We start from the raw sequence: 57,671 nt of genomic DNA, 5'->3' as shown, positions 1-57,671 counted from the left end.
ATATCCATTTATCGTTCCTCATATTATAGTAATGTAATATAAATTTTTGAGATGCAGAACAATTTTCTGTATCTCACTTTTTTTATTTAACGCATTATTAAACTTTGTTTATAATGAGTAATCAAATTTTTTATTGTTTTAGCAAGTTGCTGGACACTTTTTGGATATTATTGCTTAAATTTAATGAAATAGTTTAGATTTTTAATACAGTGGGGTAGTTTTGAATTTAAATAATATTTTTAAAGATATTGTAGATATGCATCCTTCAAGAATAGTTGTTTATAATAATAACGGGGATTTTTTTTACGCAAATATAAGTTATATAGAAGCTCAAAATATTGATATATCTGATAAAAAAAATCTAAATTTTGATAAGATTAAACCATGTAACATAACACTTGAGTATCTTAAAGAAAAATTATCTGTATCCAAAAAATTTAGCATTGAAATGGAGAGAAATTCAGCTTGGTTTGAATCTATATTTTTTTATGCAAATGCAAAATATATTGTTCACATATCTTTCAATATTACAACTTTAAAAGAAGCAGATAGAAAAATTTACTATCATGCAAATTATGATTCTTTAACTGCTCTTCCAAATAGATCTTTTTTTAAAAAAAAACTTAATCACACTCTTGATGAATCTCTACAAAATGGCTCTAAAACGGCACTCTTTTTTATAGATGTAGATAATTTTAAAAAAGTCAATGATACTTATGGTCACAATATTGGTGACAAAATGCTTGTAACCATAGCAAAAAGACTTGTAAATAGTATTAGAAAAGATGATATAGTTGCTAGAATTGGCGGTGATGAGTTTGTCATAATAGCAAAAAATATAAAAAATATAAAAAATGCAAAGCAGCTGGCGTTTAAATTACAAGAGAAAATTAAACAACCTTTAGAAATTGATACAAATATTTTTAATGTATCGCTCTCAATTGGCATAGCAATATATCCCCAGCATGCGGCAACAAGCGATGATCTTTTAAAAAATGCTGATATTGCAATGTATGAGGTGAAAAAAGAGAAGCGGGATGGTTTTAAAATTTATAGAAAGTTGATGTCAAATAGAGCGGCAACAAGGCTTTTAATGCAAGCAGATATAAAAAGAGCATTAAAAGAAAAAGAGTTTGTTATGCATTATCAGCCTGTTGTGGACTTTCATAATAACTCTGTAGTTGGTGCCGAAGCTTTGGTAAGGTGGTATAACACCAAAAAGGGTATATTAGAACCGAAAGATTTTTTAGAGCTTGTCTTATCAGGAGATATGGAAAAAGAGTTTGGCTGTATGGTTTTCTCAAAAGTTTTAGAAGATTTAAAAATACTTAATAAAAATATTTTGGATAAAAAGTTAACCATATCTATAAATATATCAAAAGAACAATTTTTTAATCCGAGTTTTTGTTCAGATTTAGAAGATACATCAAAAAAATATAATATAGATAGATCTCAAATAGAGTTGAAAATAGTAGAGAGTCAGGTTATGCAAAATATTTCTGTTGCAAAAGATATTATAAAAAAGCTTCATCTGATGGGGTTCAAAATAGTTTTAGATGATTTTGGAGTAGAGTATTCAAGTCTAAACCATCTAAAACTATTCGAAGTAGATAAATTAAAAATAGATAAATCATTTATAAAAAATATGATTAAAGATAAAAATGACTTAAATATTACAAAATCTATAATAAATACAGCAAAACTTTTCAATCTTAAAGTGCAGGCAGAGGGAATAGAAACAAAAGAACAATATCTAAAATTAAGAGATATCGGATGTGATTATTCGCAAGGTTTTTACCACTCAAACCCTCTGCCTATCGATGATTTTATAAATTATTTTAATAAAACTTGATATAGTATAAGAAGAAGCGAAAATATTTAACAAAAGAGTAATAATTTGATATGGTTAAGTGATAATTGTTTTTGGAATATTGAAACAGAGTCTTTGATAATAGATAATAAAAGTGTGAAATTATCTATATCACAGAAAAGATTATTGAAATTTTTAATAAATAATATAAATAAAGCAGTTAGAAATTTTGATATATTTAATGAGATACATGACTCTGCAGATAGAGAGTTTAATGAAAAAAGTGTACGAAATTTTATTACAGGACTTAGAAAATCAGCTCCATGTATAACACTTGAAAATATATATGGCGGTTATTATATTCTTAAAAATAAGCAAGTTGCTCAAGATTTAAAATTTAAAGAACATCTATTTGATATAGTGGAGCAATCAAAAAATGCCATTGTTATCACAAATCCAAATGAGTTTGACAATCCAATAGTTTATGTAAATAAGGCATTTTCTGAACTTTTTGGGTATGCTTATGAAGAGGTAGTGGGTAAAAACTGCAGGTTTTTAAATAATGGGGATACAAAGCAGAAAGCGCTTAGGCTGGTAAGAAAAGCTATTAAAGAGGCAGAGCCTATAGAAGTAAATCTTCGTGATTATACAAAAAAGGGCGAACTTATTTACGATGATGTTACTATTAGCCCTATTTTTGACAGGCAAAAAAATAAACTTATATATTTTTTAGGTATACACAAAGATGTCACATATATGCAGCAGTTCTTAGAAAAGCTAGATGGGATTGTTTAAAAAAGCAAATTACATAAACTTCTCAGCTATTTCTTGATATTCTATCATCTATAAAAAACTTTAAAGGCATAATGGTGTCGGATAAAAAAGATATTGAATTTGAAAATGCAGTAAAAACAATGATGTTTTATGTTGGAGAAGATCCAGATAGAGAAGGACTTTTAAAGACTCCTCAGAGAGTTAGAAAAGCGTATGAATTTATCTTTGGCGGCTATAAAGAAAATCCGAAAGAGATATTAAAATCGGCTCTCTTTACAAGCTCTAATGATGAAATGGTTCTTATAAAAGATATAGAATTTTACTCTACATGTGAGCATCATCTTCTGCCTATAATAGGTCGTGTGCATGTAGCATATATACCAGACGGGAAAGTGGTAGGACTCTCTAAAATTCCTCGTGTTGTTAATGTTTTTGCGCGTCGTATGCAGATTCAAGAGCAGTTAACAGAACAGATAGCAGATGCCATCATGGATACGATTCAGCCAAAAGGTGTAGCTGTAGTAATTCAAGCAAGACATATGTGTATGGAGATGAGAGGGGTTGAGAAAATAAACTCTACAACGACATCTTCAGCTCTTCGTGGTCTGTTTAAAAAAGATGAAAAAACTAGAAGCGAATTTTTCTCTTTAATAAACTCTCCTACCGGGTCTCATTACTAGATTAAAGAGAAAATCTCTTTAATCTAGTAAAACTTTAAAAATCCAACATCTCAATTTCTGAGTAAGCTTTCATAAGATGCTTGCCCATTTGACCCTCATAGGCATCCCACGAGTGATATGCTTTTAACTCTTCATGAACTTCAGATTTAATTTCATAACTTGGTATATCATTTTCATATGCTTTTTTAGCGCCTGCAACAATAATATTTAGATAGTTTAAGAAAGGGTCTATAGTTTTGCTTATTTCACCGCTTGAAGGTCCGTGCCCCGGAACATAGAGTGTATATTTCTTAAACCCGTCTTCTTGATTTTTGATCTTCTCGAGCAGTTTAATGTTTTCAACTATGCTAGAAGACTCATCAAATGCTCCAAAACGGTTTGTTATAAGATTATCCCCGATAAAGAGAGTATTTGAGTTAACATGTTCTATCAAAATATCAGTATCGGTATGCCCTTTTGCATAGTGACGCATAATAAAAGTTTGCCCATCTACAACAACTGTTTGTCTGTTTTCTACACCTTGGCTTGGAAATGTAAATGGTTTTGTTCCTTCTAAATTCCCTGTTAATCTGTCTAAAATGCCATACCATGTATCAGCTGCATTATCTTTTACCTGCTCTATCATATAGGTTAAGGCATAAATAGGGACATCAGGATATTTTTCCTTAATGCTTTTATTTGCAAACCAATGGTCTCCATGTTTATGAGTATTGAAAATTGCAATAATAGGTTTTTTGCTTACTTTTTCGATTTCTGCGAGTACTTTTTTACCAACATTATAGTTTCCGCCCGGATCTATTACGATTAACCCGTTTTGGCTCTCTATTAGTGCAGGATTATTCATAAAACCTTCATTTTTTTTGCTAGGTTCTTCTTCTGGTCCATGCATTATATAAACATTGTCATTCGCTTTTTCAAATTTGAATTCACCAAGATCTCCCAATGTGAACGCATTTAGTGACAATGAAAATATTAAAACGATTAATGCTAAAAAAGCAGTTTTTCTCATTTTTTCCCCTCTTTTTATAAAGTAAATAATTATTAGCGAGTATTATACTTAAGAAGGATAAATTTTACAAATAAATATAAGAAAAAATAAAATATGAAAGATTTTTAGACCCGGGATAAACCCAGAATCTAATTTAGAATATGTTGAAAGTTTAAATAATTAAAGACTTATTAACAAGCAGGAACATTTCCACTGTCGCTTCCAAATTTATGGAAAAAGTCAAAATAGTGCTCAAGATATTTATCTTTTATATCACTATCATCAACTGATGGACAAAGTTTTTTGATCTCATCTGCAAGTTTACCACTTTTGTGTAGATCTTCCCACTCAGTTTGAGTATGTTTACCAGCCATTGCTGCACCACTCATACCACATGCTTCTTTTAACTTTTTAGCGTAAAGTTTTTGACCTTTATCAGCATCTGCACTTGCAGTTACTGCACCAACACTTAGAATTAACGCTGTGCTTAATGCGATTTTTACTATTTTGTTCATTTAATCTCCTTTTGAATTATAACATTTTAACTTATAAATAATAAAAATAATATTTATTACATAGGTTACATTTGTTATTTATATAATTTATAACAATTTTTCTTATTTAATTATGAAAGTATCTCCAAAAGCTTTGATATTTTATCTTGGCTTTTGGAAAGTTTTAGATATTAATGATGTATATCTTCTTTGCTATGATCCAAATCAAATGCTTTATCCGCTATATAATAAAGAATAAAACAAAAGCCTATAGCACCTATAGAGATTGCCATTTCAGTTGAAGATGGAAAGTACTCAACCCAAGAAGGTTCTAGTTGATACTCTCTCTTTTTGAGTGTCATCATTGGTGCTAACTGTGTATCATGAACCAAATCATATCTCATAAAGAAAATTCCTACCATTCCGGTTATCGATGCAAAAACTAAGCTGACAGTCGCTCTTCCTTTGGATGTAAAAGCAATTAAAAAAGGAATAACCATACCAAGTAAAACTTCGCCATAAATAAATGGAGCACTTCCCAGTATATGCATAGCAACATCAGCGCGTTCAGGCATACCGCCATAGATCGCTGTTAAAAATCTCCAAGTTTCAAAAAAGATTAAAATAGCTAAAAGAAGCGCTAAAAGTTTACCTATTTTATAAAGAAATTCTTGAACTTCAGGCGGAAATTTAAGTTTATATCTAAAACCGTAGATTAAAAATAGTAGATATATACCTGTAATCATTGCTGATAATATAAAATAGATCGGGTAAAAAACACCATTTGATATAGGTCTTGCTACTAAAAATCCAAATACGGAACCAAGGTTTGAGTGAGCGGCAATACCGACAACAAGACCACCTATACCAAACCATCCAGACCATTTATGATCATTTCTAGCTAAAAATATAAACTCTAAAATGATAAATGTAAGATATAGTCCATAAAGTGTACCCATCCACCAAATAGCAGATGTTAAGCCAGGACTCATTACATTATAAATCATCATGGTTACAGGATGTCCAATCTCAAAAGCAATAACAACAAATCCTGATAAGATGGTTAAAATCGCACCCATAATAGCTCTTTTACCAATTATGGCAAAACCTGGTATCTTAAATACATGTCCAAAAGAGGAGATGATACATAGACCGGTGGAGCTAACAACAAAAAATACATACATAGCAATCATAAGACCCCATGGATGTTCTCTCGTTACATTGTATGCATGATGACCGTGACTTAAATATACGCCTATACCATAAGACATCCACAGAAAAAGAGCAATGGATAAAACAGCCATAAAGATATTAAAAGGCGTTTTCTCAAAACTTAATAATGATTTCATTGAAAAATCATCTCTAATAGGAACAATAGTATTTATTTTTTCTCTTAAACTCATCCCATCCTCCTTATATTAGATAAAATAATTTTGGTTTGGTACCAAGATGAGTTTTTAGTGAATAATGCTCTCTTGTTCTTAGTACTTCGCTGATTTCGCTATTTGGATCATCAAGATCACCAAATATTCTTACTTTAGTTGGGCATGTTGCCTGACATGCTGTTGTAGTTTCACCTCTGGCAAGTCTTGTGTCGCTGCAAAAATTACATTTGTCAACAGTCATTGTTCTTTGATCAACATATCTAGCATCGTAAGGACATGCATTCATACAGTAACTGCATAATATACATTTATCAACATCAACTCTTACAACGCCATTATCATCATAGTATGTTGCATTTGTAGGGCAAACTTCTTCACAAGGTGCATTGTCACATTGTTGACATTGACTTGGGTGAAAAGTATTTGATGTTAAGTCTAAAAGAGGGTACTGACCCTCAATTTCACCCGTTCCAACCCAAATACGGTGACTGTCTGCACCCATTAAGATGCCGTTTTCCTCTTTACATGCTGTTTCACATGCCTTGCAATTGATACAACTTTTATAATCAAGTGCCATTCCATATCTAGCCATAATTACACCTTTCTTATTTCAACATTAGTTTCATGCATAGCCGCAGCACCATAAACAGGCTCTATATGATCTTCAATAATAGTGTTATCATTCCCGCCATTTTTATATGCCCATGTGAGTTCTTCACTCTCTGCCCCAAATCCATGAATAAAAAATACTTGATCCGGTGCTATTTTTTCTGTAGGGTATGCTTTTAGCTGAACTTTACCGATACTTGAACTAACTTCTATCATATCTGCAAATTTTATGCCTTTTTCCTGCGCGATTCTTTTGTTTATCCATATGAAATTTTCAGGCATAAGGTCTAGAAGCATAGCATTGTTTACAGTTCCGCTTTGAGTAAATTGTGCATGACGGCCGGAAAGAAGTCTAAATTTGCCAGCAGGGACACTGTAGTTATACTCATCTCTCCATACCGGCATCGGATCCACACCCATATCAGCAAAAGACTCTATATTACATTCAATTTTTCCAGATGGAGTTTTTGGTTTACCGCCGCCAACACTGTAAAACTTTTTGTTTTCTGGATAGTACTGATACTCATTTACAGATAATTGTTTATAGTACTCATCCTGATTTGGATAGAAGACACCATATTTATGAAGTTTTTCAGCAGCGCCTGGGTACATTTCAACGGCGTGGTGATTAAGTTCTTCTTGTGTATGCTTAAATGGCAGAGTCAGATCAAATTCTGCATAAACTTCCTCTTCACCGTCATCTTCAATCATATCTTGTACTTCTTCATCATATTTTTTACTTATCTCAAAGAGTGGCTTAGATATTTTTGTAGTTAAACCTTTTAAGATTTCCATAACAGGCTTGCTCTCAAACATAGGCTCAATTACTTTATTTCTTACAGCAATTGAAGGCTCAATTCCACCAAATGTTTTCACAGGATCTGTTCTCTCCAAATAAGTACACTCAGGTAAAACAACATCTGCAAACATTACAGTATCACTCGGCATAGTATCAATTGTTACTACAAGCTCCATTTTTTTAAGCATTTGAGCAGTTTTTGCAGTATTTGGCATATTCATCATTGGATTGTGTTTATAACAGAACATACCTCTTACTTTATATGGCATTTTGTCTTCTAAATATCTGTTTCTCCAGCCAATCCAAGAACCGCCGCCGCTTACAACAGCACAATCATCATATCCAGGTTCGCCTTTTTGGTCTGTTCTTTTAACTATTGCTCTTGCTCTTGCTCTTTCATATAGAGGTGCAAGTCCTGCATGTCCTTTAATATCAAGTTTGTCCCCAAAAATCAATCCGCCTTTGGTGTCAATTGCACCATGCAGTGCTTGGAAAATTGCCATTGCACGACGCAGCTGAAAATCATTTTTAGCAAAAGTACTTCTTCTACCCGGGTAATAGACGGCTTTTGGAGCATGAGCAGCAAATTCTCTGGCAATTGTGTAGATATCTTTTGCTTTTATGCCTGTAATCGGCTCAGCCCACTCAGGTGTGTAGTTATTTGATATAACACTGTTTTTATACTCTTCAAAACCATTAAAGTATTTTTCAACATAAGCTTTGTTATGCAACTCTTCTGTCAATGTAACATATGTCAGTGCTAAAACAAAGGCCAAGTCAGTACCAGGTTTTATAGCCAGCCATTTATCAGATTTTGCAGCTGTATTTGTAAACCTAGGATCTATACAAATCATCTTTGCGCCTCTGCCCTTTGTTCTTTTAAAGGCATCCATGGTATCAGGTGTTACTATCGCTTCAGCTCTATTTGCTCCGGCAATAATAATATACTCTGCATTGTCAAGATCTGCTTGAGGGTACATACCAAGTGTTACGCCATATCCAGATGCAACAGTTTGAAGACATATTGATGAGTGATTTAGCCAGTTTGCAGAGCCAAATGCTTCAAAAAACTGTTTAAAAGTATGTTCAGCCATACCTTCACCTGCACAAAAAAGCATGGAAGATCTATTGTCCTCTTCCTCATCAAGAATCTGCTTAAGTCCAGGAAATTTGTCTGTACCATTTAAAATTGCGTTATATGCTTCATCCCAAGTAACTCTTCTAAACTTTCCTTCACCTTTTTCACCAATTCTTATCATTGGATATTTTAGTCTGTCCGGATCGTATAATGCTTGAATACCTGCATTTCCTCTGGCACATAGCATATTTTTTGATTTTGGGAACATTGGATTTGGATTTAGTTTGGTAACTACTCCATTTTCTACTCTAGCCATTGCCGCACATTTGTTTACACACATTTCGCACAATGTTGCTACTTCATGTGAAGACCCATTTCCTGTTTTTGTATTGTGAAATGAAATTGCACCAGGTTTAGCACTTTGACCATCACCGCTTGATAAAAGATTTGTACTAAGTGCTGTCGCTCCAACAACACTCATAGTAATAGTACCCTGAAGAAATTTTCTCCTTGAAGTTTCTACTTCCATAAGCTTTACCCCTTCTTAATATAGTCTAATATATCTCTTAATTTAGTGAGTTGAAACTTAGCCGTCACTTAAATAAGAATTATAAATCTAAGCATTTTAATAGACTTTATCTTATATACAACTTTAATTTAGATTATAATAGTGTTAAAAATAAATTATAATAATAAAAAAATCAATAATGATATAAGATATTTATATCTTCTGTATTACCTTTTTCTATATTTTTATGACAAGAAAAGCAGTTGGATTTATCTTTTATTTTTTTATCAGAATATGCACTGCGTGGTATGTTTTTATGAGTTTCTATCCAATAAAGAGTTTTGGTTATTGCTATAGGGCGTCCATCTTTTACAGAAGCTACAATTTTTACTGCGGCTTCTCTTGTAGAGTGTTCCGCCGCATTTTTTAAAAGATAGTTTTTTATAACTATAGCTTCTTGTTTTGATATATTTTGATCAGTTATTTTTTCTCCAAAATGATTATCAAGTCCATCCATAATTCTAATCCATGATTTTTCAGTTAGTAAAAAAGGGGGATAGATTTTATGACAATCACCGCATTTTTCATAAAAAATATCATTTTCGCTTTTATAATCAATATTGGTAAATTTACTTTTTACAAAAGGGTTGTGTGTTCCATCAAGTATGACATAAAAAACCCACACTGATAAAATTAAAAAGATATATGAGACAATATTTTTGGGAGTACACAGTTCAGCATCTTCACCTTTTGCTTTTTTATATCCTGTGATCATTGCAAAAACCATATTTGTTTTATGGTAAAACTGCTCTATTAGTACACCTATTATGTGTATAAAAGCCCATGCGAGAAGTGTATAGCTGGCATAAATATGTATGTTTAAGAGTGTATCGCTATACATGTAGTAGTCATCGTTTAAAACTGAAAGATATCCTTTGGCTTCTTGTATGCCATAAAGCAGAAGACCAGAAATAGCTATTACTGAGCCGACACTTAAAACAATAAGCGTATACCAGCTTGAAGCGGGATTGTGTCCAGCAGGAATTTCTCTGTATCTATTTTTAATTTTTTCTACAAAATAAAATTTTAATTCTGATAAAGAGAGTTTAAATGTATTGAATGTTGCATAACGAGGACCGATAAATCCCCAAATAATTCTATATAGAAGCATTAAACCAAAAATGATGCCTACAGCAACATGATAATTGAGTCTATGTTCAAAAAATGAGAGAATAAAAGAAAATGTAAAGGATAAAGCGATTAGCCAGTGTACAAATCTTGTACACAGTGGCCAAACATAAACTTGGTTTTTTTTATTGTTTTTCATAATAAAATCACCAAGTAACCCCTTTCCTTAAATTTAGTTAAATAAGGATGTATTATGGCAAGTATTATAACATATTATTTTTTAAATGTGCTGTAAATATATTGTGCCATAGTTTTAATATCGTAATCATAGCCCTGGTCTATTAATTTTTGCATATTATGCTCCATAATTTCATGATCAGTACCTGTTGTAAAAGTTATTCCACCTTTTTTGATATCAAATAAACTATACTCAAGTTCAGCAACTGTTTTATCATCAAATCTTGGTGTTTTCTTTTCAGTTTTCCCTTCACCATGAGCTCCATGACATTTTGTACATGATGCCTTATAGACCTCTTCTGCACTCATCTTATATGTTTTTGTTTCTGCCTGCTTCTTATCTCCGCTACATGCAGTTAAAGCTATTGCAACTAAAGTGGCGATTGAAATCGTTGTTAATCTTTTTATCATATTTTTCTCCTAAATTATGTTTTAATATTAAGCTCTACCTGGAAGCATACCATAAATAGTCATTGGTTTTAGTGCATAAACTTTCAATAACCACCATATCCATCTCTCTTGAGTAGGGTCAAGCGGGAATGAAGGAGTAGGCTTTTTACTCCAGTCAAATTCTGCTAACATTACAGTACCAATGCTTGTAATAAGAGGACAAACTGTATATCCGCCATATCTAGATGGAAGTGAACTTTTTCCTTCCATAGACGCTACCATATTGTCAACTAAAACTTTGTACTGTTTACGAACTGAACCACCTGTTTTACCCATTGGAACTGCTGCAACATCTCCTAAAGACCATACATTTTTATAAGTAACATGCTGTAGAGTCTCTTTTACAACAGGTACCCATCCCTTATCCGAACCTACCGGAGAATTTTTAACAACATCTGGAGCTTTCATCGGAGGTGTTATATGAATAAAATCATATTTTGCTTCAACGCGCTCATTTTTTATTACTACTCCATACTCTTCTAAATCTTCATCCCACTCGCCTTTTTCTTTCCAGTGATGATTAAATACAGCTACTTTTGCATCAGTATCTATCTCAGTTAAATTGTGAGCAAAGTTTTTTTTGAAACCTCTTTCGTCAAATTGCTTAAAGATTGATTCATTATACTCTTTGATACCAAAAAGTGCACTACCGTTTGTGTAGAAAGTAAGTTCTACTTTATCACGAACACCAGCTTCTTCAAGTCTTGAATTCGTTAAATACATAATCTTCATAGGCGCTCCACCACACTTGATTGGTGTGTTTGGATGCGTAAATAGTGCTTGTAATTTTCCAGGGCCTTTATGCGCTTTTGCTTTTGCAATTAACTCCTGTATACCTTTGTAAGTATCTGCCGCACCGTCACGGAAGTAGATTGAGTGAGTTCCGTTTTTACCAACTTTTTGTCTTACAACAGAGTTGTCAGTTCCCATAGAAGTGATCTCGCCTTCTAAACCTTTAATTGCTCCATAATTTAGCTTAAGACCCGTAGCAATAATTAACTGATCATAAGATACATCTTGGTTTCCGTCTACTGTAACTTTGTTGTTATCCGGATCAAAAGCAGTTACACTCCCTTTTATAAGTTTTACACCGCTTGGAAGAAAATCATCTCTTTTATAAGCAATATCATCTTTGTCCCAAATACCGGCACCAATTAGAGTTTGACCAGGCTGATAAGAAACTGATAACGGATCAGGTTCAATAACAGTGATATCTGCATTTGATAAAGTGTTATTAAGGCGTGCAGCCGTACTCATACCAGCTAAGCCTCCCCCAACTATAACTATTTTCCCTTTAGCATCCGAAGCACTCGCTGTGGTTGCTCCTACAGAAGCACCCGCCAATACAGAAGCTGCTAATGGAGACATAGTTAAATATTTTAAAGCTTCACGACGAGACATAATCTCCGGATGCTTATCTACTTCTTTTAAAATCTCTTCTAGGATTTTATTCTTTTTCATGCATTTCCCCTTTTTTGTGATAAAGTAATCAATTTTACAGCCTTAAGCCTTAAGATAGATTTAAAATTTACTCTTTTTACAACTTTATTGTTATTATTTTGTGATAATGTATCACTTTTTTAGATGGAATATTTTATAGATAATTACATATATTATTTATAATAAGTTGAGCTGATATTGTAGTTGAAGTTTTAAAAAAATGTAGAAAATGTGAGAAATGAGAAAGAGCCATATTAGCGGCTCTTCCTTTTTAGTATCTATAACTTACGAAAAATCTTAGGTCTTGTGCAGTGATATCAACAGGCTCTGGAACAGTCCATCCGCTGCAGTTTGCGTTTGGAGTATAGTCATGTTGTACATATGTATATCTTACCTGGGACGGCAGATACTTGATGCCAAAGAGATCAAAATTCCAGTATGCCTCATACGCACTACCGCGGACAGCTATTTTTGAACCTATTGCCGTATCTTCTGCCCATGTCATAGGAGTCCAGTTTTTAGAGCCGTAGTTGTACTCAAAACCAAATCTTCCGGAATCGGTTATCATATCAGGAATATAGACGCCAGCCCAAAACGAGTGTCCATTTGAACTTCCGCCATCAGCCGAACTTAAAAGCGTATGACCATCTTTTGCATCATAGCGCGAGGAAGCAATAGAAGCAAAAGCTACCGTATCATCTAAAAAGTCGCTGATCTCATCACCGATGCCGTTTACTTTAAGTGAAAGTGCAAAGAGATCTGCAGTTCCGGCTGCTCCTTTTGGGATGCCTGTTGATGTATTTCTTCCCTTTGTATCAAAGATATGCGCCCATTGGTACATAAGCTGGTACTGTCCATTGTTGTATGCATCACCAGGCATTACAAAAAAGTCTACATTTTCATCTTCGGCAATTGTATCTTTATCCGCATAAGGGATGACATTATCATTGCCTGTTCCGTAAACATTCTCCATTTCGCCGGTATGCGCTCTTCCGTAAACCAGTTTAACATATGCCCCTGAAACATAACGGGTAAAATCAAGTTTTACCATTGCTCCGTTTACTTCCATATTTGTTATATGCGCAAGAGGTGAACCCTCATCTGACTCATTTTCTCTCATGCTTGCCAGGAAACCTGTGCTTGAGGGTCTTCTTCCGATGCTGAGCGCTATTGGCTGATCCCCGATTTTATCTGAGTAGACAAAATAGCCCTCTTTAAGACGCATAACAGTATCGGCAGGCTTTGAACTTGCAGACCAATCCTTCAATGGATCATCATTTACATATAAATGTGCTCCCCATGTAGAGTAGATAGCAAGTTTTCCTCTAAAAGAGAGCCCTTTCATAGGAGAAGCTGCCATATTTAAGTAAAGTCTGCTTGAGAGAAGAGAGTGATTTCTTGCTGTTTCCCCTGTTTCATTGTTTTTATACTCTAAAACATCGATTGCATTTCTAAAATCAATTCCAAACTTTATATTGTCGTTGTTTGTGCTGATCTTAACATCTGTTAAAGTTCTAGTAGTAGAATCTTGTTGTTTTTTAAGTTCTTTAATCTCTTTTTTAAGAAAATCTATCTCACTTTGCATATCTGTGTCTGCAAAAGCCATAGTGCTTAAAAAAGCGATGCTTGAGAGTGTTACAATTTTTTTCATATTTTTCCCTTTTTTTGTTGTAAGGGCGAATTTTATCACAAAAAGTTTTAATTATTATAAATCAATTGTTTTATTATAAGTTATAGTAATATTTATATCTTTTTTATTTTTTTGAATAATTAAAATTTTTAGAAAAGAAAATTATAAGGTTTTAGCAAGATAAGGGAAATATAAAGTTTGAAATAGGAGTTTTGTAAAAGAAGAGTTATTAAAGAGCCGAAAAGGCTCTTTAATTTTAGTATCTATATCTGAAGTATACGCGTAGATCTTGCGCAGTTTCAACAGGATCCATTCCATACGACTGAGCATCAGCCATACTTATTGGTGTTCCCCCGTCTCCAAAGAAACCGTTTGAACCTGTGTAATCATAGTCTAAATATGTATATCTTATCTGCATAGAAAATACATTTCCTACAAGAGGCTGCGTCCAGTAAGCTTCATATGCATTTCCTCGAACTGCCATTTTAGAGCCTATCATTGTATCTTCGCCGTAAGTAAACGGTCTCCAGTATTTTGAACCGTGGTTATACTCTACACCGAATTTACCACCTGTTAAGTTTGGCATCTGTGCACCAATCCAGATAGATGTACCTGTCTCATCATCCTGACTGCCCATCATTGGTTGATTATCATTTGGTCTTGATACGGATGCGGCAAATGATGCAAAAAGAATCGTGTCATCTAAGAAATCATTGATTTCATCACCTACGCCATCCATTTTAAAAGAGATTGCTGCTCCGTCCATATCACCAAAACTTTTCATTACTGCAGTAGTTGGACTTGTGATTGATAGTCCCGGTACATCAAATCCTCTATAGAATTTTGTTATTACGCCATATTGTCCATCATCATAGGGCTGAAAGATAAGTCCTACCATATCTGTATTGTCTAAATTACTATCATCTTCAACATAATTTGGCAGACTTGAACCACCTGTAGGAGATCCAACATATTTTGTTGCTTCACTAGCCCAGCCGGTTGCATTTGTTAAGCCACGACCAATACAAAGTTTAAAGTACATACCCGGTATATAATCTTCTAGCTGCATACTTGCCGATGCACCGTCAAATTCCATATTGATAATATGTCCTAGAGGAGATTGTGGTTTATCGTCATCTCTTAAGTTGATAAGATATCCGTTTGTCGCAGGGCGGCGTCCGGCACTTACTGTCCAGCCTATTCTTCCTGTTCTAAGTTTCCAAAGCCAGTATGCTTCTCTTAGTTTTATTGTATCATCTGTCAGATTTTCATTTAAAACCCAGTCAAAAGTATCAAATCCAAAACCTGTCCCTCTTTGGCCGTAGCTTGCGCCATAAGCTTTGTTAACGGAGAGCTGCCCTCTAAAGATCATATCCTTTGTCGGAGCATACCCCATGCCTAACCATAGACGATTTGAGAAAAGAGCATCATTCTCATACTTGTTTCCGTTTACTGTTTCATACTGCAGATTATCATATGCAGTTCTAAAATCTACATCAAACTTAAGATTATCCTGCGCTGCTAATATATTAACATCTGAGATTCTGTCATCTTGTTTGTTATTGATTTGCTGAAGTCTCTCAATCTTCATATTCAGTTCATCTATCTGTTTTTGAACATCAGTCTCCGCAAAAGCTGCTGTGCTTAAAAAAGCTATAGCAGAAAGTGTTACGATTTTTTTCATTTCAATCCCCTTTTTTTTGATTGGCGATTATTGTAACATATTTTTTTTGATAATTTTATTACAAAATACTTTTAATTTATTAATTATTCTTATGAATAATAATTTAATAAACTTTATGTAATAAAAGTTGCAGAGAGACTTTTGAGTTAAATTCATTTTTTGAGATCGTATAGTTACATGTGATTTTTTTATCCTTAGGCATTTCAATAACATTTCTAAATGCTATAAGCTCCAGAGTTTTTTTTGCATGCAGGTGTTGTCTGAGTGTTATTTTTGAGTGGGATTTATCACTTCCCATTAGTTTAATATCTACTATATGAGCATCTTTGAGTAGAAATTTAGGGCGTAGATTTGCTTCTCCGTAGGGTTCAAAACTCTCAAGCATGCTGAGGAGTTCAAAATCTATATCTTGAGTATCTAAGATTCCAAGCACCTCATCTTTTGGTATAAAGTCACTGCTGCTTAGTGTTAAAGCTGATTGATTGATAGACTCTTTAAACATCTCAATATTTTTCTCTTCCAGTCCAAGTCCTGCTGCCATTTTGTGTCCGCCGAATTTTGTCAGATACTGTTTATTCTCTTTTATAAGTTTGTAAATATCTATATTTCCCAAACTTCTGGCACTCCCTTTTGCAATGCCATCTTTTACACTTAGAACAATGGCAGGTTTTTCAAAATGATTTACCAATCTTGAAGCGACGATACCCACTACCCCTTCATGCCAATTTTCACCTGCCGCAACGATAATATTTGGAATTTGACCCTGATTTTGGACCTCTTCAAGTGCTATTTTTGTTGTTTTTGCTTCAAGCTCTTTTCTTTGTTCATTTAAAGCGTTTAATTTTTCAAACTCCATATAGGCTTCGTTTGTTGTTTTGGCTGTTAAAAATTTAAGAGCAATATCCGCATCTTTTAGTCTGCCTGCGGAGTTAATTCGCGGCGCTATGGCAAAAGCGATATCTTCAGAAGTTATAGAGCTTTTGTTTAAAAAGTCTCTTATAATCACACTAGAAGGCCTGCTTGAGCGCATAAGAACTTTCAACCCCTCTTTTACAAGCGTTCTGTTTATATGCTTAAGAGGCATAATATCTGCAATTATCGCAATTGACAATATATCTAAAAACTGTTTCATATCTATGGAGAGTTTTAACTCTTTTTTAACAAGTCCAAGCAGCAGCCATGCAACCTGCGCTCCACATATCTCTTCAAAAGGATAGCTACATGCAGAGAGTTTTGGGTTGACTATGGCGTAGGCATCGGGCAATATTTCTGATGGAGTGTGATGATCTGTAATAATAAGTTCAATACCTCTTTTTTTACAAATTTGGGCAGCTTCAATAGCACTTATGCCGTTATCTACAGTTATTATTAAATCTGCATTTACTCTTTTTAGAATATTTGGACTAACGCCGTAGCCGTCTTTAAATCGGTTTGGAATTATTGTTTCAAGCGGATAAGGGATTTGCTTAAAAAATTCAGCCATTATAGCTGTTGAACTTATACCGTCAACATCATAATCACCAACAACTACTATTTTTTTGCCCTCTTTTACAGCCTCAGCTATCTTTTTGGCAGCTTTTGCAGCATTATGAAGTAAAGTGGGATTTGGAATTTGAGAGAGTTTTGTATCTTCTTTTCCAACTCTTTGAGAAAGCAATTCAAAAAGAGTTGTTTTATTTAAAATCGGTATATTATTAAAGCTTTGCATATTGAGCTTTAATATTTTATTTTGATATATTTAAACTAGCTTCAACAAATGCAAGAATTGAAGGGTTTGGAGTTTGAAGTCTTGATGTAAATTCAGGATGAAACTGAACGCCTAAAAACCATGGATGACCCTGAATTTCAACTGCTTCAATAAGTCCGTTTGATTCCCCAGTTACTATCATTCCTGCATCTTCGAGCTCTTTTCTGTATGTAGGGTTTGCCTCATATCTGTGGCGGTGTCTCTCATGGATAACTTTTGCTCCACCGTAAGCTTTGCGCAATAGAGAACCCTCTTTTGTTTCACATGGATACTCTCCAAGACGCATTGTTCCACCCATCGGAGATTTGTGGGTTCTAAGTTGCGTATTTCCGCTTTGATCCATAAAATTGTCAATAAGATAGATCATTGGATAAGGTGTGTTTTCATCAAACTCTACGGAGTTTGCACCCTCAAAACCAAGAACATTTCTTGCATACTCAACAAGTGTTAGCTGCATTCCAAGACAAATTCCAAGGTATGGAATTTTATTTACGCGTGCATATTCGATAGCTTTGATTTTACCTTCAACACCGCGGTTTCCAAATCCTCCAGCAACTAAAATGGAGTCGCAATCGCTAAGAAGTGCTTCCGCACCCTTTTCTTCTACCTCCTCACTGTCTACCCAGTTAATATCTACACGAGTATCAAGATGAGCACCTGCATGGATAAGAGATTCGGTTAAAGATTTGTATGACTCTTTAAGCTCAAGATATTTTCCGACAAATCCAAGAGTTATTTGATTTTTCGGTTGTACTATTTTTTTAACTAAAGAGTCCCATTTTTCCATGTCAGGATTAAGTTCACCCAGTTCTAACGCTTTTGATATCGGTTTTAATATATTTTGTCTTAAAAATGAGAGAGGAATATCATAAATGGAAGCTGCATCAAGTGCTTCAACAACACTGTCACTGTTTACATCACAGCTCATTGCAAGTTTTTTCTTAAATGTTTTAGGCAGTGCATTTTCACTTCTGGCAATTATAAGTTGAGGAGTAATACCGATACGGCGAAGTTCTTGAACAGAGTGTTGTGTAGGTTTACTTTTTAGTTCACCCGCAGCTTTGATGTAAGGAATAAGAGTTACATGCACAAAAAATGTACCTGTAACCTCTTCGTCATGTTTCATCTGGCGAATCGCTTCCATAAAAGGCAAACCTTCGATATCCCCGACAGTTCCTCCAAGTTCTACAACAAGTATCTCATGACCCTCTCCTGCTTCTTTGATACGCTTGACTATCTCTCCTACAATATGAGGAATAACTTGAATGGTTTGTCCAAGGTATCCACCGGCACGCTCTCTCTCTATTACCGATGAGTATACCTGTCCTGTAGTGAAGTTGCTCGATTTTAGATAAGAGGTGTCTAAAAATCTCTCATAGTTTCCGATATCTAAATCTGTTTCTGCTCCATCTTTTGTAACAAAAACTTCACCATGCTCAAGCGGGCTCATAGTGCCAGGATCGACATTTATATATGGATCTATTTTTAACATACCGACTTCTTTGCCTGAGTGTTTAAGTAAAGTACCAATACTAGCTGCTGTTATCCCTTTTCCAAGAGAGCTTAAAACGCCACCAGTTACAAAAATATATTTAGTCATAAAATAGCTCCAAAAATGTCAATTAAAGATGCGATTATAGTATAGAGTCTCTTAAAATTAAGTTTTATAAAGTGCCATGTTAAAAGGTTCTTTTGCTACAATAATAAAATTTAAAATTATTAGAAAGATTTTGATGGATTCTGCGCTTTTATACATAGTTGTGGCATTAGGTGTTTCAACGGTACTAAATCTATTTTTAAAACGCTTTGGTATTTCACAGATAATAGGTTATATCTTTACCGGTACTATAATGGTGTATGCCTTTGATTTAAGATATATGAATGATTCATTGACACTGGAACATATAGGTGAGTTTGGAATAGTTTTTTTAATGTTTACAATCGGACTTGAGATATCTTTGGCAAAAATGAACAGTATGAAAAAAGAGATATTTTTCAATGGGTTTTTGCAGGTAGGATTTACTGCACTTATTGTCTATGCAATTAGTCACTATATTTTTTTACTGGAATCTATCTCGGCCCTTATCCTATCTCTTGCATTTGCTCTCTCTTCCACGGCAGTTGTTCTAAGTTACCTAAAGAGCTCAAAAGAGATACACAACCCATACGGTCAGCGTGCTACTGGGATACTTATATTTCAAGATATTGCTGTTATTCCTATACTTATACTTTTGGGATTTTTAACCAGCAATGGCGACCAATCGGTAGTTAATATACTTAGGGACACAGTTATAAGTGCTGTTTTTGTTATGGGTTTTATGTTTATAGTGGGAAAAAGAGTAATGACATGGCTTCTGCATTTCTCAGCTTCTAGTGAAGTAGACGAACTTTTTATGGGCTCTGTTCTTTTTATAGTCGTATCAGCTGCACTTTTGGCCTCTTATGCGGGTTTTACATACTCTCTTGGGGCATTTGTCGCAGGAATGATTATAGCCGAGACAAAGTACCATCATAAGGTTGAATCGGACATTGCGCCTTTTAAAGATATACTTCTTGGAACATTCTTTATCGTCGTGGGAATGAAGATTGATGTTCTCTTTTTTATTGATAACTTCTGGTTTATTGTCGGCATTTTCCTGCTTGTTTTGGTTTTAAAAACAATCATTACTTATCTGGTTCTTCGTATCTCATCTTCGCATGTGCTCTCTTTAAAAACTGCTCTTGCAATTTCGCAAGTGGGAGAGTTCTCTTTTGTTATCTTTGCGGTTGCAAGCATGGGCGGTCTTTTGGAGAAAGAGCTTGAGTCGCTCTTTGTTCTTGTGGTTATTTTCTCTATGATAGTGACCCCGTTTTTTATCTCAAAAATCAATCGATTTGTTGCCTATGTTACCCGTTTTGAATACCTCGGGCTTGATACCTCCGCCTTTATATCCAGAGAGAACCATGTGATCGTGTGCGGCTACAGTACTATCGGTAAATTTGTTGCCAAAAACCTTGATGAACTTGGCGCTCCTTATGTTATCATAGATAATAATCCAAAACATGTTCATGAAGCCCTCTCTGCCGGAAAAGAGGCATATTTGGGAGATATGTCAAAGCTCTCGCTTTTAGAAGCGCTAAATGCAGAGAGTTCGGCGGCGGTTATCGTAACATTAGATAATATTGAGAAGAAAAGAGCGATTTGCGAGGCTGTTTTAAAACACACAAAAGATATCAATCTTATAGTAAAAGTTGCTACGCTTGAAGATAAAGAGAATCTTCAAGATTTGGATATTACTTCTATTGTTGATACCAAAGTCGAAGTTGGACGGTTACTTGTAGAAAAAATGAGCACATGTAATATGAAGTACTAAGTAAGATGAAAAATGCCTATATTACAGATCTGGATCATACTTTTTTGCGAACAGATCTCTCTGTGAGCTCCTTTACAAAAGAGATATGGAACAGTTTTGGGGCTGACTCTGTTCTTAGCATAGCAACGGCAAGAACATATAAAAAGACGGCACAGTTCTTAAGGGATGTAGATGTTAATGCTCCGATGATACTGCTTGATGGTGCATTGATAGCGACGATGGATAAAAAGATAATTGGTACGAAGTTCATAAACAGAGAGCTCGGGGATGCCATCATAGATGAGGGTGCAAAGTTCGGTATCTACCCTTTTGTTCTCTCTTTGGCTGATAAAAATCTAAGCGAAGCCTTCTCCTACTCTACGACTTTAAATGCCTATCAAACAAAGATACTAAAAAACTATAAAAAAGATGACCATCATCACCAAGCTAGAGATCTTCGCGCAATGGATGATAATTTTAAGATAGTCTATTTTGGCGAGGAGGAGATTCTGAGAAGATTAGCGTTGCATTTAAGAGCTGTTTTTGGGGATATAATAAAGTATATTTTGGCTCCCGAAGCCTATGCGGGCTGCTACTTTTTGACGCTGCTTCACAAAGATGCGGACAAATCCCACGGCATAAGAAGTGTGAGCGAAGCAATCGGTTTTGATTTAAAAAAGCTGAGTGTTTTTGGAGATAACTTCAATGATATTGGAATGTTCGAACTGGCAGGAACATCAATAGCCGTAGCCAATGCGCAAGAGGGAGTAAAAAAGGCAGCAAAAATAGTTCTGCCACACACAAATGATGAAGACGGCGTTGCAAACTATCTTAAGAGTCTCAAAAATGTCTAAAGACTTTAAAATATCTAGCACTTCTACTATCTTACCTATGACGATAATAGGAGTGCTCTTTTTTATTTTCGGTTTTCTCACATGGCTCAACGGCTCGTTAATTCCGTTTTTAAAGGCTATATGCGATCTTAACGAGTTTGAAGCTCTTTTTGTAACTTTTGTATTCTACATCGCCTATACGGTAATGGCTCTGCCAATGTCTTTCGTGATTGAAAAAATAGGCTACAAAAACTCAATGGCACTCGGCTTGGCAATAATGGCAGTCGGGAGCCTTCTCTTTATACCTGCAGCGCAGAGGGAGAGTTTTACACTTTTTTTGCTAGCTCTTTTTGCACTAGGATCGGGTCTTACCATCTTGCAGACTGCTTCAAACCCTTATATAGTCTGCATAGGACCCATTGAGAGTGCGGCGATGCGTATAAGCATCATGGGGCTTATAAACAAGGGGGCGGGAGTTATTGCGCCTCTTCTCTTTACCGCATTTATACTCTCAGGCATCGGCTCTTTGGAGGATCTATCCGCGGAGTCAAAAGAGGAGCTTGCTTCAAAACTTATAGTTCCTTACATCGTTATGGCGCTATTGCTTAGTTCTCTCATCGCTCTTGTAAAGTTTTCCAAACTTCCCGAACTTGAGTTTGAAAAAGATGAAGCAGGAGAACAAAAGAAGAGTATCTTTGCATTCCCGCGCGTGGTTTTAGGTGCAGCCGCACTCTTTTTCTATGTCGGCATAGAGGTAATAGCAGGCGATACCATCGGTCTTTACGGTCAGCATTTAGGTTTGACAAATGTTACTTCCCTGACCTCTTATGTAATGTCTTTTATGGTGCTTGGATATGCACTCGGCGTCCTGCTTATACCGAAATATCTCTCACAGGAGCGCGCGCTTATAGGCTCTGCACTTTTTGGGGTACTTTTTTTGTTTGGAGTAGTTGCTTCATCTCAAAGTCATGGAATTTCAGAGATTTTGTGGGGATGGAGCGGTATTAGAACTCTTCCAAATACGGTAGCATTTGTAGCACTCTTAGGATTTGCAAACGCACTTGTTTGGCCGACGATCTGGCCGCTAGCACTGGAGGGATTGGGAAAATATACAGCACAGGGAAGCGCACTGTTGATTATGGCTATAGCGGGCGGCGCGATTCTTCCGCTTCTCTTTGGAAAGATCTCGCATGTTAGCGGAGATATGCAGTCAACATATCTTATGGGGATAATCTGTTATCTCTTTATACTCCTCTACGCTCTCAAATGGCATAAGATAAAGTCTTGGGATGAGATGTGATAACTCATAAAAAACTGCCAAACGGCTTTGAATATATTGAGGTGAAAAATGGAGTCGCAGAGGCAAAAATTGCCCTGCAGGGGGCACATCTGTTTCACTACGCAAGAGTAGGCAAAGAGCCGATTTTATGGCTTAGCGAAGTAAGTGATTTTGAGAAGGGCAAAGCAATCCGTGGCGGTGTTCCAATCTGCTGGCCGTGGTTTGGCTTCAATAAAGACAAAGCTCTGCCTCAGCATGGTTTTGCAAGAATCTCTATGTGGGAGTTTGTGTGTAGCAATGAGCTGGATGAGAAGACAACGGTTTTGACTTTTAAACTGACTAATAGTGAAAAAACACTTCAGATATGGCACTATAAATTTGAGCTGGAGCTGCGCATTACTATCTCAGATAAGCTGACAATGGAACTTAAAACGACAAATAGAGATGAAAAAGAGTTTAAGATTACACAAGCGCTTCATACTTACTTTGCTGTTTCGCATATATCTGATGTAGCTATCTTAGGTTTAGATAAAAAGCCATATTTGAATGCGCTGACATACAAAAATGAGGAGCAAGAGGGCGATATAACTTTCAATGAAGAGGTCGACAGAGTTTACCAAGATGTTGATGACGAAATTGTATTAAGAGACAAAAACAGAGAGATTCACATAAAAAATCAAGGTTCATCTTCTGTTGTTGTATGGAACCCGTGGATAGAAAAAACAAAGAGAATGAGTGCAATGCAAGAAAATGCTTATGAATATATGCTCTGCATAGAATCCGCGAATGCGTTTGATGATGCAAGAGCTATAAAATCTCAAGAGTCACATAGTTTAAAGGCTGTTATTTGCTAAGTCCCATTTTTGCTTCATATGCCAAGCGCATAACTCCAATGGCGTAGTTTGAAGAGTTGTTGTAGCGCATAATTTTTTTTATATATTCTCTTAGGTAGTCAAGTTCTGCTTTGTCACAGGCAAAACATTGGTACTTTTTAACACCATTTTTATTTTTTGCGTAGACAAAAGATGCATTTTCATTTTCAAATTCAAAATCATACCACTGTGACTCAAGTTCTATTATATTTGGAATTTTATTCCAATCAATTAACTTTTTAAAATCAGCTTTTTTATTTAAAAATTTGCTCGCAGATACAATGGCATCTTCCATTTTTGTAAGATCTGCTATCTCTGTTTTATAACCCTCTGTATAGATAAAATTATTTGGCATAAATTGCGGTATTCCCACAGCTCCGGCATAAGAACTTGGTAGATTGCACTCCTCGGGAGTTATCCCTTTTTTATAGCAATGAGTTATTATTGATGCCATATTGCTTTTTCCCATATTTAAAAGCCACTTCTCTCTGGGCGTATTTGGTATTGTTCTAACTACCAAAGTGTTAAAGACAATAAATGCGTCATGTTTAGGTTTAATTTTGCCAAGTCTTGTCTCTTTGATTAAAATAGCGGCGATTATTTCACGATTTACACCATATTTTTTCTCAGTATAATCATATACTTCAGTGTATTTTTTAAGATGTTTCACCATGTCAGGGATATATTTAACAAGAGTATTATTGGCTTTTTTCTCATTTTTTCTATGAATTTTTATATACTTTGGCTGAAGATATTTGTAGCTTATCTCATCAAATTTTTGTGTTTTAAAGTAAGAGAGTAAAAATTGATTTGCATATTCATATGAAACGCCATCTTTTACTACTTTATTACAGATATCTGCATAATTTTTGTTTTTAAATTCGCAGTTATCATATTTTGCAAAAAGCAGTGTAGTAAGTGAAAGTATAAAAAATATTTTTAACATCAAATCACCCTCCTTTTTTTTAGTATACCATTTAAAATCAAATATATATTAATCTTAAGTAATAAAAATATTTGTTATAATTTTAAAAAATATTATAAATGTAGGAAATAAAAATGGAAGTAGATAAAGCTTGTAACAATGATAAATGTATAAAACACAATGAGTGTGCTCGTTATCAGTCATATTTAGATGGCAATAAAGATTATAAAACTTTTAAAGGTACTGAAACAAAAGCTTGTGGGCAGTTTATACAGAAGTAGCGTTAACCTCTTTTAGTCTTTGCGGTGTGCCTATATCATACCATCTTCCATCATAGAGTGAGCCACTTACTTTGCCCTTCTCTACAGCCTCTCTAAGCAGTGGTGCAAGCGGCATCTTTTTGTTCTCTAAGCCCTCAAAAAGTTTAGCAGAGTAGTACCCGATACCTGAAAATGTAAATCTTCTTTTTGTATCGTTGCTTACTCTGTTTTTATGTAGTGCAAAATCTCCATCAGGATTATGCTCAGGGTTTGCGACCAAGATAAGATGCGCCAGGTCGCCCTTTAAATCAAAGCCTGTTTCAAACTCATAGTCGCACCAGATATCGCCGTTTACCACCAAAAATGTTTCGCTCTCTATTAGAGGGAGCGCTTTTATAATTCCGCCCGCGCTCTCTAACGCCCCGCTTTGCCTCTCGTCCGAGTAGAGCAGGTTGACTCCCCACTCTGAGCCGTCGCCCAAACTCTTCTCTATCATGTCGCCTAAATGGTCTATATTGATGATTATTTCGCTAAAGCCAAGAGAAGCAAGCCGCTCTATATGCCAAACAATAAGACTTTTACCGTGAACTTTTAAAAGCGGTTTTGGAGTTTTATCGCTTAGCGGACGCATTCTCTCTCCGCGACCTGCCGCTAAAATCATGGCTTTCATTTTATTTTTCCTAAAAAAGCGGCAAACTCTTTTGTCTCTTCATATCTGCCTGCCGTATCTATAACATATTTAAGAGTCAGGGGTATATCTTTTAAATAGCCCTCTTTTTTGTCGCGGATATTCAGACGAGAGAAGATTCCAAGCACTTTTATGTGTCTTTGAAGCCCCATGAAATCAAACCATTTAATAAATGTTTCATTGTCTACTTTGAGCCCCTTTTTGTCGCGAAATTCTAGAGCCAGCTCTTTTATAACTCTCCGATCATAAGCGATATAGCAATCTTTTAACAGTGAAACTAAGTCATAGGTAATCGCTCCAGACATTGCATCCTGATAGTCGATAATTCCGAGTTTATTGTTCTCTTTTAGCATGATGTTTCTTGAGTGAAAATCGCGATGAACAAATGTTTCTTGCGGCTGCTCAAGAACAATATTTGAGATGACATCAAGAGTATTTGCTATAAGTTTTTTTTGTGTTTCAGACAGTGTCGCTTGAAGATATTTTTCGATGTACCACTCCTGCATCAAATTCATCTCTGCATGTAAAAACACTTTATCGTAAAGCGGAAGTCCTGCAACATCGGCTTTTTGCATCTTCAAGATGGTATTTATGGCTTTTGTGTAGTATGCTTTAAAGTTATTTTGATTTAAGATATTCAGATAGTGCTTAGTGCCGAAATCTTCGAGTATCAAGAAGCCTTCTTCTTTGTTTTGTTCAAATATTTTAGGTACGCCCACATCCGCATTTTGAAGTCTTGATGTCACATCAAGAAAGGATATGAGCGACTCTTTTTCAAGTGAAGAATCCATCAGTAGAGCTGTTTTGCTGCCGTCACGCAATCTGTAATATTTTCTAAAACTCGCATCTGCCAAAGCAGACTCAACTATGTAGTTTTTAAAGGTCGTTGTTTTTAGCCAGGTTTGGGTTTTACTCATAAATAGCACCTAATATAGAATCTTTTGACGCTCCTGTCACGGAGGATAATTTAACACAATTTTTGTGCACTCTCTCATGTGCGAGCCATGCAAAAGCCATAGCTTCCATAAACTCGCTGCTTACCCCGCACTCATCGCTTGAAACCACTTCCACACCCCTTAGCACATCTCCAAGTCTCTGCATAAGATAGCCGTTTTTAACACCGCCGCCGCATACTATAAGTAAATTTATTTCATTTTTTTTGACTTCATTTGCAATGCTTGAGACCGTTAGTTCCAAAAGTGTTGCTTGCACATCCATGTTTTTTATATGCAGTGTGCCGCCCTTTTTATGTGAAAAAGTTTGAAGTTCTCTCTCAAGCCATGCCCCATTGAAGAGCTCTCTTCCAGTGCTCTTTGGGGCTTTTTTTGAAAAATAGGGCTCGCTTAGCATCTGCTCTAATAGCTCAGAGTTTGGAGTTCCTGATTTTGCCCATCTTCCATCCTCATCAAACATTGCACTGTTGTGAAGCGAAACCCAGTAATCCATAAGAACATTTCCGCATCCGGTATCGTACCCCGTGAGATTTTCTCCCAGAAGAGATAAGTTTGCCATCCCGCCTATGTTTACAATGGCAATTTTGGCTTTTAGTCTTGAGAAGATATATTGATGAAAAGCAGGTGCAAATGGAGCGCCCTGACCGCCTAAAGCCATATCTTTTCGTCTGAAATCACTAACGACACGAATGTTTGTTAGCGCCGTTATAATATTAGGATTGCCCAGTTGCATGGAGAAGGGATATTCACCCTCCGGTTCATGCCAAAGCGTCTGTCCATGTAGACCGATAGCGGCTATCTGTTTTTTATCTATCTTTTTTTCAGCTATAAAACGCTCTAGCGCATCTGCGTACATCTCTCCCAAACGCGTATCAAGTTCGCCGATTTGCTTAAGTGTTACAGGAGTCTTTAGTGCTTTTAAAATCTTCTCTTTTATCTCTTTGTTAAAAGGGTAAGTCGCAGAGTGCAGAAGTTCAAAACTCTCTTGCTTGATTTCGCAGTAGGCAATATCAATGCCGTCAAGACTAGTTCCCGACATTACGCCAATGTAAAATTCACTCATTTTTTGCTTCTCCTGTTTGAACGATTAAAAATGCTGCGGTTGTGCCGATAACCATCTGCCATGAAAAACCAATCTCAAAGCCAAAGGTATAGGGCTGAAGCGCTAGAACTGTAGCAAATCCTCCAAAAAGCCCCCATAAAATACTCTTTTCATTTCCTCGTGATGTAAATATTGCCGAGAAGTATACACCCAAAAGCCCCGTATATGCAAATGCCATAACGCCAAGCGCGAAGTTTATAAGTGATAAATCACCGTGGCGCTGCCAGAAGTAACTTACCATTGCCATAAGAGAGAGGAGCAGGGCAAAGAGGAGCACCGCAAATCGTGAAGCTTTTACAAAGTGTTGCTCCTCCACTTTGCCCTGTTTTAATCTCCATGGTCTGTAGAGGTCTTCAACCGCAACCGATGCCATGGCACCAAGAACAGAGTTTGTGCTTGAGAGCGCTGCCGCAATGGCTCCGACTGTAACCAATCCTCTTAATCCCTCAGGCATTTCATTTAGTATGTAGTACATAAAAATCGTAATTTTTTCGCCTTCAAAACTCTGTGTTACGCTGCTTTGCATGTAAAAGAGGTACAGAAGTGAGCCGATTGCCAGAAAAAGAAGTACGACGGGGATAGTGAGCAAAATAGAGACAATAAGCGATTTTGCCGCCTCTTTTTTATCCCTGCACGCCAACACTCTTTGCGTCATATCCTGATCAAGTCCGAATGCAGCAATGTTTAGAAGAAGCCAGCCGCCAAGAAGCCCGATAACGCTAAAGCTGCCGTCAAATGATGTGTCTAAAAAGTTTAGTTTATTGTGTTCGTTAAGTGTCTTTATAATCTCGATGTGCTCAAGTGAGCTGTAGAGATAGATAAGAACAGCGACTCCTGCTCCGATGTATGTTATGGACTGGATAACATCACTTAGTATTACAGAACGCACACCGCCGAAGTAGGTGTATGCAAGCGCTCCAAACATTAAAACTAAGATGGAGAGCGCAACATGAAAAAAGAGTATATCGCTAAACAAAATCATTGATATTGCAAGAGAACCGATATAGAGTCTTGCTCCGCTGGCAAGTAAGCGCCCGATAAGAAACATAACGCCTGCTTGCTTTTTTGCGCTCTCGCCATATCTGCCTTCTAGGAGTTCATATACCGTAACCGCCTTCATCTCGTAATATTTCGGAACTAAAATGTAAGCTACAAAAATAACCGCTAAAAGCGCAGAGAAGTAAAATCCTATAAATGTAAAATCATGCACATAAGAGTATTCTGGAGCACCCAAAAAAGTGGCGGCTGACTGTGAGGTAGCTAGAACAGATATGGCGACGGCAAACATCGGCATTGTATTTGGAGATAAAAAGTAGTCTCGTGAAGAGTTGATTTTGGTACGGCTTAAAATAGCGGATGTAACGGCAAGCATGATAAAATAGGAGGCAAATACGACCCAGTCTAGAGTTGAAAAAGCACTTTGCATTATTTAATTTTTATCTTAGTGAACAACTGTTCTACTCTTGAGTTTGACTCTAAAATTCTACTTAGAGGGATTGCGCCGTTTTTTACTTGAGCTAAAATAGTTTCTACAAGTTCATCACTGTTTTGATATGAGAGTTGGTTGCCAAAGAGCAGCATGTCCACTCCAGAGTTTATAGAGAGTGTCACAATCTGTTCAAGAGTATAATGTTTTGCAATCGCTCCCATCTGCAAATCATCACTGACAATCACGCCTTTATAGCCAAGTTTATCTCGCAGCAGCTCCGTATTTGCTTTGTATGAAAGCGTTGAGGGATAAAGTTCATCAAGATTTGAGTTAAAGACATGAGCCGTCATTATCATGTCGGCATCTCCTGAATGTATAAGCTCTATGTAGGGTTCCAACTCAATCTCACTCCATGTTTTGCTTATATCTACAAATCCGTTATGTGAATCTTCAAGTGATGAACCATGACCTGGAAAATGTTTTATCACGCTGATAATGTTTTTATCTCTTAGTGAGTTCATAAAAATTTTTGCATATTTTGTGACCTCTTTGGGCTCGTTTGAGTAGGAGCGTTTTAGTCCTGCTATAACCCTGTTTTGAGGATTTACAGCTAAATCGACTACAGGCGCGAAGTTACAGTTTATACCTGCATCTTTGAGTGTTTTTGCAAGATTGTCATATATTCGTTTTGCCATGTAGGCATCCATCTCGGAAACAATTTTAGCAGAGGGTGTGGCTTCAAAACCGTAAGCGCTTTTGAGTCTTGCGACCTTTCCTCCCTCTTGATCAACTGAGATTAGAAGCGGTTTTAGAGCGAATGATTTGAGCGATGAGGTAAGAGTTTTTAGCTGAGAAGGAGAACTTATATTTTTTGTTTTAGTTCTTTCGTTAAAATGGCGGTCAAAAAGAATGATACCGCCGAGGTGATATTTTTGTATCTGCTTTACGATTTGACTATCTTTTGTAACACTTTGTCCATCAAAACCTACGATAAGCATCCTGCCAATCATCTTTTTAAGCAGCTCATCTTGAGGCATCTCAGAAGCATATGCATTTTGAAAAAAGAGCATCAGTGTAAAAAAAAGAGTGGTTAGTTTCAAAAACAACACCTTTTAAATAAGCTCTTTTTGGATTTTAATTTCCTCTTGAGCCGGGCTTTATAGCTTCGCTTCCGGCTTTGCACATAGGGCACTCATCAGGAGAATACATCTCAAATGTAAAATCCTCCAGCGCAAAAAACGGAATGTCTTGAGGGAGTTTACAGTTTGGCTTTGTTGTGATATCGCTGTTTTGGCGCTTACAAAAACCGCGGTTAGCAAGTGCGGCAACACCTACAATCTCTCCGCCAAGGCTTTTTACAACTTCTGCAGCTTCCATAGCAGAACCGCCTGTAGTGATAATATCTTCACACATCAAAACTCTTTCGCCTTTTTTTATCTCAAAGCCGCGGCGAATGCTCATCTTGCCATCCACTCTCTCGGCAAAGATAGAGCGGACATCAAGTGCAGTTGCAAGTGCAAAACCTGCAATAAGACCGCCAAGAGCGGGGGCACAGACTGTATCTATCTTCAAACCGCTTTTTTTGATCTCATGAGCCAGTTCATCTGCAAGAAGTTTTGCAGTTTTTGGATTCTCTAAAACTTTTGCAGACTGGAGGTAAAACTGTGAGTGGTTGCCGCTGCTTAGTTTAAAATGCCCCTCTAAAAGAGCATCTGAATCCATATATATTTTTTTAATATCCATAATAAATTAAACCTTTAGTATCTCTGCTTCTTTTGTTTTAAGAATGTTATCGACTTCTGCAATAAATTTATCTGTAAGTTTTTGTATGTTTTCTTGTGCAGATTTTGACTCATCGATTGTAATCTCTTTATCTTTTTCAAGCTTTTTTATTTTGTCATTTGCATGTTTTCTGTCGTTTCTTATAGCAATTTTTGCAGTCTCACCCATGCTCTTCATCTGTTTTACAGACTCTTGTCTCTGCTCAACTGTCATTGCAGGAAAATATAGTTTGATCTGATCCCCATCATTATTTGGATTTGCGCCTACATTTGCTTTTGATATAGCACTTTCAATTGCAGGAAGAAGATTTTTTTCCCATGGATTGATAACTATTGTAGTTGCATCTGCAACTAAAATAGAACCTACCTGATCAAGTGAAGTCATGGTACCATAGTAATCAATTCTAACATTGTCTAAAACAGATGTAGTTACTTTACCTGTTCTAAGTGTTTTAAAATCTTTTAGCATATGGTTTACGCTTGCTCGCATCTCTGATTCGCATGTATCGAATATTTCATTTAGCATTTAGTTTCCTTATGTATGAAAATAGTGGCGGTATTGTAGCAAGAAATGCCTAAAAAAAATATTTTAATGAAGTATAGTTGCAAAAAAAAGCAACTATTTAGAAGGTGAAGTTTCGTTATCTTTTGGTGTTGAATTAGGAGCTAACGGAGCTTTAATATCTGTTGGTTGAACTAAGTTGTCTACAACAGATTCATTTGCTGTTGATGAGTACATATAACCTAAAGTAATTGTATTTACAACAAATAAAAAACCAATAGTAAAGGTTGTCTTTGCTAGAAAACTGCCCGGACCTTTTGCTCCGAAAACAGAATCATTTGATCCACTGTACGCGCCAAGACCAATACTTGAGCTTTTTTGCAGTAATACTGCTATTACTAACATTATGACTAAAATTATTTGAACAATAAGTAGAAAGCTGGTTGTCATTATATATCCTGAGTTTTTAAAGTGGCGAATTATACCTAAAAAATTTAATTGTTGCAAAATAAGATATAATTTTAAAAAATATTTAAAGTGTTTTAAATCGAAAAAAAGAATTTTTATAGTAAATGTTATATTTAACAACGCTTTAATAATAAGATATAAAATGAAAGTAAGTTTAGAATTTTCCAAATACGCATTAGAATACAACAAATACAATATTATACAAAACATGGTTATTCAAAAACTTTTAAGCCATGTTACTAAAAAACCAAAAAATATTTTAGATTTAGGATGTGGCAGTGGAGCTATTTGCAAAGCTATAAATTGGGAGTATCAACACTTTACCGGAGTAGATTTTGCGCCAGGTATGTTAAAGCTGCATCCAAAATCATCAAAAATAGAGTGTGTATATGGAGATTTTAATGATGATACTCTTTTTGAGAATATGCTTACATATATATATGATTTTGTATTTTCAGCATCAGCCCTGCAATGGGCGGATGATTTAGATAGAGTATTTTGTAAAATTAAAGAGTTAAATGCCCCTGTTGCTCTGGCAATATTTACATCAAATACATTTAAAACAATAAATGAAACAGCGTCAATAGATTCTATTTTAAGAAGTGCCGATGAAATTAATGCGTTGCAGAAAAAGTATTTTGATGCAGAGTTTGAGATTGTAAACTATAAACTTGAGTTTGAATCCACAAGAGATATGTTTAAGTATATAAAAAAAAGCGGTGTAAGCGGATCAAGAAAGATATTAAGCTATAAAGAGAGTAAAAAATTATTATATGAATATCCTCTAAACTATTTAGAGTTTGAAGTAGCTTTTATTTACTCTTGCAATATATAGATAGAATCATCTAGATTAATTTCTCCGCTTTTTATTGTTTTGGCAAAAATTCCTCTGTCACTTTTTAAAAGTTTGGGTATTCGTTTGTCTAGTACCGAGAGGTGATTGCAAATAGTACAGTTTTGACTAATTTCTAATACGGCATCTCCTACTTTAAGCCGTGTTCCGATCGCTAAAGCGTAAGGGTTGTAATCTATTAAAAGATTTTCGCCCAAATATCCATGCGGCATATCAATTTGATAATTTTTTATTAAATCATAACTATCTGTTGATGCTATTAAAATAGAACGGTCACTCTCTTTATTGTAAAATTTATCACCTTTTACTCCTAGCGTATCCACTAAAAGAGCAGACTGTCTGACTCTTTTAGAATTACCTTTATGGGAAACAAAAAGTTTTAAGATTTTTCCAACATAAATATTTGACATTTTTTTCACCATTTAATTGTTTTATATGATTTTAACATAATTTTATCTCATAAAAAAGATTTTTTATTTGTAAATCATTCGAAAATTGCGCATTTTTATATAAATGTGAGAAAATTATTACAAAAATGCTATTATTTCTTGACAATTTAATTATATTTCATATATAATGATTTTCTTGCATTTTATAATATGTGTATAAAATATATACTCTACATATTATGAAATTACAAGATAAAGAGAGAGGGGGAGGTAGATGATAAATGAGTAAAATTTCTGAAAATAATTTAGAAACTACTACAGACAAAGCAAAAAAATCGAGTAGAAGAGATTTCTTCAAAAGAACTGCTGCTTATTCTGTAGGTGCGATAGCTGCTACTAATATTTTAGCACCGGCTAAGCTTTTAGCTGATGATGAAAATATAGTTCACCATGTTGAGTGGGGTACAACATTAGGCGATGAGCTTAACAAGCATCCTTATGGGATACCATCGGCGTACGAACATAATGTTGTAAGAAGAACTTCGGCTCTTCTCTCTTCTGCTGGTGATATGCATGCTGCAGTTTCAATGACGCCGCTACATGAGCTAGAGGGGATTATTACACCAAATGGTTTGCATTTTACAAGAACACACAATGGTGTTGCTCATGTAGATCCAAATAAGTTTAGACTTATGATTCATGGATTAGTTGAAAAACCAATTGTTTTAACTTTAGATGAGTTAAAGAAGTATCCATCTGAGAGCAGACTTCTGTTTTTGGAGTGTCCTGCAAATGGTGCGGCAGAATGGAAAGGTCCTCAGTTTAACTCTTTACAATTTGTAAAAGGTATGATGAGTAATGCTGAATGGACTGGTGTTCGTCTTAAAACTATTCTTGATGAAATTGGTCTTAAGCCGACTGCAAAATGGATGTTGGCAGAAGGTTCTGACGGCTCAGAGATGAGCAGAACTGTTCCTGTTGAGAAAGTTTTAGATGATGCAATGATTGTTTGGGCTCAAAACGGTGAAGCGCTTAGACCTGAGCAGGGGTATCCTGTTCGTTTAATGTTGCCGGGTTGGGAAGCTAATTTATGTGTTAAATGGCTTAAGCGTTTAGAATTTGGTGCAGAGCCTTGGTATTGTAAAGAAGAGACTTCTAAGTATACTGTGTTAATGCCGAGTGGTAAAGCTATACAGCATTTCTACCCGTTAGAAGTTAACTCTATTATCACAACTCCTTGTCCTGAAAAACCATGGTCAGATCTTAAAAAAGGCGACTTGGTAGAAGTTGAAGGTATTGCGTGGAGTGGTCATGGAACTATTAAAGCTGTTGATATATCATTTGACGGTGGAGATAACTATGTTGAAGCAAGTCTAAAAGGGTTAGTTCTTCCTAAATCATGGACAAGATTCTCATATATGTACAGGTATGAAGGCAAACCGTTGCTTTTACAATCGCGGGCAATGGATGATGCTGGATTCGTTCAGCCATCAATTTCGCAAGAAAAAGCTATTATGGGATTAGAAGGTGTTTATCATAGAAACTCAATTTGTACTTGGGAAGTTAGACAAGATGGTTCAGTTCATAATGTTCAAGTTAGAACAGATAACTGTCCAAGTTAGGGAGATGTAGAAAATGATAAAATTAAACAATAAACTAATTATTCTTGGTGTTTCCGTAGCTGCAAGCAGCGCGCTGTTTTTTACTGGCTGTTTTGCTTCTAATACTTCTGCAGGTACATCATCTGCGAAGGTAGAATCGGCTGCTAGCGGTATATACAACCCTACTAAAAATGCTTTAGATGGTGGTGTTACATATAAAAGAGAAAACGGCATGTATACTGCATATGCTGTTAATGAACAAGCGACAACGGGTGTAAACTTCGGTAGAGCTCCAACTCCAAATGAGTTAAAAGCTTGGGATGCAGATATTATGCCTGATGGTACAGGATTGCCGATAGGTTCCGGTACAGTAGAAGAGGGCGAAGTTCTCTATGACAGAGATTGTGTAAGCTGTCATGGTGAATTTGGTGCAGGAGGCAAAGGCTATCCGACACTAACAGGCGGTTCAATGGATTCGCTTACAAATCAAAGAACTTGTCCGGGCAAAGATGCTCCAAAAAGAACTATAGGTACATATTGGCCACAAGCAAGTACGCTTATTTGGTATATCCGAGATGCTATGCCGTATGCAAACCCAAAAAGTTATACACCAGATGAGATGTATGCTATGGCAGCTTATTTGCTGGCAGAAAATGGTATTCAAATAGATGGCGAAGATATCGAAGAGTTAAATCAAGATAACTTTACAAAGATTGTAATGCCTAATCGTGATGGTTTTTATCCAAATATTGATGGACCGGATGGTGTTGAAAATGTAAAAGCATTTTATCAAGATCCGAAAAACTTTGGTGCAGTAGGCAGTCGTTGTATGACCAACTGTGGTAAAGAACCTATAAAAAGAATAGGAAATGAAATTACAAATGTTGAACCTCCGTATTCAACTCTAAGAGATCTACCTAAAGTAGATTCAAATGCAGGTGCAGCAGTTTCTGAAGCTGAAATGCTATATGAAAAGTCTTGTTTGGTTTGTCATAAAACTGATAACATGGGAGCTCCGCCGGTTGGGGATAAAAATGCTTGGGCTAAAGTAATGGAACAAGGCATAGATAGAGTAAATCATAATGCTTTAAATGGTATTGGCGCTATGCCTCCAAAAGGCGGTGCTATGAACTTAAGTGACGATCAGGTTAAAGATATCGTTAACTTTATGATAGAGTCAAGTAAATAAATTTAACGATTCTATTATACATTTTAATAAAAAGGAAAAAAAATGCAAAGAAGAAAATTTTTAAGTTTAGGTGTTACAGCGGCTGCTGTTGCATCAGTATTACCAGTTAGTTTAAGTGCTACAGATTTTAGAACAACTGCTCCAAAGGCATGGGAAGCTGCTGGAAGTAGAGAAGCTATTGAAGCATTATTTGGTTTAGCACCTTTAATTGAAGGAAAAATTGAATTAAAAGCTCCAAAATTGGCTGAAAATGGCGGTGCAGTGCCAATTGTTATTAAATCAGATGTAGAACTTACAACAATTGCTCTATTCCAAGATGCAAATCCAAGAAGTGCAGTTGCAGTATTTGAAGTTGGAGAAAATGGTGTTGCTGATATGATGACTAAAATAAAAATGAGAAAAACTGCTGAGGTAACTGTTGTTGGAAAAGGCAAAGACGGCAAATTGTATTCAGCTGTACAAAAAGTAGAGGTTTCTATCGGTGGTTGTGGAGGTTGATTTAATCTTCCACAAATCATAAAGAAAAAATTATAAACATAAAAAATAAAAAAGGATTATACTATGAAATTAAAAGCGAAAGAAAAAAAAGGTATTGTTGAAGTTAAATTGCTGCTTGATAGTCCAATGGTTGGAAAAGAAGAGGCAGAGATTAAAAAAATAGGTGTTGATTTCCTTACTCATGTAACAGCTAAAGTAAATGGAAATGTAGTTTGGGAAGCATCAACTGGTCCATTTTTGTCAAAAAATCCTTATTTCAAATTTGCATATAAAGGTGCAAAAGGTGATGAGGTTGTTATAGAAACTGTTGACAATAAAGGTGAAACCAAAAGCGATACTGTTAAAGTTAAATAAATTATTTGCTATCTTCTTCTAAAAAAGAAGATAGCAAATATCACTAAGAATAAACTTTATGTGTTTTTAACACATAAATTTTATTCTTGTCGGAGAATAAATAAAAACAAAAGGGGAAAACATGTTAAATAAAATGATAAAACCGTTATTAACGGCTGCTGTAGCGTTAATACCATTAACAGCTGTATGTTCTGAACACAATCATAAATCAGTGCCTGATTTTGATTATAATTTAAAACCGAAGCAAGTAAGTGAAAATGTATGGTGTTTTTTTGGAGCACTTGAGATACCGACAAAAGAAAATGGCGGAAACATGGTAAATACTTGTTATATTAAAGGTGATAACAGTTATGTTTTATGGGATACAGGTCCGTCATATGTGTATGCAAAACAAGCTTACGAAGCAGTAAGTAAAATTGCGGGAAAACTTCCTGTAAAACATGTTATTTTAAGTCATGAACATGATGACCACTGGCTAGGAAATAACTATTATAAAGAAGTACATGGTGCTGAGATTGTTGGTCCTGAATCTATCAATTTAAATTATGAAGTTGGACATGAAGAGTCTAGAATGTTTAAAACACTCTCTGAAAATGCTATAAGAGGTACAAAAATCATTCATGTTGATAAGTGGTATAAAAAGGTAATTAAGTTTAAAATTGCCGGTTTAAATTTTGAATATGTTCCTGTTGGAATGGGACACTCTGTTGAAGATTATTTTTTATATATGCCGGATAATAAACTGATTTTAGCTGGTGATTTAGTTATGAATGGAAGAATTACATCAAACAGAGACGGATCTGTAATGGGTCAGCTTAGAGCATTAGAGATGATCAATTCTAAAGAGTGGACAAAACTGGTGCCGGGACATGGATTTATTATAGACAAAACAGCTACGGATGAAGCAGTACAATATTTTACTCTTACAAGAGATAGAGTTCAGGCTGCAATGGATGAAGGTGTTGATAGCACAGAGATAGTTGAAGCGGTACCGTTAGAAGAGTTTAAAGATAAAGCTTTGTATGATTTATTACATGCTAGCAATATATCTAGAGCATTTATGGAATTTGACATGGGGCTGGATTAAGATAATCTGGCCTGAGTGCCAGATTGTTTTATTAAAATAACTTTTTTAAAAACTACTTTATAATCTCTCTTGATTTATTGAATTAAAACATCTTTTTCAATACTATACAATTCATATCTTATATATTTAAAATTTTCACTATATTCGACACTGTGAAGTTTATATAATTCTTCAAGTACTCTTGCAGATTCTTGCGCTCTTTTAAAATTAGCAATAATAATAGCTGATATATTGTCGCGATTTAATTCACTCTTAACAGTTGAGCGAAGTACATCATTTGTACTGTCTCGTTCTTTAAGCAGTTCTAAGGTCTCTTTGATTTTTGCTTTGTGTCTTAATCGTTTTAGTTTGTAAGAGAGCTCTTTATTGTTGTCTCGATATCTTAGTATATCTTCAACAACTCGTATACCTTCTTTGAGGCGGTTTAAGTTAGCATCAATCACCCGATAAAGTTCGGGTGAGAGCTTATTATTCTTCATTTCCAAATATACCAAATAGGTGTAAAAGAGATGTGAATATGTTTAAAAAATCAAGATAAAGTGCAATTGCTCCATCGATCGGAGTTTCATATGCTCCTTTAATAATATTTTGAGTGTCATATACCACTAATATACTAAATAGTAAAACAACAGCTCCCGAGATAGCTATAGCCATCAATGGATTCCCCAAAAAGATATTTATAATAGAAAATGCAATAATAACAACAAGTGCTATCATTAATGGTTTTCCATACCCTGAAAAATCTTTAGTTGTTTTAATGGCATAAAAACTCATAGCACCAAATACAAGAGATGTCATTGCAAAAGCATTTCCTACAATTGTTCCACCACCGCTCATACCAAGCGTATGTGAAAGCAAAGGCGCTAACATTAAACCTGTCATAAATACAAAGCCAAACATTACAGCTAAATTTATTCCAGGTTTATGTTTTACAAAGTGCAGCCCAATTAAAAGCCCAATCTCCAAAATTAGTAGAGGGAAAAAATTAGCTGCAATAGTTCCAGCCATAGGCACACCAACATAAGCACCAACGGCACCAGCCATCATTGAAGCAGCAAAAAGTTTGTAAGTCTCTTTTACAAAAGATACAATTTGTGCATCACTTCTAGCATGATTAGTGCTATATGCAGATGCATTTCCTCTTGCATAATCACGATCATAAAGTCCCATATTTTTCCTTTTTCTTGATTATATGTAATACAAAATAATTTACATATTTGTATATTTAAAAATTTTATACATAAAAAGTTAATAAACAGCAACATCTTAATATATGTGGTAGTAAAAAATAAAAAAAACTTAACATTTTAAAAAAAAGATTAAAAACTCTTTCACAGATTAAGAAGCCATTAAGAATCATTTCTCTATAATTCCCCTCCACAAACAGAGAGACCTAAAGTTTAGGATTAAAAATCTAGGTTTGAGATCATTGAAAACTAAGCAAGTAAATAGACTTTAATAACTAGAAATAGTTAGATTGGTCATTAATAAGTTTACTTAGAAATAACTAAAATAACAACAACCGTCTATTCTATTTGGTCTCTATTTATTTAGAGATACCCAATAGTATAGATACTATACAAAGTCTATCAGATGTTCACGCACTGATAGCAACATAAAGCCAATGATTTAATAATCTTGGGCAAAGATTAAACAACTTCAATTATGGAGAGTTTGATCCTGGCTCAGAGTGAACGCTGGCGGCGTGCTTAACACATGCAAGTCGAACGGTAACGCAAAGTGCTTGCACTTTGGCGACGAGTGGCGCACGGGTGAGTAATATATAGTTAATGTACCTTCAAGACTGGGATAGCCACTGGAAACGGTGATTAATACTAGATACACCTTCATATCACAAGGTATGAAGGGAAATGTTTTTTCGCTTGAAGATCAGACTATATCCTATCAGTTAGTTGGTGAGGTAAGAGCTCACCAAGACAATGACGGGTAGCGGGTTTGAGAGGATGATCCGCCACACTGGTACTGAGACACGGACCAGACTCCTACGGGAGGCAGCAGTGAGGAATATTGCACAATGGAGGAAACTCTGATGCAGCAACGCCGCGTGGAGGATGACGCATTTCGGTGTGTAAACTCCTTTTATATGTCAAGAAAATGACGGTAGCATATGAATAAGCACCGGCTAACTCCGTGCCAGCAGCCGCGGTAATACGGAGGGTGCAAGCGTTACTCGGAATCACTGGGCGTAAAGGACGCGTAGGCGGGATATCAAGTCAGGTGTGAAATCCTACAGCTTAACTGTAGAACTGCACTTGAAACTGGTAACCTAGAGTATGGGAGGGGGAGATGGAATTAGTGGTGTAGGGGTAAAATCCGTAGATATCACTAGGAATACCTAAAGCGAAGGCGATCTCCTGGAACATAACTGACGCTAAGGCGTGAAAGCGTGGGGAGCAAACAGGATTAGATACCCTGGTAGTCCACGCCCTAAACGATGAACACTAGTCGTCGTGATGCTTGTCATTGCGGTGATGCACTTAACAGATTAAGTGTTCCGCCTGGGGAGTACGGTCGCAAGATTAAAACTCAAAGGAATAGACGGGGACCCGCACAAGTGGTGGAGCATGTGGTTTAATTCGAAGATACGCGAAGAACCTTACCTGGCCTTGACATTGATAGAATACTGTAGAGATACGGTAGTGCCCTTCGGGGAGCTTGAAAACAGGTGCTGCACGGCTGTCGTCAGCTCGTGTCGTGAGATGTTGGGTTAAGTCCCGCAACGAGCGCAACCCTCGTCCTTAGTTGCCAGCAGGTTAAGCTGGGCACTCTAAGGAGACTGCCTTCGCAAGGAGGAGGAAGGTGAGGACGACGTCAAGTCATCATGGCCCTTACGGCCAGGGCTACACACGTGCTACAATGGGGCGTACAGAGAGTTGCAATACCGCGAGGTGGAGCCAATCTCATAAAGCGTCTCTCAGTTCGGATTGGAGTCTGCAACTCGACTCCATGAAGCTGGAATCACTAGTAATCGTAGATCAGCAATGCTACGGTGAATACGTTCCCGGGTCTTGTACTCACCGCCCGTCACACCATGGGAGTTGATTTCACCCGAAATTGGGAAGCTAACCTTCGGGGGGCTACCACTTACGGTGGAATTAGCGACTGGGGTGAAGTCGTAACAAGGTAACCGTAGGAGAACCTGCGGTTGGATCACCTCCTTTCTAGAGTAAAGAGAAAACATTCGTTTGTTTATCTCATACAAAGAAAATCTCACAAGAGAAATAGTTATTTTAGTCTTTTGCTTGCTTAGTTTTCAGTGATCTGTGTTCATTTGAAATATTAGATTGTTAAGGGAATATCTCTCAAACATAAGTTTGGGAGGGATTTTAGCTTTAATCAAGGCGGGTTCTTTGCTGAATGAGGAGCATAGTTATACTATGTGACGATTGAAGTAAAGGTTCCAACGAAGAGTAAAGCTAAAAGCACCCCAAAAGGGCCTATAGCTCAGCTGGTTAGAGTGCACCCCTGATAAGGGTGAGGTCCCAGGTTCAAGTCCTGGTAGGCCCACCATTTTTTGGAAATTTGCACTTGATAAGTTTGCTCACATACATTTAGTATGCTTCGCAACCTTATCAAGCACAACTTTCTCAAAAAACCAAATATAAGTCTTTAATTGAAAAGATTTATATTTGGTTTTATACCAAAAGTTCATTAAATTATCATTGTTAAAGTCAATAAAATATAGTTATAAGAGATAACTAGAGATAAGAAGAGCGATCTTTGTATTTTCTATGTGAATCAAATTATAAATATATCAACTAAATAACTACAATTAAACAGGCACTGTCTTACATTAAGTAAGGTAGTGAACGCAACATAGAATAAAAAAGATATTAAGGGCCATAGGTGGATGCCTTGGCTAGTAGAGGCGATGAAAGACGTACTAGGCTGCGAAAAGCCTCGGGGAGCTGCCAAGAAGCTTTGATCCGGGGATTTCTGAATGGGGCGACCCAGCATGGCGCGAGTCATGTTACCCTACGGGGGGCGAACTCAGGGAAGTGAAACATCTCAGTACCTGAAGGAAAAGAAATCAAACGAGATTCCCATAGTAGCGGCGAGCGAAAAGGGATTAGGGCACTTAGTGATAATATATTTGTTAGCTGAACACTTTGGAAAGAGTGAACATAGAGGGTGATATTCCCGTAAGCGAAAACATTTGTATGGTACTAGACTAAGGAATGAGTAGGTCGGGACACGTGTTATCTTGACTGAATATGGGGGGACCACCCTCCAACCCTAAATACTACTACTAGACCGATAGCGAACAAGTACCGTGAGGGAAAGGTGAAAAGGACTGCGGTGAGCAGAGTGAAATAGAACCTGAAACCTATGGCTTACAATCATTCGGAGCACTATTATATATAAGTGTGACGGACTGCCTTTTGCATAATGAGCCTGCGAGTTGTGGTATCTGGCAAGGTTAATCGAACGAGAAGCCGTAGCGAAAGCGAGTCTTAATAGGGCGAATTAGTCAGATGCTGCAGACCCGAAACTGAGTGATCTATCCATGAGCAGGTTGAAGCTGGTGTAAGAGCCAGTGGAGGACCGAACCCGCTGGCGTTGAAAAGTCTTGGGATGACTTGTGGATAGGGGTGAAAGGCCAATCAAACTCAGTGATAGCTGGTTCTCTCCGAAATATATTTAGGTATAGCCTCGAGCATTAGCATGAAGGGGTAGAGCACTGACAGGGCTAGGGCTGCTTACCGCGGTACCAAACCCTATCAAACTCCGAATACTTCATGTGTAACCTCGGGAGTCAGGCGGTGGGTGATAAAATCCATCGTCAAGAGGGGAACAACCCAGACTAGCAGCTAAGGTCCCAAAGTCTTGTCTAAGTGGAAAAGGATGTGAAGTTGCTGTGACAACCAGGAGGTTGGCTTAGAAGCAGCCACCCTTTAAAGAAAGCGTAACAGCTCACTGGTCTAGCGATTTTGCGCCGAAAATATAACGGGGCTAAGACAAGCACCGAAGCTCTAGGTTGTAGTACATCATTAAGTTCTCAGAGAAGAGATATTCAAAGAGTTATATTTAAAACTTTACGGAGTGAAGTTTTAAAATGCCTCAGGGGATAAGAGAGATACTTAGGATTTAATGATGTACTACAGCGGTAGGAGAGCGTTCCAGTCAGCGTAGAAGCCATACCGGCAAGGAGTGGTGGAGCGGCTGGAAGTGAGCATGCAGGCATGAGTAGCGAGAAAAGAAGTGAGAATCTTCTTCGCCGTAAACCCAAGGTTTCCTACGCGATGCTCGTCATCGTAGGGTTAGTCGGGACCTAAGTCGAGTCCGAGAGGGGTAGACGATGGCAAATCGGTTAATATTCCGATACCGACTGTTGTTCGCTTGAGTGATGGGGGGACGCATAGAGTTAATTGAGCTCACTGATGGAATAGTGGGTCGAAGGATGTAGGTTGTATCATAGGCAAATCCGTGATACATTAGACCGAGATCTTACAGGCAGAGCAATCTCTTCGGAGAGCGCTTTGAATCAATGATACTGTCGTGCCGAGAAAAGCCTCTAAACGAGAACAGCAGTTGCCCGTACCGTAAACCGACACAGGTGGGAGAGATGAGTATTCTAAGGCGCGTGGATGAACCCTGGTTAAGGAACTCTGCAAACTAGCACCGTATCTTCGGTATAAGGTGTGCCCTATTTGTAAATGGACTTGCTCCATGAAGCATTGACGGGTCGCAGCAAAGTGTCCCTCCCGACTGTTTACCAAAAACACAGCACTCTGCTAACTCGTAAGAGGATGTATAGGGTGTGACGCCTGCCCGGTGCTTGAATGTTAAATGGATTGCTTAGCTCACGCGAAGGCTTGAAATGAAGCACAAGTAAACGGCGGCCGTAACTATAACGGTCCTAAGGTAGCGAAATTCCTTGTCGGTTAAATACCGACCTGCATGAATGGCGTAACGAGATGGGAGCTGTCTCAACCAGGGATCCAGTGAAATTGTAGTGGAGGTGAAAATTCCTCCTACCCGCGGAAAGACGGAAAGACCCCGTGCACCTTTACTATAGCTTGACATTGCTATTGGGATATTCATGTGCAGGATAGGTGGGAGCCGTTGAATCTATGACGCCAGTTGTAGATGAGGCATCCTTGAGATACCACCCTTGAATATTCTGATAGCTAACTCGGTACGATTATCTCGTGCGAGGACAATGTCTGGTGGGTAGTTTGACTGGGGCGGTCGCCTCCTAAAAAGTAACGGAGGCTTACAAAGGTTCGTTCAGAAGGGTTGGAAATCCTTCGTAGAGTATAATGGCATAAACGAGCCTGACTGTGAGAGAGACAACTCGAGCAGAGTCGAAAGACGGTCATAGTGATCCGGTGGTTCTGTGTGGAAGGGCCATCGCTCAAAGGATAAAAGGTACGCCGGGGATAACAGGCTGATCTCCCCCAAGAGCTCACATCGACGGGGAGGTTTGGCACCTCGATGTCGGCTCATCGCATCCTGGGGCTGGAGCAGGTCCCAAGGGTATGGCTGTTCGCCATTTAAAGCGGTACGCGAGCTGGGTTCAGAACGTCGTGAGACAGTTCGGTCCCTATCTTCCGTGGGCGTAGGAGAGTTGAGGAGAGCTGACCCTAGTACGAGAGGACCGGGTTGGACATGCCACTGGTGCACCAGTTGTTCTGCCAAGAGCATCGCTGGGTAGCTACGCATGGATGAGATAACCGCTGAAAGCATCTAAGCGGGAAGCCAACTCCAAGATGAACTCTCCCTGAAGTACGCTTGAAGACTACAAGCTTGATAGGCTGGATGTGTACGCAGAGTAATCTGTTTAGCTGACCAGTACTAATAGTACGTTTGTCTTTTTTACATATCGTTCACTACCTTACTTAGTGTATAGGTGTCTGAAGTAGTTATTTAGTGATTAGTGATTAGTGATTAGTCGGCGGTTTTACCTAACCCCTAACATCTAAACCCTAAACCCTGAAATGTTGACTTTAACAATGAAAATCTTCTCTAAACCAAGAGCAATCATTTTTAAGTACACACAATAAAGTGTATTTAAATGTGATTGTCTAGGTGGCTATAGAGAGAGGGAAACGCCTGGCCCCATTCCGAACCCAGAAGCTAAGCCTCTCATCGCTGATAATACTGCATCTTTCAGGTGTGGAAATGTAGGTCGCTGCCTAGTTGATCATTTCTTCTTTTATTGACAATCGATTAAAATTATTAAAATACAATCAATGGTAAAGCGTGATAATCTGATTATTATAATATAATTTTGCAGTAAAATCCCAACTCTTTTTTTGAGTTAGAATTTTTATAAATTATATTAATTTAGCTTCTCTTTTTCCTTCTTTAATTTCACCAATTAAATAACCGTCACATTTAGCAAGAACAGTATCAACATCTTCTTCTTTGACAACCAAAATCATACCGATACCCATATTAAATGCTCTATACATTTCATCTGTATCTACATATTGTGACATTAGTTCAAAAATTGGTAAAACTCTTATGTCATCTTTTCTTATTTCAGCTCTTAAATTTTCCGGTAATACACGAGGCAAGTTCTCAACTATTCCTCCCCCGGTTATATGGGCAAGAGCAACAATTTTATTTTTTAGCTCTTTAAATGTTTTTACATATATTTTTGTAGGTTCTAGGAGGGTTTCGATAAGTGGTTTTCCATCAAAATCATCATTAAAATTTAGATTCATTTTTTCAAAAAGAACTTTTCTTGCTAAAGAAAATCCGTTTGAATGCAAACCTGAACTTGGAAGTGCTATCAACTTATGTCCTGCTTTTACAAGAGAAACTCTATCCATTTCACTTTTTTCTGCAACACCTACTGCAAAACCTGCTAAATCATAATCATCATGAGAGTACATACCCGGCATTTCTGCTGTTTCTCCACCAATTAACGCACACTCACTTCTTCTACATCCCTCAGCAATTCCGGCAACAACATTTGTTGCAGTAGCTACATCAAGTTTTCCTGTTGCGTAGTAATCTAAAAAGAAAGAGGGAGTACCGAAATTGCAGATAAGATCGTTTGCGCACATGGCAACTAAATCAATTCCGACAGTGTTATGTATACCTGAGTCAATAGCAAGTTTTAGTTTTGTTCCAACTCCGTCAGTTGCTGCAAGCATTACCGGCTCTTTGAAGCCGCTAGGAAGTTCAAATGCTCCTGCAAAAGAGCCAATTCCACCAAGAACACCTGGAATTTTTGTTGATTTTACTAAGGGTTTGATATTTTCTACAAAACTATTGCCGGCATCTATGTCAACACCGGCATCTTTATAGCTCATTTGGCTCATTTTTGGCTCCAATATTAAAATATGAAATTATATCTAATGAGAGTTAAAGCCAGAGTTAATTTATTTAATAGAGCATTTTTTAGTAATAATGCAAAGCGGGCAGAAATTTACAATTCCTGCAATAAGGGGAATAACTCCTAAATAAAACCAAGCGTTACCCGTAAATAAACCTACTGCTATTAGAGTTAAACCGACTATTATTCTGATAACTCTACAATTTTTTCTTATTTTGTCATAATTCATATAATTTGAATCCTTAATTGTTTTAATATTAAGATATTATTATATTTATACAAACAAATAATTGACTTAAAGTTATCTATTATTTAAACTTTTTAAAGCTTTTTAATGCAAATATGCTAAAATCGCACTAAAACAAACTAGGAATTATAAATATGAGAGATTTTATATATGCGGAGATGATGGTACATGTGCCTGTTTGTACCTCTAAAGAAGCAGAGGATATTTTAATTATAAGTGATAATGCAGAGAAGTTGTCTGCTGAAGCAGCAAGACACAGTGAAGCTAATTTAAAAGTGATCAACTGTTCACTTAATGAAATAAGTGCTTTAGACAATAAGAGTTACGATGTAATAATATCTGAAATGCCTAGTGACGAAATATTTTTTTCTCAAGTAAACCGAGTTTTAAAAGATGATGGACAATTCGTAACTACTCATCCATCTCTGGATGATGTTGAATCAAATAAAAAATTAATGATTATCCTAGCAAAATATTTTAAAATAATTATGCCATATAATATAGGAGATAGTTCAACTGTGCTCTTTTGTTCGAAAGAGTATCATCCGACTGCAGATATAAATCTTCAAAGAGCAGATATGATTGACGGATTGAATTATTACAATAGTGATATTCACTATGCTGCTTTTGCGATGGGTAACTATATTCGCAAAGAGTATTTAGGGTTTATTAAAAACTAATGGCTTTTCGTTATGCTATAGCACTTACAGGAGGGATTGCCACGGGAAAGAGTACTGTTGCATCTCTGCTTGCCCTTAATGGAATGAGGGTTATAGATGCAGATAGTATATCTCATGAGATTTTAGATGCTTCAAGTGAATGGGTGAGAAAAACTTTTGGGGATGAATTTGTAAATGATTCAAAAGCAGATCGAGCAAAACTTGGTAAGTTGATCTTTTCTGATAAAGAGGCAAAAAAAAAGTTAGAAGAGTTTTTGCATCCAAAGATAAGAGCTGAGATAGAGCGAAGAAGCAAGAAGCAGGACAGTTTTAAATTTCCATATCTTATAGATATTCCTCTTTTTTTTGAAAATGGCGGATATGATATAAAAGATAGTGTTGTTGTTTATGCCCCGCCTAAAATTCAACTTGAGAGATTTATGAAAAGAAACGGCTACTCCAAGGAGGAGTCGCTTAGACGAATAGAATCTCAGATGGATATAGAAGAGAAGAGAAAAAGAGCAACTTGGGTTATAGACAACTCAAAAGATTTAAAGCATCTTCAGCGTGAGTGCGAAGAGTTTGTTGAGAAGATAAAAGCCAAATATCTGGAGAAAAAATGATAGTTTCAAAATATAGCGCAAGTGGAAATGACTTTGTGATTTTTCATACTTTTGTAAAAAAGAACAGAAGTGAACTGGCGAAAAAACTTTGTCATAGACAAGAGGGAGTAGGGGCTGATGGCTTAATTGTTTTGATTCCAAAAAGTTCATTAGATAATGATTATGATTTTGAATGGCAATTTTACAACTCTGACGGGAGTGAAGCAGAGATGTGCGGAAACGGCTCAAGAGCATGCGCTCACTACGCATTTGCAAATGAGCTTGCTCCTGGTAAAATGAGTTTTTTAACGGTTGCTGGAGTTATAAATGCAGAGGTTGAGGCATCTAACGCAAAGGGCGGAATGGTTTTGAGTGAGCTGACTCCTCCTCAAATCTTAGAGACAAATATAGAGCATAACGGCAAAAGATGGTTCAAGTTAAATACCGGAGTGCCGCATCTTGTGCATATTTGCGATGATATAGAATTCTTTGATATAGCAGAGGCAAGAGAGCTAAGAAAAAAACATAATGCAAATATAAATATAGTTTTTGTAGATGGCAAAAATCTGCGTGTGAGAACATACGAACGCGGTGTGGAGGATGAAACTTTTGCATGCGGAACGGGAATGGCGGCATCTTTTTATATTGCTTATAAAGAGGGGTTAGTGTCAAATAACATCAAGGTCTATCCAAAAAGCGGCGAGACTCTTTATCTCGGTGTAAATGAGAGAAGTATTACTTTTAAGGGTGAAGTAAAAAAAATTTTTGTAACAGAAATTTAAAAACAGACAGGTTCTGTTTTTAAATAATTTAGAGTCCGGCTGCCTCGACGATTTTAGCTTGATGGTCTGCAATAAGCGGCTCTATTATTTCATCAAGAAGTCCGCCGTGCATAATTTCACTTAGTCTATAGAGAGTTAAGCCGATTCTATGATCAGAGATGCGATTTTGCGGGTAGTTGTATGTTCTAATTCGCCCACTTCTATCTCCCGTTCCAACTTGAGCAGAACGGTTTGCACTGTCTTTTGCAAGTGCTTCTTGCATTTCAAGGTCATAAAGTCTCGCTTTTAAAACTTTCATCGCTTTTTCTCTGTTTTTGTGCTGCGACTTCTGGTCTTGGTTTGTTACGACCAAGCCAGTCGGCAAGTGGGTTATCCTAACGGCAGAGTCTGTCGTGTTGACACTTTGTCCGCCGCACCCGCTTGATCGCATAACATCAATTTTAAGATCATTTTCGTTTATTTGCACTTCCACATCTTCTACCTCAGGCATAACCGCAACAGTAATTGCCGAGGTATGTACACGACCTTGTGATTCTGTTGCCGGGACACGCTGAACACGATGTGTTCCGCCTTCATATTTCAATCTGCTATAAACCTGATCACCTTTTATAAGCGCAATTACCTCTTTAAATCCGCCTGCATCAGATGGAGATGAGCTTAAAAGTTCAATCTTCCATCCTTTAAGATCAGCATAGCGGGTGTATGCTTCAAAAAGATCACCAACGAAGATAGCCGCTTCATCACCGCCTGCTCCAGCGCGAAGTTCAACAATAATATTTCTATCATCATTTGGGTCTTTCGGAAGAAGCAGAAGTTTTATGTCGTTTTCAAGTTGAGGAATTTTTGGCTCAAGTGATTTAAGCTCCTCTTTTGCCATCTCAAACATATCCGAATCGCCAAGCATAGCTTTTGCATCTGCAATTTCAGCAAGTACACTCTTGTACTCTCTTGCTTTTTCAACTATTGGTAAAAGTGAAGATTGTTCTTTTGAGAGAGCGGTCATTCTTTTGATATCAGAGGTTATGTCAGGAGAACTTAGCAGTTCGCCAAGCTCTTCATAACGATTGATAAACGGGGTAAGTTTATCGGCTAACATTTATAGTGTTAACCTTATAGTGCGTTTACAGCTCTGTGTAGACGACTAATCTTTCTAGCAGCAGTCTCTTTTTTTAAGACACCTTTGCTTACAAATTTTTGAATTTGTTTGTTTGCTACTGTCATTGCCGATGTAGCTTCTTCTTTGTTACCTGCTGTTACTGCAGAACGAACATCTTTTACAATGTTTTTAAGACGAGTTCTGTAAAAACGATTACGCTCAGAACGAACGATTGTTTGGCGAATTCTCTTAATTGATGACTTGTGATTTGCCATGCATGAGTCCTTCTCATAAAAATTTAGTGCAGAATGTTAGCTTAAATATAATTAAAATTAAGTTAAAGCCAAGGTAAATGAGAAAAATTTAAACATTATTCTTTAAATATGTTAAAATACAGCACTTAAAAATTATGGAAATGGCATGAAATTATTTGGAACAGATGGTGTAAGAGGTGAAGCCGGTACTTTTTTAACAGCAGAACTTGCAATGAGAGTGGCAATGGCTGCAGGGATTTATTTTAAGGCACACTCTAAAACCAATAAAATTTTAGTTGGAAAAGATACGCGCAGAAGCGGGTATATGATAGAAAATGCAATAGTTAGCGGACTTACAGCTATTGGATATGATGTGATTCAAATTGGGCCAATGCCTACTCCTGCAATTGCATATATTACAGAAAATATGCGTTGTGATGCGGGAATAATGATTAGTGCATCTCATAACTCCTTTGAAGACAATGGAATTAAATTTTTTGATGGTAATGGAGACAAACTTTCCAATAATGCTGAAAGAGAGATAGAGAAAATATATTTTAACAATGAATTGATTCAAGATGCGCAGGTTAGTGGTAAAAATATAGGTAAAGCTAAAAGAATTGATGATGTTATAGGCCGTTATATAGTGCAGCTTAAGAACTCGTTTCCAATGGATCTTTCTCTTAAAAACATACGCATAGTTCTTGATACTGCAAATGGAGCAGGATATGTAGTCGGGCCAACTGTTTTAGAAGAGTTGGGTGCCGAGGTTATAGTTTTGCATAACACTCCTGACGGTTTTAATATAAACAATGGATGCGGAGCACTTCATACGAAAGAACTTTGTGAAAATGTGGTTAAATACAGGGCAGATTTAGGAATAGCTCTTGATGGTGATGCAGACAGAGTTGTAATAGTTGATGAAAATGGCGAAGTTGTAGATGGAGATCAGCTTCTTGGTGCTCTTGGAGTGTATATGAAAGAGAGCGGCACTTTAAAAGGCGATGGCATTGTCTCAACTGTTATGAGTAATAAGGGATTAGATGACTTTATGGCTGAAAAAGGGTTGAAACTATTTCGTTCAGATGTTGGTGATAAAAATGTTTTAGAGCTGATGAAAAAAGAGAAGATCAATTTTGGAGGGGAGCAGAGCGGTCATGTTATTATAAGCGATTTTGCAAAAACGGGAGATGGTTTAGTCTCTTCACTGCAAGTACTTGCTCTCTTGTTAAAAACAAAACAAAAAGCATCTGTCGCTCTTAGGCCTTTTAAACTTTATCCTCAAAAATTGGTAAATATAAATGTAAAAGTTAAAAAACCGCTTCAGGATATAGAAGGTCTTGATGAAAAGTTAAAAGAGCTTGATGCTCAAGAAATTTATCATCTGGTACGATACTCAGGAACAGAGAATAAACTTAGAGTGCTTTTAGAATCCAAAGATGCTAAAAAAATGAATTTATATATGCAAAATATGGTGCAATTTTTCCAAAAAGCTTTAAATGCATAGTAAAATTATTCGTCTTATAACAATACTTTTTTTTACAACGGTTGGAATTTTTGTAATAGACCAAAATATTAAGTCACTTTTTTTAGATGGTTTGAGGTATTACGGCGAGTGTATTGATTTGATTTTGGTTTATAATAAAGGTGTGGCATTTTCAATGTTCGCTTTTTTAGATGAATGGCTAAAATATATCCAGCTGGTGTTAATTTTGGGCATACTAATTTATATTGTTTATTTAAGAGAGGTTTGTTATGCTTTTCCGGCGGGATTGTTGCTTGGCGGTGCATTTTCAAATATATATGACCGCTTTATTCACGGCGGTGTCGTTGATATGGTCTATTGGCATTGCGGATTTGATTTTGCAGTTTTTAATTTTGCCGATGTAATGATAGATGTTGCTGTTGTTTGGATATTGTTTCTTAACTTAAAACCCAAGTTTTGTAAAAACTGACTTAAAGATAGATAAAAGCAGATTTAGGATATTATTGCTAAAAATATATAGTTATAAACTTAATAATAAAGGAAATTGATGAAAATCAAAGTAAATAAGATAAATAGCGCTAATGCTGAAATCGAAGCAGAGATTTCTAAAGAGACAATTAACTCAAAGTTAGAAAAAATAGCTAAAGAGTTAACAAAAACTGCATCTGTTCAAGGTTTTCGTAAAGGGAAGGTACCTGTAGCTGTTGTGAAAAAACAGTATGGAGAGCGTCTTATTCAAGATGCAGAATCAGAAGCATTGCGTGATGTCTTAAACAGAGGGCTTGATGAACTAGAAGTTGCAATGAGTGCTTTAATCGGTGAACCAAATATTTCTAAATTTAACAAAAGCGATGATAAAATTGAAGCAACTGTTAAAGTTGCAATGAGACCACAAATAAATTTAGAAAACTACATTGAAATGGTTGAAGAGTTTGACAAGCCTGTTATTACTGATAAAGAGGTTGACGAAAGAATTGAAAAAATTGCTGACTCTCAAGCAAAATTTGTTGATTTAAAGAGAAAAAGAGCAGCAAAAGATGGCGACAGTGTAACTATCGATTTTGAAGGTTCAATTGACGGAGAGCTTTTTGAAGGCGGAGCAGCAAAAGAGTTTGCTTTAGTGCTTGGTTCAGGTCAATTTATTCCAGGCTTTGAAGATCAGATAATCGGAATGAAAATTGGCGAAGAGAAAGTTGTAAAAGTCACTTTCCCTGAAAATTATGGTTCTGACAAATTAGCAGGTAAAGATGCTGAGTTTAAAGTTACACTTCATAATATTCAAGAAAAAGAAAAAGTCGAAATTGATGATGCATTTGCTGAAAAACTTCTTGCAGGACAAGATGATAAAAGTTTGGAGAATTTAAAAGCTCAAGTAAAAGCTCAATTAGAAAATGAAGCAATTGGAAAACTATATAATGATGAGTTGAAACCTGCACTATTAGAGACATTTGTAGCTAATATCAATTTTGATTTGCCGCAGTTTGTTGTTGATCAGGAAATTGATGTTGCGCTTAATAAAAAAGCAGGCACAATGAGCGAAGATGAGATTAAAGAGCTTCGTGAAGACGCGGCCAAATTAGAGGCACTTCGTGAAAGTTTCCGTGAAGAGGCAGAGAGAAGTGTAAAAGCTACTTTTATTATTGATGCACTAGCAACTGCTGAAAATATAAAAGTTGACGAAAATGAAGTTATGCAGATTGTTTATTATGAAGCAATGCAAATGGGGCAAGATCCTAAAGAGGCATATGATAAATATAAAGAAGCTGGTTATCTGCCTGCTATTCAAATGTCAATGGTTGAGGATAAAGTACTTTCACAAATTCTTAACTCTAAAATGAAAGAAGTTTAGTAAAAATGAGTTATGTTCCTTATGTAGTTGAAAAAACAGCGCGCGGTGAGCGTTCTTATGATATCTATTCTCGTCTTTTAAAAGATAGAATCATTATGTTAAGCGGAGAGGTTAATGATGCAGTTGCCTCTTCTATCGTAGCGCAGATGCTTTTTCTAGAAGCAGAAGATCCGGAAAAGGATATCTACTTCTATATAAATTCTCCAGGCGGAGTTGTAACCGCCGGTATGGCTATATATGACACAATGAATTATATCCATCCAGATGTAGCTACTATTTGTGTTGGTCAAGCTGCATCAATGGGAGCATTTTTGCTCTCAAGCGGAACAAAGGGTAAAAGATATGCACTTCCGCATGCCAGAATAATGATACATCAGCCCTTGGGTGGAGCGCAGGGTCAAGCGACTGATATAGCTATTCAAGCAAAGGAAATTCTTCGTATGAAAGAGGAATTAAATACTATTTTGGCAAAAAATAGCGGTCAAAGTATCGAAAAAATAGAGAAAGATACAGATAGAGATAATTTTATGAGTGCGGCTGAATGTAAAAACTATGGGATTATTGACGAAGTTTTAGTACAAAAAAACAAAAAATAGATAACATAAGGAGTTGTCGTGTCAGGAACATTTAGAAGTGAAATAGATTCTAATGTTACAGATCCAGAGACATATTCAGAAACAAAAAACAGTATAATAATAGAATCTGAGTATGATTTGGGCGTATATTCAAAAGAAGTTTTAGCAATCTTAATAAAAAATGATATACCTCCAACTCCTAATAATTTTTCAATATATTTTGATAAACTTTTAAAAAAAAAGAGTCAAACTCTTCGTGATCATATTATTTCTATACTTGAGTTTGAAGAGAACACTAAAGATGAAGAGAGTGTTTTAGCAGAGCAGAGTTTAAAAGAAGGTTTTTTGTTAATGAAAAATATTCTTAGTGCCACTGCAAATTTATATAAAAATATATTTTTTATGACAAAAATACTTACAAAAAGAAAACAAGAGCTTGAAGAATGTTCAAATATCCAAGAAACAAAAAGTGTTTTATTATCTTTAGAATCAGACATTTCAAAATTAACTGTTATTTTGAAAAAACGCGGTAGTAGTATAAAAAGTGTATATAATAATAGTATAGAAATTTTAAAAAATATTCAAAGCAATACAAAATTTCATGATAAATATGGTATTTATAACAAACGGTATTTAATAACAAAAATAGAGCAAGAGATAGAACTTGTGCGCAAATTCAAATATAAAAGTTCTCTTATTATGACTGAAGCAATTTATGAGCTTGGAGATGTAAACAATGATAAAGCTGTTGTATTGTTAAGAAAAACAGTTGCACGACTTCTCTTTAAAACATCAAAAAGAAATGATATAGTTGCTTATTATGAAAATGATCTGTTTGTAATGCTTTTAAAACATACAGATATTGAGGGTGCAAAACAAGCTAGCAAAAGAATTTATGACTTGGTTTCAAATAGTAGTTTTCTCTTAGCAGATCGTGAAATAAAACTAAAAATTTCTATAGGAATTACAAACATTACTGAAAATAATTCAGTAGAAGAGATTATCTCCAGTGCAAAGAACGGAATTAAAAAAGTATATGAAAATCCTGATTTAGATTTTGCAGTTTTACTTAGAAATAGTTAATAGTGAGTATAAAAAATGAAGTTAAAAATAGTAGAGTATCCGGACAGAAAGTTAAAAGAGAAATCTGAAATAGTTAAACAGTTTGATAAAGAGTTGCACAAACTGCTTGATGCAATGTATGAGATGATGATCAAATCAAACGGTATCGGCCTTGCAGCAATTCAAGTTGGATATGCAAAACAAGCTCTTCTTTTAAATCTTCCTGATGAAAATGATGAACAATCTATAGATAATTTAATTGAGATGATAAATCCAACAATTATCAAAACAAGCGGAGAGACAACTTATCAAGAGGGATGTTTAAGTGTTCCCAGTTTTTACGAAGATGTAGATAGATATGAGAGTGTAACGGTTAATTATCAAGATAGATATGGGAATAAAAAAACTTTAGATGCAGATGGGTTGCTTAGTATCGCTATTCAGCATGAAATAGATCATTTAAAAGGCATTTTATTTATTGACAAACTCTCATATTCTCGCAGAAAAAAATTTGAAAAAGAGTATAAAAAAATGCAAAAAGAGAAAAAACCTTCTAAAAAATAAGATTTCACATGACACATTGTCATATTTTTTCACATTTAAAAATTATAAGAGTAAAATAGTACCAACTTAATAAAGGTTGGCATTATGAAGATGGTCTCTTGTGCTACATACGAAGGCATTGAAGCAAAAGTTGTGCATGTTGAATCTACTCTTACAAAAGGTTTGCCATCTTTTAGTGTAGTTGGGATGGCTAGTGCTTCTATAAATGAAGCAAAGGAGCGTGTTAAATCTGCACTTCTTAGCAATGAATTTACATTTCCTCCAAAGCGCATTACAATAAACCTTGCTCCAAGTGATGTTAAGAAAGAGGGAAGCCAGTTTGATCTAAGTATCGCACTATTAATCGCACTTGATTATATTGAGGATGATTTTAGTGAGTGGTTTGTTTTTGGAGAACTCGGTCTTGATGGCGTTGTCAAGGAAAATATACAGCTTTATCCTCTTCTGCTCTCACTTGCAAATCAAAAAATTATAAAAAAAGCGGTTGTTCCTTATGAGAGTTTGGAGAAGCTTTCTAACATACCAAAAATTGAGTTTTATGGAGTAAAAACACTCAATGAAGCTATAGAACTTTTAAAAAATCCAAACAATGCAGTGCCAAATATTATTTATAAAAAAATAGAGTATCCAAGTTATACAATAAATGATAAAGAGTACTATTTTTATGATAACTATATTGAAGATTTTTTAGATGTAAAGGGTCAAGAGGTTGCCAAAAGAGCAGCATTGATAAGTGCTGCCGGATTTCATAACTTGCTTTTAGAAGGTAGTCCGGGTTGTGGAAAAAGCATGATCGCACAAAGGCTTCGCTATATTTTGCCTCCACTTAGCAGTGATGAAATTTTAGATATCGCAAAACTTGATGCGCTTGAAGCAAAAGAACCTAATTTTAAACCGCTTAGAAGCTATAGAGCTCCTCATCACTCATCTACAACTGCAAGTATATTTGGCGGCGGAAGCAGCAGGGCTAAAATTGGTGAAGTGGGGCTGGCACATAGAGGTTTGCTTTTTTTTGATGAGCTGCCTCACTTTCAAAAGAGCGTCTTGGAGGCACTTCGTGAGCCTTTGCAGGATAATAAAATAAGAGTATCGAGAGTAAATGCAAAAGTAGAGTATCCAAGCGATTTTTTATTTGTAAGCGCTATGAACCCGTGTCCATGCGGTAATCTTTTAAATAATCAAAAAGAGTGCAGGTGCAGTGAATTAGAGATACAGAGATATAAAAACAGGCTCTCAGATCCATTTTTGGATAGAATAGATATATGTGTTGTTATGCAGCACTCTAATGTAAATGACAGGGCGAGTATAAGTTCAAAAGAGATGCATAAACAAGTTATTGAAGTTCATAAACGAGTAAAACTGAGAGGACAGGAACATTTTAATGCAAAATTAAGTGATGCTCAAATAGAGAAATATTGTATTTTAAATGCTGAGGCAAAAGAGATTTTAGATATAGCTGTTACGCGTTTTGCTCTCTCTTTTAGGAGTATTAAAAAGATTCAGAAAGTTTCACTTACTATTGCTGATTTAGAGGGAAGCGATATAATAGATAAAAACCATATTTTGGAGGCGTTAAGTTACAGAAAAAGAGGATAGAGAGAGTTGAAATTTCTCTATCCTTATTGGGTGAATTTAAAATTCATCTTCAGATTTTAAAATACCCTGTATCTCTACATTTAATTTTACAATTTCGCTTACAACAACGCCACCTGCTTCTAATGCTTGATTCCATGTAATATCATAATCTCTTCTGTCAATCTCTCCGCTAAGGCTTAATCCTGCTCTTTGTTTGCCCCATGGATCTGTGATAGTTCCTCCAAAATCATAGTCAAGAACAACATCTTTCGTTGTATTTTTTATAGTAAGTTTTCCATAGGCTTTATCGCCTTTTACTTTATCTAGAATAAAAGTTACTTTTGGAAATTGCTCTGCATTAAAAATCTCAGCTGATTTAAGATGTGCATCTCTTTTTGCAATATTTGTATTAATAGAGTTAACATCCATCTCACCTTTTAATGCAACAAGATTGTTTTTTTCATCAAGCTCAAAGTTACCATCAAACTTTTGAAATTCTCCATTTACAGTGCTTATCATCATATGCTTTACCGAAAAACCTACATTTGTATGAGAAGCGTCAATACTATAAACACCTCCAAATAGTGTGCTCGCACCAAGCAGTAATAATACAATTAGTAATTGCAATTTTTTCATCTTTTCATCCTTTTCTTGTATTTGAAATATTATAGTATTAAATAGCTCTAAGAGGCTATTAACTTTATCAATTAATATTGTTTTTTAAGTAAAATAACAAAAAATTATACATTATAATATGTTGCATTTGGATGATA

55 protein-coding genes, 1 tRNA gene and 3 rRNA genes (2 of these 59 running past the window's edge) are annotated in these 57,671 nt (G+C 36.1%); 29 read left to right on the top strand and 30 right to left on the bottom strand.

Features of this window, described 5'->3' with window-relative positions:
* From FJR47_RS09610 to folE, 4 genes are all read left to right on the top strand, one after another.
* A protein-coding gene (locus FJR47_RS09610) for a ribonuclease J (RefSeq protein ID WP_152300220.1) crosses the window boundary here: on the top strand, positions 1-37 show its final stretch. The gene continues 1,859 nt to the left of window position 1, outside the view; the window shows 37 of its 1,896 coding nt (coding positions 1,860-1,896); the start codon falls outside the window, past its left edge; its stop codon occupies positions 35-37.
* Positions 38-220: 183 nt separating this feature from the next.
* Positions 221-1,852, top strand: a complete 1,632-nt coding sequence (locus FJR47_RS09605) for a putative bifunctional diguanylate cyclase/phosphodiesterase (RefSeq protein WP_152300219.1) — start codon at positions 221-223, stop codon at positions 1,850-1,852.
* Between the two features lie 144 nt (positions 1,853-1,996).
* Positions 1,997-2,605: a PAS domain S-box protein gene (locus tag FJR47_RS09600; protein ID WP_188093720.1), complete on the top strand. Its 609-nt coding sequence runs from the start codon at positions 1,997-1,999 to the stop codon at positions 2,603-2,605.
* Between the two features lie 71 nt (positions 2,606-2,676).
* Complete coding sequence (gene folE, locus FJR47_RS09595; RefSeq protein WP_152300217.1) at positions 2,677-3,264, top strand: GTP cyclohydrolase I FolE; 588 nt, start codon at positions 2,677-2,679, stop codon at positions 3,262-3,264.
* 34 nt (positions 3,265-3,298) lie between these two features.
* Here folE and FJR47_RS09590 read toward each other — a convergent pair whose 3' ends face one another.
* From FJR47_RS09590 to pyrG, 12 genes are all read right to left on the bottom strand, one after another.
* Positions 3,299-4,273 carry an MBL fold metallo-hydrolase gene (locus tag FJR47_RS09590; protein WP_152300216.1) on the bottom strand — a complete coding sequence of 325 codons (975 nt, stop codon included), beginning with the start codon at positions 4,271-4,273 and terminating at the stop codon, positions 3,299-3,301.
* A 170-nt stretch (positions 4,274-4,443) separates the two neighbouring features.
* Positions 4,444-4,767: a cytochrome C gene (locus FJR47_RS09585; protein WP_152300215.1), complete on the bottom strand. Its 324-nt coding sequence runs from the start codon at positions 4,765-4,767 to the stop codon at positions 4,444-4,446.
* Positions 4,768-4,937: 170 nt separating this feature from the next.
* Positions 4,938-6,149, bottom strand: a complete 1,212-nt coding sequence (nrfD, locus tag FJR47_RS09580; RefSeq protein WP_152300214.1) for an NrfD/PsrC family molybdoenzyme membrane anchor subunit — start codon at positions 6,147-6,149, stop codon at positions 4,938-4,940.
* A gap of 10 nt (positions 6,150-6,159) precedes the next feature.
* A complete protein-coding gene (locus FJR47_RS09575) occupies positions 6,160-6,723 on the bottom strand; it encodes a 4Fe-4S dicluster domain-containing protein (RefSeq protein ID WP_152300213.1) in 564 nt (187 codons plus the stop codon).
* Positions 6,724-6,725: 2 nt separating this feature from the next.
* Positions 6,726-9,146 (bottom strand): molybdopterin-dependent oxidoreductase, encoded by a 2,421-nt coding sequence (locus tag FJR47_RS09570; RefSeq protein WP_152300212.1) that lies wholly within the window; start codon positions 9,144-9,146, stop codon positions 6,726-6,728.
* Between the two features lie 172 nt (positions 9,147-9,318).
* Positions 9,319-10,452 (bottom strand): cytochrome b/b6 domain-containing protein, encoded by a 1,134-nt coding sequence (locus FJR47_RS09565; protein WP_152300211.1) that lies wholly within the window; start codon positions 10,450-10,452, stop codon positions 9,319-9,321.
* A 74-nt stretch (positions 10,453-10,526) separates the two neighbouring features.
* Entirely contained in the window at positions 10,527-10,901 is a 375-nt protein-coding gene (locus FJR47_RS09560; protein WP_152300210.1) for a c-type cytochrome, read from the bottom strand.
* A gap of 27 nt (positions 10,902-10,928) precedes the next feature.
* Entirely contained in the window at positions 10,929-12,401 is a 1,473-nt protein-coding gene (locus FJR47_RS09555; protein ID WP_152300209.1) for an NAD(P)/FAD-dependent oxidoreductase, read from the bottom strand.
* Between the two features lie 250 nt (positions 12,402-12,651).
* The gene (locus FJR47_RS09550; RefSeq protein ID WP_152300208.1) at positions 12,652-14,031 is read right to left on the bottom strand and encodes a DUF3373 family protein; all 1,380 of its coding nucleotides are present in this window, start codon (positions 14,029-14,031) and stop codon (positions 12,652-12,654) included.
* A 235-nt stretch (positions 14,032-14,266) separates the two neighbouring features.
* A complete protein-coding gene (locus tag FJR47_RS09545; protein WP_152300207.1) occupies positions 14,267-15,694 on the bottom strand; it encodes a DUF3373 family protein in 1,428 nt (475 codons plus the stop codon).
* A 103-nt stretch (positions 15,695-15,797) separates the two neighbouring features.
* Positions 15,798-17,402, bottom strand: a complete 1,605-nt coding sequence (gene recJ, locus FJR47_RS09540) for a single-stranded-DNA-specific exonuclease RecJ (protein ID WP_152300206.1) — start codon at positions 17,400-17,402, stop codon at positions 15,798-15,800.
* 16 nt (positions 17,403-17,418) lie between these two features.
* The gene (pyrG, locus tag FJR47_RS09535; RefSeq protein ID WP_152300205.1) at positions 17,419-19,041 is read right to left on the bottom strand and encodes a CTP synthase; all 1,623 of its coding nucleotides are present in this window, start codon (positions 19,039-19,041) and stop codon (positions 17,419-17,421) included.
* Positions 19,042-19,174: 133 nt separating this feature from the next.
* Between pyrG and FJR47_RS09530 the strand changes: the two genes are divergently transcribed.
* From FJR47_RS09530 to FJR47_RS09515, 4 genes are read left to right on the top strand one after another with little or no spacing between them, the layout of a single operon-like run.
* On the top strand, positions 19,175-20,794 hold the full coding sequence (locus tag FJR47_RS09530; RefSeq protein ID WP_152300204.1) for a cation:proton antiporter: 1,620 nt from the start codon (positions 19,175-19,177) through the stop codon (positions 20,792-20,794).
* Positions 20,795-20,799: 5 nt separating this feature from the next.
* The gene (locus FJR47_RS09525) at positions 20,800-21,627 is read left to right on the top strand and encodes an HAD-IIB family hydrolase (protein WP_152300203.1); all 828 of its coding nucleotides are present in this window, start codon (positions 20,800-20,802) and stop codon (positions 21,625-21,627) included.
* Positions 21,620-22,906, top strand: coding sequence for a sugar MFS transporter (locus FJR47_RS09520; RefSeq protein WP_241855398.1), 1,287 nt, complete (start codon positions 21,620-21,622; stop codon positions 22,904-22,906). The genes FJR47_RS09525 and FJR47_RS09520 overlap by 8 nt, the downstream gene beginning before the upstream one ends.
* Entirely contained in the window at positions 22,903-23,739 is an 837-nt protein-coding gene (locus FJR47_RS09515; RefSeq protein WP_152300202.1) for a D-hexose-6-phosphate mutarotase, read from the top strand. The genes FJR47_RS09520 and FJR47_RS09515 overlap by 4 nt, the downstream gene beginning before the upstream one ends.
* Here the strand turns inward: FJR47_RS09515 and FJR47_RS09510 are convergent.
* A complete protein-coding gene (locus FJR47_RS09510) occupies positions 23,729-24,703 on the bottom strand; it encodes a lytic murein transglycosylase (RefSeq protein WP_152300201.1) in 975 nt (324 codons plus the stop codon). The genes FJR47_RS09515 and FJR47_RS09510 overlap by 11 nt on opposite strands.
* A 113-nt stretch (positions 24,704-24,816) precedes the next feature.
* Here FJR47_RS09510 and FJR47_RS09730 point away from each other — a divergent pair, with 113 nt between their 5' ends.
* A complete protein-coding gene (locus tag FJR47_RS09730; protein ID WP_159572017.1) occupies positions 24,817-24,963 on the top strand; it encodes a hypothetical protein in 147 nt (48 codons plus the stop codon).
* Here the strand turns inward: FJR47_RS09730 and murU are convergent.
* The 8 genes from murU to secG all read right to left on the bottom strand — a co-directional run bounded on the left by murU (position 24,950) and on the right by secG (position 31,847).
* Positions 24,950-25,612, bottom strand: coding sequence for an N-acetylmuramate alpha-1-phosphate uridylyltransferase MurU (gene murU, locus FJR47_RS09505; RefSeq protein ID WP_152300200.1), 663 nt, complete (start codon positions 25,610-25,612; stop codon positions 24,950-24,952). The genes FJR47_RS09730 and murU overlap by 14 nt on opposite strands.
* Positions 25,609-26,547, bottom strand: coding sequence for an aminoglycoside phosphotransferase family protein (locus FJR47_RS09500; RefSeq protein WP_152300199.1), 939 nt, complete (start codon positions 26,545-26,547; stop codon positions 25,609-25,611). Before FJR47_RS09500 ends, murU begins: the two co-directional genes overlap by 4 nt.
* Positions 26,540-27,646, bottom strand: a complete 1,107-nt coding sequence (locus tag FJR47_RS09495) for an anhydro-N-acetylmuramic acid kinase (RefSeq protein WP_152300198.1) — start codon at positions 27,644-27,646, stop codon at positions 26,540-26,542. The genes FJR47_RS09500 and FJR47_RS09495 overlap by 8 nt, the downstream gene beginning before the upstream one ends.
* Positions 27,639-29,111, bottom strand: a complete 1,473-nt coding sequence (locus tag FJR47_RS09490) for a sodium:solute symporter (protein ID WP_152300197.1) — start codon at positions 29,109-29,111, stop codon at positions 27,639-27,641. Before FJR47_RS09490 ends, FJR47_RS09495 begins: the two co-directional genes overlap by 8 nt.
* Complete coding sequence (locus FJR47_RS09485) at positions 29,111-30,223, bottom strand: glycoside hydrolase family 3 N-terminal domain-containing protein (protein ID WP_430738911.1); 1,113 nt, start codon at positions 30,221-30,223, stop codon at positions 29,111-29,113. Before FJR47_RS09485 ends, FJR47_RS09490 begins: the two co-directional genes overlap by 1 nt.
* 25 nt (positions 30,224-30,248) lie before the next feature.
* The gene (pyrE, locus tag FJR47_RS09480; protein WP_152300196.1) at positions 30,249-30,857 is read right to left on the bottom strand and encodes an orotate phosphoribosyltransferase; all 609 of its coding nucleotides are present in this window, start codon (positions 30,855-30,857) and stop codon (positions 30,249-30,251) included.
* A gap of 6 nt (positions 30,858-30,863) precedes the next feature.
* Complete coding sequence (gene frr / locus FJR47_RS09475) at positions 30,864-31,421, bottom strand: ribosome recycling factor (RefSeq protein WP_152300195.1); 558 nt, start codon at positions 31,419-31,421, stop codon at positions 30,864-30,866.
* Between the two features lie 93 nt (positions 31,422-31,514).
* Positions 31,515-31,847: a preprotein translocase subunit SecG gene (gene secG / locus FJR47_RS09470; RefSeq protein ID WP_152300194.1), complete on the bottom strand. Its 333-nt coding sequence runs from the start codon at positions 31,845-31,847 to the stop codon at positions 31,515-31,517.
* 160 nt (positions 31,848-32,007) lie between these two features.
* Here secG and FJR47_RS09465 point away from each other — a divergent pair, with 160 nt between their 5' ends.
* Positions 32,008-32,700: a methyltransferase domain-containing protein gene (locus FJR47_RS09465; RefSeq protein ID WP_152300193.1), complete on the top strand. Its 693-nt coding sequence runs from the start codon at positions 32,008-32,010 to the stop codon at positions 32,698-32,700.
* Here the strand turns inward: FJR47_RS09465 and FJR47_RS09460 are convergent.
* Positions 32,682-33,128, bottom strand: a complete 447-nt coding sequence (locus FJR47_RS09460; protein ID WP_152300192.1) for an MOSC domain-containing protein — start codon at positions 33,126-33,128, stop codon at positions 32,682-32,684. The genes FJR47_RS09465 and FJR47_RS09460 overlap by 19 nt on opposite strands.
* A 260-nt stretch (positions 33,129-33,388) precedes the next feature.
* Here FJR47_RS09460 and soxC point away from each other — a divergent pair, with 260 nt between their 5' ends.
* The 5 genes from soxC (at position 33,389) to FJR47_RS09435 (ending at position 37,836) form a co-directional block, all read left to right on the top strand.
* Positions 33,389-34,729: a sulfite dehydrogenase gene (soxC, locus tag FJR47_RS09455; protein ID WP_152300191.1), complete on the top strand. Its 1,341-nt coding sequence runs from the start codon at positions 33,389-33,391 to the stop codon at positions 34,727-34,729.
* 13 nt (positions 34,730-34,742) lie between these two features.
* Positions 34,743-35,897: a c-type cytochrome gene (locus FJR47_RS09450; RefSeq protein ID WP_152300190.1), complete on the top strand. Its 1,155-nt coding sequence runs from the start codon at positions 34,743-34,745 to the stop codon at positions 35,895-35,897.
* Between the two features lie 42 nt (positions 35,898-35,939).
* On the top strand, positions 35,940-36,395 hold the full coding sequence (locus FJR47_RS09445; protein ID WP_152300189.1) for a thiosulfate oxidation carrier protein SoxY: 456 nt from the start codon (positions 35,940-35,942) through the stop codon (positions 36,393-36,395).
* Between the two features lie 63 nt (positions 36,396-36,458).
* The gene (gene soxZ, locus FJR47_RS09440) at positions 36,459-36,749 is read left to right on the top strand and encodes a thiosulfate oxidation carrier complex protein SoxZ (RefSeq protein WP_152300188.1); all 291 of its coding nucleotides are present in this window, start codon (positions 36,459-36,461) and stop codon (positions 36,747-36,749) included.
* A gap of 121 nt (positions 36,750-36,870) precedes the next feature.
* Positions 36,871-37,836, top strand: a complete 966-nt coding sequence (locus FJR47_RS09435; RefSeq protein ID WP_152300187.1) for an MBL fold metallo-hydrolase — start codon at positions 36,871-36,873, stop codon at positions 37,834-37,836.
* 74 nt (positions 37,837-37,910) lie between these two features.
* Here the strand turns inward: FJR47_RS09435 and FJR47_RS09430 are convergent, their stop codons facing one another.
* Positions 37,911-38,315: a thiamine-phosphate pyrophosphorylase gene (locus tag FJR47_RS09430; RefSeq protein ID WP_188093719.1), complete on the bottom strand. Its 405-nt coding sequence runs from the start codon at positions 38,313-38,315 to the stop codon at positions 37,911-37,913.
* Positions 38,305-39,006: a Bax inhibitor-1/YccA family protein gene (locus FJR47_RS09425; protein ID WP_152300186.1), complete on the bottom strand. Its 702-nt coding sequence runs from the start codon at positions 39,004-39,006 to the stop codon at positions 38,305-38,307. Before FJR47_RS09425 ends, FJR47_RS09430 begins: the two co-directional genes overlap by 11 nt.
* A gap of 492 nt (positions 39,007-39,498) precedes the next feature.
* On the opposite strand from FJR47_RS09425, the gene FJR47_RS09420 reads away from it, so the two are divergent.
* From FJR47_RS09420 to rrf, 4 genes are all read left to right on the top strand, one after another.
* Positions 39,499-41,018 (top strand): 16S ribosomal RNA (locus FJR47_RS09420).
* A gap of 272 nt (positions 41,019-41,290) precedes the next feature.
* A tRNA-Ile gene (locus FJR47_RS09415) sits at positions 41,291-41,367 on the top strand.
* Between the two features lie 313 nt (positions 41,368-41,680).
* Positions 41,681-44,680, top strand: a 23S ribosomal RNA gene (locus tag FJR47_RS09410).
* 205 nt (positions 44,681-44,885) lie between these two features.
* A 5S ribosomal RNA gene (gene rrf / locus FJR47_RS09405) occupies positions 44,886-45,001 on the top strand.
* Together the 16S, 23S and 5S rRNA genes with 1 tRNA gene alongside form the textbook arrangement of a ribosomal RNA operon.
* A 136-nt stretch (positions 45,002-45,137) precedes the next feature.
* Here the strand turns inward: rrf and purM are convergent.
* Complete coding sequence (gene purM, locus FJR47_RS09400; RefSeq protein ID WP_152300185.1) at positions 45,138-46,133, bottom strand: phosphoribosylformylglycinamidine cyclo-ligase; 996 nt, start codon at positions 46,131-46,133, stop codon at positions 45,138-45,140.
* Between the two features lie 60 nt (positions 46,134-46,193).
* Complete coding sequence (locus FJR47_RS09395) at positions 46,194-46,376, bottom strand: YgaP family membrane protein (RefSeq protein WP_152300184.1); 183 nt, start codon at positions 46,374-46,376, stop codon at positions 46,194-46,196.
* A gap of 152 nt (positions 46,377-46,528) precedes the next feature.
* On the opposite strand from FJR47_RS09395, the gene FJR47_RS09390 reads away from it, so the two are divergent.
* The 3 genes from FJR47_RS09390 to dapF are packed head-to-tail and all read left to right on the top strand — an operon-like array spanning position 46,529 to position 48,437.
* Positions 46,529-47,074: a class I SAM-dependent methyltransferase gene (locus FJR47_RS09390; RefSeq protein ID WP_152300183.1), complete on the top strand. Its 546-nt coding sequence runs from the start codon at positions 46,529-46,531 to the stop codon at positions 47,072-47,074.
* On the top strand, positions 47,074-47,676 hold the full coding sequence (gene coaE / locus FJR47_RS09385) for a dephospho-CoA kinase (protein ID WP_152300182.1): 603 nt from the start codon (positions 47,074-47,076) through the stop codon (positions 47,674-47,676). Before FJR47_RS09390 ends, coaE begins: the two co-directional genes overlap by 1 nt.
* Positions 47,673-48,437: a diaminopimelate epimerase gene (gene dapF, locus FJR47_RS09380; protein WP_152300181.1), complete on the top strand. Its 765-nt coding sequence runs from the start codon at positions 47,673-47,675 to the stop codon at positions 48,435-48,437. The genes coaE and dapF overlap by 4 nt, the downstream gene beginning before the upstream one ends.
* Positions 48,438-48,465: 28 nt before the next feature.
* On the opposite strand, the gene prfA is transcribed toward dapF, so the two are convergent.
* Positions 48,466-49,533 carry a peptide chain release factor 1 gene (prfA, locus tag FJR47_RS09375; RefSeq protein WP_152300180.1) on the bottom strand — a complete coding sequence of 356 codons (1,068 nt, stop codon included), beginning with the start codon at positions 49,531-49,533 and terminating at the stop codon, positions 48,466-48,468.
* Positions 49,534-49,547: 14 nt separating this feature from the next.
* The gene (gene rpsT, locus FJR47_RS09370) at positions 49,548-49,808 is read right to left on the bottom strand and encodes a 30S ribosomal protein S20 (RefSeq protein ID WP_152300179.1); all 261 of its coding nucleotides are present in this window, start codon (positions 49,806-49,808) and stop codon (positions 49,548-49,550) included.
* Between the two features lie 145 nt (positions 49,809-49,953).
* Between rpsT and glmM the strand changes: the two genes are divergently transcribed.
* The 7 genes from glmM (at position 49,954) to FJR47_RS09335 (ending at position 56,919) form a co-directional block, all read left to right on the top strand.
* On the top strand, positions 49,954-51,294 hold the full coding sequence (gene glmM / locus FJR47_RS09365) for a phosphoglucosamine mutase (protein ID WP_152300178.1): 1,341 nt from the start codon (positions 49,954-49,956) through the stop codon (positions 51,292-51,294).
* A complete protein-coding gene (gene lspA, locus FJR47_RS09360) occupies positions 51,287-51,742 on the top strand; it encodes a signal peptidase II (protein ID WP_152300177.1) in 456 nt (151 codons plus the stop codon). Before glmM ends, lspA begins: the two co-directional genes overlap by 8 nt.
* A gap of 78 nt (positions 51,743-51,820) precedes the next feature.
* On the top strand, positions 51,821-53,122 hold the full coding sequence (tig, locus tag FJR47_RS09355) for a trigger factor (protein ID WP_152300176.1): 1,302 nt from the start codon (positions 51,821-51,823) through the stop codon (positions 53,120-53,122).
* Between the two features lie 5 nt (positions 53,123-53,127).
* Entirely contained in the window at positions 53,128-53,718 is a 591-nt protein-coding gene (gene clpP / locus FJR47_RS09350; RefSeq protein WP_152300175.1) for an ATP-dependent Clp endopeptidase proteolytic subunit ClpP, read from the top strand.
* An 18-nt stretch (positions 53,719-53,736) separates the two neighbouring features.
* The gene (locus tag FJR47_RS09345; RefSeq protein ID WP_152300174.1) at positions 53,737-54,780 is read left to right on the top strand and encodes a diguanylate cyclase domain-containing protein; all 1,044 of its coding nucleotides are present in this window, start codon (positions 53,737-53,739) and stop codon (positions 54,778-54,780) included.
* A 15-nt stretch (positions 54,781-54,795) separates the two neighbouring features.
* Positions 54,796-55,323: a peptide deformylase gene (gene def, locus FJR47_RS09340; RefSeq protein WP_152300173.1), complete on the top strand. Its 528-nt coding sequence runs from the start codon at positions 54,796-54,798 to the stop codon at positions 55,321-55,323.
* Positions 55,324-55,404: 81 nt separating this feature from the next.
* Positions 55,405-56,919 carry a YifB family Mg chelatase-like AAA ATPase gene (locus FJR47_RS09335; protein WP_188093770.1) on the top strand — a complete coding sequence of 505 codons (1,515 nt, stop codon included), beginning with the start codon at positions 55,405-55,407 and terminating at the stop codon, positions 56,917-56,919.
* 36 nt (positions 56,920-56,955) lie between these two features.
* On the opposite strand, the gene FJR47_RS09330 is transcribed toward FJR47_RS09335, so the two are convergent.
* Together FJR47_RS09330 and metH are read right to left on the bottom strand one after the other, a co-directional pair.
* A complete protein-coding gene (locus tag FJR47_RS09330) occupies positions 56,956-57,534 on the bottom strand; it encodes a YceI family protein (RefSeq protein ID WP_152300171.1) in 579 nt (192 codons plus the stop codon).
* A 104-nt stretch (positions 57,535-57,638) separates the two neighbouring features.
* Positions 57,639-57,671, bottom strand: partial view of a methionine synthase gene (gene metH / locus FJR47_RS09325; protein WP_152300170.1) — the final stretch only. Its footprint extends 3,459 nt past the window's final position; 33 of the gene's 3,492 nt are visible here — the last part of the coding sequence; its start codon lies beyond the right edge, outside the window; its stop codon occupies positions 57,639-57,641.

Source organism: Sulfurimonas xiamenensis (assembly GCF_009258045.1).
GTDB lineage: Bacteria > Campylobacterota > Campylobacteria > Campylobacterales > Sulfurimonadaceae > Sulfurimonas > Sulfurimonas xiamenensis.
The sequence above is the reverse complement of the archived record's forward strand: the minus strand, read 5'-3'. Positions and strand labels throughout refer to the sequence as shown.

Bases quoted from the DNA above. Each gene is read 5' to 3' on its own strand.
- folE (WP_152300217.1), top strand. From the start codon at position 2,677: ATGGTGTCGGATAAAAAAGATATTGAATTTGAAAATGCAGTAAAAACA.
- FJR47_RS09590 (WP_152300216.1), bottom strand. From the start codon at position 4,273: ATGAGAAAAACTGCTTTTTTAGCATTAATCGTTTTAATATTTTCATTG.
- FJR47_RS09585 (WP_152300215.1), bottom strand. From the start codon at position 4,767: ATGAACAAAATAGTAAAAATCGCATTAAGCACAGCGTTAATTCTAAGT.
- nrfD (WP_152300214.1), bottom strand. From the start codon at position 6,149: ATGAGTTTAAGAGAAAAAATAAATACTATTGTTCCTATTAGAGATGAT.
- FJR47_RS09575 (WP_152300213.1), bottom strand. From the start codon at position 6,723: ATGGCTAGATATGGAATGGCACTTGATTATAAAAGTTGTATCAATTGC.
- FJR47_RS09570 (WP_152300212.1), bottom strand. From the start codon at position 9,146: ATGGAAGTAGAAACTTCAAGGAGAAAATTTCTTCAGGGTACTATTACT.
- FJR47_RS09565 (WP_152300211.1), bottom strand. From the start codon at position 10,452: ATGAAAAACAATAAAAAAAACCAAGTTTATGTTTGGCCACTGTGTACA.
- FJR47_RS09560 (WP_152300210.1), bottom strand. From the start codon at position 10,901: ATGATAAAAAGATTAACAACGATTTCAATCGCCACTTTAGTTGCAATA.
- FJR47_RS09555 (WP_152300209.1), bottom strand. From the start codon at position 12,401: ATGAAAAAGAATAAAATCCTAGAAGAGATTTTAAAAGAAGTAGATAAG.
- FJR47_RS09550 (WP_152300208.1), bottom strand. From the start codon at position 14,031: ATGAAAAAAATTGTAACACTCTCAAGCATCGCTTTTTTAAGCACTATG.
- FJR47_RS09545 (WP_152300207.1), bottom strand. From the start codon at position 15,694: ATGAAAAAAATCGTAACACTTTCTGCTATAGCTTTTTTAAGCACAGCA.
- recJ (WP_152300206.1), bottom strand. From the start codon at position 17,402: ATGCAAAGCTTTAATAATATACCGATTTTAAATAAAACAACTCTTTTT.
- pyrG (WP_152300205.1), bottom strand. From the start codon at position 19,041: ATGACTAAATATATTTTTGTAACTGGTGGCGTTTTAAGCTCTCTTGGA.
- FJR47_RS09530 (WP_152300204.1), top strand. From the start codon at position 19,175: ATGGATTCTGCGCTTTTATACATAGTTGTGGCATTAGGTGTTTCAACG.
- FJR47_RS09525 (WP_152300203.1), top strand. From the start codon at position 20,800: ATGAAAAATGCCTATATTACAGATCTGGATCATACTTTTTTGCGAACA.
- FJR47_RS09520 (WP_241855398.1), top strand. From the start codon at position 21,620: ATGTCTAAAGACTTTAAAATATCTAGCACTTCTACTATCTTACCTATG.
- FJR47_RS09510 (WP_152300201.1), bottom strand. From the start codon at position 24,703: ATGTTAAAAATATTTTTTATACTTTCACTTACTACACTGCTTTTTGCA.
- FJR47_RS09730 (WP_159572017.1), top strand. From the start codon at position 24,817: ATGGAAGTAGATAAAGCTTGTAACAATGATAAATGTATAAAACACAAT.
- murU (WP_152300200.1), bottom strand. From the start codon at position 25,612: ATGAAAGCCATGATTTTAGCGGCAGGTCGCGGAGAGAGAATGCGTCCG.
- FJR47_RS09500 (WP_152300199.1), bottom strand. From the start codon at position 26,547: ATGAGTAAAACCCAAACCTGGCTAAAAACAACGACCTTTAAAAACTAC.
- FJR47_RS09495 (WP_152300198.1), bottom strand. From the start codon at position 27,646: ATGAGTGAATTTTACATTGGCGTAATGTCGGGAACTAGTCTTGACGGC.
- FJR47_RS09490 (WP_152300197.1), bottom strand. From the start codon at position 29,111: ATGCAAAGTGCTTTTTCAACTCTAGACTGGGTCGTATTTGCCTCCTAT.
- pyrE (WP_152300196.1), bottom strand. From the start codon at position 30,857: ATGGATATTAAAAAAATATATATGGATTCAGATGCTCTTTTAGAGGGG.
- frr (WP_152300195.1), bottom strand. From the start codon at position 31,421: ATGCTAAATGAAATATTCGATACATGCGAATCAGAGATGCGAGCAAGC.
- secG (WP_152300194.1), bottom strand. From the start codon at position 31,847: ATGACAACCAGCTTTCTACTTATTGTTCAAATAATTTTAGTCATAATG.
- FJR47_RS09465 (WP_152300193.1), top strand. From the start codon at position 32,008: ATGAAAGTAAGTTTAGAATTTTCCAAATACGCATTAGAATACAACAAA.
- FJR47_RS09460 (WP_152300192.1), bottom strand. From the start codon at position 33,128: ATGTCAAATATTTATGTTGGAAAAATCTTAAAACTTTTTGTTTCCCAT.
- soxC (WP_152300191.1), top strand. From the start codon at position 33,389: ATGAGTAAAATTTCTGAAAATAATTTAGAAACTACTACAGACAAAGCA.
- FJR47_RS09450 (WP_152300190.1), top strand. From the start codon at position 34,743: ATGATAAAATTAAACAATAAACTAATTATTCTTGGTGTTTCCGTAGCT.
- FJR47_RS09445 (WP_152300189.1), top strand. From the start codon at position 35,940: ATGCAAAGAAGAAAATTTTTAAGTTTAGGTGTTACAGCGGCTGCTGTT.
- soxZ (WP_152300188.1), top strand. From the start codon at position 36,459: ATGAAATTAAAAGCGAAAGAAAAAAAAGGTATTGTTGAAGTTAAATTG.
- FJR47_RS09435 (WP_152300187.1), top strand. From the start codon at position 36,871: ATGTTAAATAAAATGATAAAACCGTTATTAACGGCTGCTGTAGCGTTA.
- FJR47_RS09430 (WP_188093719.1), bottom strand. From the start codon at position 38,315: ATGAAGAATAATAAGCTCTCACCCGAACTTTATCGGGTGATTGATGCT.
- FJR47_RS09425 (WP_152300186.1), bottom strand. From the start codon at position 39,006: ATGGGACTTTATGATCGTGATTATGCAAGAGGAAATGCATCTGCATAT.
- purM (WP_152300185.1), bottom strand. From the start codon at position 46,133: ATGAGCCAAATGAGCTATAAAGATGCCGGTGTTGACATAGATGCCGGC.
- FJR47_RS09395 (WP_152300184.1), bottom strand. From the start codon at position 46,376: ATGAATTATGACAAAATAAGAAAAAATTGTAGAGTTATCAGAATAATA.
- FJR47_RS09390 (WP_152300183.1), top strand. From the start codon at position 46,529: ATGAGAGATTTTATATATGCGGAGATGATGGTACATGTGCCTGTTTGT.
- coaE (WP_152300182.1), top strand. From the start codon at position 47,074: ATGGCTTTTCGTTATGCTATAGCACTTACAGGAGGGATTGCCACGGGA.
- dapF (WP_152300181.1), top strand. From the start codon at position 47,673: ATGATAGTTTCAAAATATAGCGCAAGTGGAAATGACTTTGTGATTTTT.
- prfA (WP_152300180.1), bottom strand. From the start codon at position 49,533: ATGTTAGCCGATAAACTTACCCCGTTTATCAATCGTTATGAAGAGCTT.
- rpsT (WP_152300179.1), bottom strand. From the start codon at position 49,808: ATGGCAAATCACAAGTCATCAATTAAGAGAATTCGCCAAACAATCGTT.
- glmM (WP_152300178.1), top strand. From the start codon at position 49,954: ATGAAATTATTTGGAACAGATGGTGTAAGAGGTGAAGCCGGTACTTTT.
- lspA (WP_152300177.1), top strand. From the start codon at position 51,287: ATGCATAGTAAAATTATTCGTCTTATAACAATACTTTTTTTTACAACG.
- tig (WP_152300176.1), top strand. From the start codon at position 51,821: ATGAAAATCAAAGTAAATAAGATAAATAGCGCTAATGCTGAAATCGAA.
- clpP (WP_152300175.1), top strand. From the start codon at position 53,128: ATGAGTTATGTTCCTTATGTAGTTGAAAAAACAGCGCGCGGTGAGCGT.
- def (WP_152300173.1), top strand. From the start codon at position 54,796: ATGAAGTTAAAAATAGTAGAGTATCCGGACAGAAAGTTAAAAGAGAAA.
- FJR47_RS09330 (WP_152300171.1), bottom strand. From the start codon at position 57,534: ATGAAAAAATTGCAATTACTAATTGTATTATTACTGCTTGGTGCGAGC.